A 57,671-nucleotide genomic window follows, 5' to 3' on the forward strand; every position below is an offset into this window, starting at 1 on the left:
GGTTTGTTTTCTCTAATTATCTGGTTTTGAGGGAATGAATTTCTCTTAATTCTATACATGTCTGGTGACGATGGCGAAGAGGTCACACCCGTTCCCATCCCGAACACGGAAGTTAAGCTCTTCAGCGCCGATGGTAGTAAGGGGACTCCCCTTGCAAGAGCAGGACGTTGCCAGGCAATCAAAAGATATTCTCAAATGAGAGTGTCTTTTTTTTGGTCTTTTATTTGTTCAATGCCGAAGGCATTAAAAAGAAACATACACCATGTTAGCAGGATCGGGAGGACCAAGAAGATCAAGGAATCAAGGGAGAGACTCGGAATGGGCTTTGCCCCATGAGAATCGAACCAGCGCAGATGACGAAGAGATTCGCCGTTCATCGTGATCCGCTGCACGAACACGGAAGTTAAGCTCGCGCGCCGATGGTAGTAAGGGGACTCCCCTTGCAAGAGCAGGACGTTGCCAGGCAAATAAAGATATTCTCCATAGGAGAGTGTCTTTTTTTATGAAATCTTATATGGCATTGGTATCCTAAGGGGGGGCTTGCTCATTTGGTGCTGAAGACCCTCAATTCGTCGATTGAGACCTCAAGTGATGAGATTTTTAATGCCCAAGGTCCTCAATCTGTCGATTGAGGACTTAAGTGATATAAATTTGCATGTCGAAGGGCCTCAATCAATCGACCATACCAATCGCATTCAACCATTTTAGAAGCCTTAACCTTTATGTAACTATTTTTAACCAATAAGAAACGATTGCCCTCACCAAATTGTTTATGATGTCTATAGAAAGAAAAAACAAAAAACGAAAGAGGGAATTGTAAAATGGAAATGGGTATCTCAGTAAAAAAATCATCATGGGTCATTGCAGTGGTCACAGCATTAGCACTATTGTTTTCATCTTTGTTTAGCTTGAATGCGGATGCGGCTGCACAGACAAAAGGGGATAAGGCAGCAGCATACGCGCAAACATTGAAAGGGAAGCCGTTTAAATGGGGTGGAACGACAGCAAAAGGGTTCGATGCTTCTGGTTTTACTCAATATGTGTACGCTAAAAGCTTAAAGGTAAACTTGCCGCGTACTAGTGCAGACCAATATAAAAAAGGTAAAAGTGTCGCACTAAAAAATCTTAAGCCGGGGGATTTAGTGTTCTACAAAACTAACGGTAAATCAGTTTCATTTGTCGGTATCTATGTAGGGAAACAGCAATTTATCGGTGCAACGTCCAATGGAGTAAAAATTCAATCGATGAACCTTACTTACTGGAAATCAAAATATGTTGGTGCTAAAAGAATCGTAAACTAATCAATATTGTACAGGAGAGTCTATCATGAAACGGACAAAAATAAAGGAACTTATACACTTTCTGATCTATTTACTTATAGCGGTGTCCGTTTTCGGGATGGTCACTCTCCTCGTTGTCTTCTTTTTTATACAATTCTAATCTCCGCAGTGAATATCACTTCGGGGATTTTTTGTTATTTGTAAAATGATTAAGTGAGAACAAGATGGTACACTGGCGATGAATGCTAAATGAAAAATAATTAAATCCTTCTATGGTGTATTTTATTTATTCCATAAGGGTAAATGGATAAGGAATACATATTATGGGGGAAAGTTCATGTTGGAAAACAGTTTTGTCATGATAGCCATTATCTTAACAATTAACGTTGTTTACGTCTCATTTTTTACAATTAGGATGATTTTGACGCTAAAAGGCTATAGATATATTGCGGCTTTTATCAGTATGATTGAAGTCATCATATATGTTGTAGGTCTCGGTCTTGTACTTGATAATCTTAATCAAATTCAAAATTTGATTGCGTACGCAGTTGGTTACGGAATAGGTGTCATTGTTGGGACGAAAATTGAGGAAAAGATGGCTCTCGGCTATATAATGGTAAATGTCATTACAAAGGAATATGATCGGGATCTCCCGAAACAATTAAGAAACGAAGGATATGGAGTAACTAGTTGGGCGGCACAAGGATTGGAAGGGGATCGAATGGCCCTTGAAGTATTGACTTCAAGAAAAATGGAGCTTCAGTTGTATCAAAAAATAAAAGAATTAGATCCGAAAGCGTTCATTATTGCTTATGAACCAAAAACGATTTATGGAGGATTTTGGGTGAAAGCTGTAAAGAAAAGGGAAATGCAAGGTGAAAAAGATGAAAAAAGAATTTGAAGTAATGGAAAACGAAACGATCAGTGAATGTTTAAGTAGGATGGAAAGCGAGGGATACAGGGTTATTAAACGAACTGAAAAACCAATTTTTAAAGAAGAGACCTCTCAAGGGAAAACAAAATACATTCCAATTTCACGAAAAATAATCTTCCAAGGGATAAAAAAGTCCTAAACACGAACATTCGGATTTTACTTATTATAAATGTTCGATTTTCGGTTGACATTGTATCCTTTCATTTGTTAAGATTAAGTTGTGTTAAGCCTCGTATATCATGGGAATATGGCCCATAAGTCTCTACCCGATTACCTTAAATAATTGGACTATGAGGAAAGTGGAATTTGGGAAGCATTTGTTGTGCTTTTTTCAAATGCGTTTTCTATCCCCGGATAAGCTACTTTCTGTTGCAGAAAAGTAGTGTATCCGGGTTTTTATTTTTTAGACGGAGGGATTTATATGAACACCGAAGTCGGAATCATTATGGGAAGTACGTCCGATTGGGAAACGATGAAACATGCATGTGACATATTGGACGAATTACAGATTCCTTATGAAAAGAAAGTAGTATCAGCGCATCGGACACCGGATTTAATGTTTGATTATGCTGAAACAGCAAAAGAGCGCGGACTGAAAGTCATCATTGCAGGTGCGGGAGGAGCAGCCCATCTTCCCGGCATGGTAGCGGCTAAAACGATTCTTCCTGTCATTGGGGTTCCAGTTGAATCGAAAACACTAAAAGGACTGGATTCATTATTATCCATCGTGCAAATGCCAGGCGGGGTGCCAGTTGCGACGGTTGCGATTGGAAAGGCTGGAGCAACGAATGCCGGACTGCTCGCAGCTCAAATAATTGGGATTGAAAATAGTGCTGTTGCTGATCGGCTTGAAAAAAGAAGAAATGATTTAAAAGAAAAAGTATTGGAAAGCAGTGATCAGCTTGTCTAAACAGTTTATAAAACCGGGACAAACGATTGGAATCATTGGCGGTGGGCAACTCGGCCAAATGATGACTTTTTCGGCAAAAGAAACGGGATTTCGTGTAGTGGTTTTAGAGCCTACTCCTAATTCACCTGCAGGGCAAGTGGCAGATGAACAAATTGTAGCTGCTTATGATGACCGCGAAGCACTACTACAATTAGCTGAAAAAAGTGATGTTGTTACATATGAATTTGAAAATATAGATTATGAAGCTTTAAAGTGGCTTCGTGAAAAAGCGTATCTTCCGCAAGGCGCGGAATTAATCAAAATCACTCAGGATCGCATTATGGAAAAGCAAGCTTTGACAGAAGCAGGTGTTGAGGTTGCTCCGTATGCAATTATTGAAAGTAGAGAAGATTTAGAGCTTGCAATCAGTAAGATCGGTCTTCCTTCTGTTTTGAAAACTTCTCGTGGGGGCTATGACGGTAAAGGGCAATATGTAATTAGGAGCCAACATGACCTTGAAAGCGCAGCTGAGCTTTTAAAGAATGGGCTTTGCGTCCTTGAGGCATGGATCCCATTTGAAAAAGAAATATCAGTAGTAATGACGAGAAGCCTGTCTGGCGGATTGAGTTATTTTCCTATAGGTGAAAATATTCATGTAAATAATATTTTGCATCAAACGATTGTCCCTGCGCGGATATCAGAAGAAGTGGATAGAAAAGTATCTGAGCTGGCTCGTAAAGTAGCTAATCATCTTGATTTAGTAGGTACCTTGGCAGTGGAGCTCTTTTTAACAAAAGAGGAAAAAATTTATGTTAATGAATTGGCGCCGCGTCCACATAATTCTGGTCATTATACGATTGAAGCGTGTAATCTTTCCCAGTTTGATCAGCATATTCGCTCGGTTTGCGGTTGGCCGCTGCAAAACGTAGAGCTTTTACAAAAAGCAATAATGGTTAATGTTTTAGGACAGCATGTTGAAGCAGTAACCTGCGAAATTCCAAATCGACCAGATTGGTTCATTCACTTTTATGGAAAAGAAGAAGCAAAACATAATCGTAAAATGGGGCATGTGACTGTGCTGACCAATGATATAGACGAAACATTAAGGGAACTAGATCAAACGAAAATCTGGAGCTAATTTTGAGAGGAGAAATGATGATGTATAAAGTGAAGGTATTTGTAACGTTGAAGGAAAGTGTAATTGATCCACAAGGTTCTGCAGCAACAAAGGCATTGCAAAAGCTAGATTTTCCTGAAGTTCAAAACGTTCGTGTTGGTAAATATATAGAACTTACACTAAATAACACAGATGAAAATATTGAAGAGACTGTTCACAATATATGTAAAGGGCTCCTAGTGAATAAAGAGGTTGAAGATTATCGCTTTGAAATTGAGGAGGTTGGTGCACAGTGAAATTTGCTGTCGTCGTTTTCCCCGGAACAAGCTGTGAAGTCGATACGTATAACGTAATCAAAAATAAATTAAATGAAAATGTGGAATTTGTAAGCCACACGAGTGAAAGTTTGGATAAATTTGATGCTATCCTTCTTCCGGGAGGAGCTTCTTACGGAGATGCAGTACGTCCAGGTGCGATCGCCAATATGCAGCCTGTAATGAAAGCTGTAAAAAAAGCTGCTGAGTCAGGAAAACTAATTCTCGGAATCGGCAATGGTTTTCAAATTTTACTAGAAGCAGGCTTATTGCCAGGTGCTCTGCTTAAAAATAAAACTCTTAAATTTGTTTGTAAGCCTACCTTGCTAAAAGTGGAAAATAACGACACTGTCTACACTTCAGCCTATGAAAAAGGGGAGCAAATCACCATCCCGATTGCACACGGTAAAGGGAATTACTTTTGTGAGGAAGCTACTTTAGAACAATTAAAAGCGAACAATCAAATTATTTTCACTTATACATCAGAAAATCCAAACGGAAGCATCGAAAATATTGCAGGAATTACAAATAAACAAGGAAATGTTCTTGGGATGATGCCTCATCCGGAACGTGCAGTAGATACATTGTTTGCAAGTATTGATGGTCTTAAAATCTTTCAATCAATCGTAAGAAACTGGAGGGAATCCCATGCAACAAACGCTTGAGCCAAATCCAACACAAATCAAAGACGAAAAAATTTACCGTGAAATGGGTTTGACAGATGAAGAATTTGCATTAGCTGAAAAGATGCTCGGCAGAACGCCGAACTATACGGAAACAGGACTTTTTTCAGTCATGTGGTCAGAGCATTGCAGCTATAAAAATTCCAAACCAGTTTTGAAAAAATTCCCGACAAAAGGTGAACAAGTTCTTCAAGGTCCTGGTGAAGGTGCTGGGATTGTTGATATTGGCGATAATCAAGCCGTTGTTTTTAAAATTGAAAGTCATAACTCTCCGTCTGCAGTTGAACCGTATGAAGGGGCAGCTACTGGCGTCGGCGGTATCATTCGTGATGTGTTTTCCATGGGTGCAAAGCCAATCGCTTCGTTAAATTCACTTCGTTTTGGAGAACTTAATACTCCTAGAGTCAAATATTTATTGGAGCAAGCAGTCGCGGGGATTGCTGATTACGGAAATTCACTTGGCGTTCCAACAGTTGGCGGCGAGATTCAATTTGACGATGCTTATAAAACAAATCCACTTGTAAATGCGATGGTTGTTGGATTGATTGATCATGAGCATATTCAAAAAGGGCAGGCAAAAGGTGTCGGAAATACGGTCATGTATGTAGGTGCCGCAACTGGCCGTGATGGAATTCATGGGGCTACTTTTTCATCCGTGGAATTGGCGGAGGAAGAAGAAGAAAAAGAAAGAGAAAGAGCTGCTGTCCAAGCGGGAGATCCTTTTACTGAAAAAATGCTTATGGATGCTTGTTTGGAGCTTGTAAAATCAGATGCATTGATTGGAATTCAAGATATGGGTGCTGCGGGTCTAACTAGTTCTTCCGCTGAAATGGCAAGTAAAGCTGGATACGGGGTAGAAATGAATCTTGATTTCATTCCGCAACGTGAAGAAAACATGACAGCTTACGAAATGATGCTTTCTGAATCACAAGAAAGAATGCTTATCGTCGTGAAAAAAGGACGTGAGCAAGAAGTCATCGACCTTTTTGAAAAATATGATCTTGAAGCTGTGTCAGTCGGGCATGTAACAGATGATAAAATGCTTCGCTTGATTCATAAAGGAGAAGTAGTGGCAGAAGTTCCAGCGGATTCACTTGCAGAGGATGCTCCAGTGTATCATAAACCTTCAGAAGAACCGGCATATTACCGCGAGTTCCAAGCGATGGAGCAAGAAGTTCCTGACGTATCTGATTATAATGAGACTTTGCTACATCTTTTACAACAGCCAACGATTGCAAGCAAAGAATGGGTGTACAGCCAGTTTGATCAACATGTTGGTGCAAATACGGTTGTCAGTCCTGGTTCAGATGCTGCTGTCGTTAGAATTAGTGAAAAAAATAAAGCAATTGCAATTACAACAGACTGTAATTCTCGATATATTTATTTAGATCCTGAAATTGGCGGGAAAATTGCAGTAGCCGAAGCAGCAAGAAACGTCGTTTGTTCTGGTGCGAAGCCACTTGCAATCACCGACGGTCTAAATTTCGGAAGTCCCGAGAAACCAGAAATCTTTTGGCAAATTGAAAAATCAGCTGCGGGTATTAGTGAAGCATGTATAGCTCTTGAAAGTCCGGTTATTGGGGGAAATGTGTCCCTGTTTAATGAAAAAGGCGGCAATGCAATTTACCCAACGCCTATCATTGGGATGGTCGGCTTAATTGAAGATTTATCTTATATTACAACGCAAAACTTTAAATCTAGTTGCGACCTCATTTATATGATTGGTGAAACGAAGGATGAGTTCGGCGGAAGTGAACTTCAGAAGATGATTCACGGCAAAATTTTCGGGAAAGCACCTGCAATTGATTTAGAAGTAGAAGTAAAAAGACAAAAACAAATTCTTGAAGCGATTCGTAGTGGGTATGTAGCATCTGCACATGATGTTTCAGAAGGTGGTGCCGCAGTAGCAATTGCAGAATCATTATTTGGAACGAATGGTCTTGGGGCAGAAGTGAAACTTAATGGAAATGAAACATCAGCATTATTTGCTGAAACACAATCCCGCTTTATTTTATCAGTGAAAAAAGAACATCAAGATGCATTCGTACAGTTGGTAGAGGACGCAATGTTGATTGGAAAAGTTACAGATAGCGGCCAGTTGATCATTGAAGGTTCGGAAAAACAATTAATAGATTCTAACGTTAAATCGCTAGAAGATGTCTGGAAAGGAGCCATTCCATGTTTGCTGACATTAAAGGGCTAAACGAGGAATGCGGCGTTTTTGGAGTATGGGGTCACCCGGATGCTGCGAAAATTACGTATTACGGTTTGCACAGTCTTCAGCATCGCGGCCAAGAAGGTGCTGGAATTGTTGTAACTGATGGTCATCGCCTCAAAGGCATTCGTGGTGAAGGTCTTGTCAATGACGTTTTTAGTGAAAAGAAGCTTGAAAGCCTACCGGGGAAAAGTGCCATTGGCCATGTTCGATATGGAGGAGTTGGAAAGGGCGGATTGGAAAATGTCCAGCCCCTCCTCTTCCATTCGCAAAGCGGGAGTTTAGCGCTCGCTCAAAATGGAAACTTAATCAATGCAAATGATTTAAAACATCAACTCGAGATGCAAGGAAGTATTTTTCAAACAACTTCTGATACGGAAGTTTTAGCACATTTGATTAAAAGAAGCGGCTATTTAACGTTCAAGGATAAAATGAAAAATGCTTTATCCTTAGTAAAAGGTGCTTATGCGCTTATTCTTCTAACTGAAACAGAATTAATAATTGCCTTAGATCCAAATGGATTACGTCCACTTTCTATTGGAAAAATCGGTGAAGCTTATTGTGTTTCATCAGAAACTTGCGCTTTTGATTTAATTGGAGCAGAGTTTGTCCGTGATGTGGAACCTGGAGAACTCATCATTATTAATGACGAGGGTTTGCATGCTGAAAGATTTACACTTTCTTCATCAAATGCGATGTGTACGATGGAATACGTATATTTCTCCCGTCCTGACAGTGATATAGAAGGAATTAACGTCCATACAGCTAGAAAAAGCCTCGGTAAAGTACTGGCACGTGAAGCAAAAATAGAAGGCGATGTCGTGACGGGAGTGCCGGATTCAAGTATTTCTGCAGCAATTGGTTTTGCAGAAATGGCAGGACTTCCGTATGAAATGGGTTTGATTAAGAACCGCTATATTGGAAGAACATTTATCAAGCCATCCCAAGAGTTACGTGAACGCGGTGTTAAAATGAAGCTTTCACCTGTTAGAAAAGTCGTGGAGGGAAAGCGCGTAATCATGGTGGATGACTCAATTGTCCGTGGAACAACATGTAAAAGAATTGTTCGAATGCTAAAAGAAGCAGGAGCAAAAGAAGTTCATGTTTGTATCAGCTCCCCGCCAATGAAAAATCCTTGCTTTTACGGAATTGACACATCGACACATGAGGAATTGATCGCTTCTCAGCATAGTGTGGAAGAAATTCGCGAGATTATTGGAGCAGATTCCCTTACATTTTTAAGTGTGGAAGGAATGCTTGAAGCAATTGGTCGAAAAGGTTATGGCAAGGATTGCGGACAATGTCTTGCATGCTTTACAGGTGAGTATCCTACGGAAATTTATCCTGATACCTTATTACCGCATGAGAAAGAATTGAATAGTTATTAAGAAAAGCGGTAGCGCCTGCCAGCGACGTACAAATTTCAGGGCTTTCGACTGAGATAAAGGGGAAACACGATGAGCCTGCAAGGCGAATCTAGCTTCTTTATCGCAGGGAAAAGGACGGGAAGTTTGCTAGTCGATAGGCGCTGGAGCTGGACAATGAAAATTTATTAGGAGGCGGGCGGGATGGCTAATGCCTACCAAAAGGCCGGAGTTAATATAGAAGCTGGGTATGAAGCGGTAGAAAAAATAAAAAAGCATACGAAAAGAACGATGCGTGCGGGAGTCATGGGACAATTAGGCGGCTTCGGAGGCGCGTTTGATTTATCGGAGCTCAATTTAAAAGAGCCTGTTCTCGTTTCAGGTACGGACGGTGTCGGAACAAAGTTGAAGCTAGCATTCATGACCGACCGACATGACACAATCGGGATTGACTGTGTTGCCATGTGTGTGAATGACATAGTTGTACAGGGGGCAGAACCGATTTATTTTCTCGATTATGTTGCTCTTGGAAAAGCAGTTCCTAACAAAATTGAGCAAATTGTAAGTGGGATTGCGGATGGCTGTGAGCATGCTGGTTGTGCCTTAATAGGCGGTGAAACGGCCGAAATGCCGGGCCTATATGAAGAAGATGAATATGATTTAGCGGGATTTGCTGTAGGGGCATGTGAGAAGTCTCAGATTATAACAGGGGAACATATTCAGGAAGGCGATATCCTTATTGGTTTGGCTTCAAGTGGGATTCACAGCAACGGTTATTCTTTAGTTCGGAAAATTTTCCTCGAAGATCAAGGGTTTTCGCTTGATGCAAAGCTACCTGAACTTTCTGGGAATCTAGGTGAAGAATTATTAAAGCCTACTAAAATTTATGTAAAGTCAATCCTAGCAGCTTTACAAGAGTTTGAACTCAAAGGAATGTCCCATATTACTGGCGGCGGTTTTATAGAAAATATTCCAAGGATGCTGCCTGAAGGATTCGGCGCTGTTATCGAAAAAGGTACATGGCCAATCCTACCTATTTTCCAAGCTCTTGAAAAATACGGAGAGTTGGACCGGAAAGAAATGTACAATATTTTCAATATGGGAATTGGATTTGTTGTAGCGGTTCGACCTGAAGATGCTGAGTCAGCCATACGTTTTTTTGTGGAGCAAGGTGAAAAAGCTTATAAAATTGGTTCTATTGTTCAGAATGATGGCGTTACTTTTGTGAATGCGGGGACAGTAAAGTGAAAAAGATAGCTATATTTGCTTCAGGTACGGGAAGCAATTTTCAAGCAATTGTTGATGCAGTAAAAAAAGGAGCACTTCATGTAGAAGTTGCCTTGCTTGTTTGTGATAAGCCTGAAGCTCCAGTTATTGAAAAAGCGCAAAAAGAAAATATTAAGACCTTCGTTTTTAATCCGAAAGAATACGAAACGAAAACAATGTTTGAACAAAAGATAATAAGCCAATTGGATCAAGCCGATGTAGATTCAATTGTACTTGCAGGTTATATGAGATTAATCGGACCAACTTTGCTTGCTGCTTATAAAAATAAAATCATTAATATCCATCCTTCATTGCTCCCAGCATTTCCTGGCAAGGATGCAATTGGCCAAGCGGTTAGGGCATCTGTAAAAACGACGGGGGTCACGGTTCATTTTGTGGACGAAGGAATGGATACAGGTCCAATCATTGCGCAAAGAGAATTAAAGCTCTCAGGTGAGGAATCACTTGCAGAAGTTGAACAGAAAATTCACGACATCGAGCATGTTTTTTACCCGGAAGTTTTGGAGAAATTCGCGGAGAAAATATATAAGGAGGACAGGTTAATGAAAAGAGCATTAATTAGCGTATCGGATAAAACTGGCGTTGTTGATTTTTCAAAGGCGCTTGTTGAGCTTGGATTTGAATTACTATCGACAGGTGGAACGAAAAAAACGCTTGAAGAAAATGGTGTACCCGTTACTGGAGTAGACCAAATTACTGGTTTTCCAGAAATATTGGAAGGAAGGGTTAAAACACTTCATCCAATGATTCACGGTGGATTACTCGCAAAAAGAGACTCAGAAGACCATATGAAACAACTTGAAAAACAGGGAATTAAGCCGATTGATCTCGTTTGTGTGAACTTATATCCGTTTCAACAGACTATTTCAAAGCCGGATGTCACCGCGGAAGATGCCATTGAAAATATTGATATTGGTGGTCCATCAATGCTAAGGGCGGCTGCGAAAAATCATGAAGATTTAGCCGTCTTAGTAGATTCGACTGACTATGAAACAGTTCTCTCTGAGCTGAAAGAGAACGGAGAAGTTTCAATAGGGACAAAACGAAAACTGGCTGCGAAGGTGTTCCGTCATACAGCGGCATATGATGCACAAATTGCTGAATATATGACAGAGCTTGCAGGTGAGAAGCAGCCTGAACGTGTGACTTTTACATATGAATTAAAACAAAATTTGCGTTATGGAGAAAATCCTCATCAAAAGGCAGCTTTTTACAAAAATCCACTTGGATCAGCTTTTTCCGTAGCAAATGCCGAGCAACTTCACGGAAAAGAATTATCCTACAATAATATTCATGATGCAGATGCAGCATTGCAGCTCGTGAAGGATTTCGATGAGCCTGCTGCAGTGGCAGTCAAGCATATGAACCCTTGTGGAGCGGGAATCGGTGCAACGGCATCCGAGGCATTCAAGAAAGCGTATGAGGCGGATTCAACATCGATTTTTGGCGGCATTGTCGCTTTTAATAGGGAAGTAGATGGAGATACTGCTCGTCAGCTACATGAAATTTTTCTGGAAATCATTATTGCTCCTGCTTTTTCGAAAGAAGCATTAGATATTTTAACAAGTAAGAAAAACATTCGTTTATTGACCATTCCATTTAACGGTGCGAAAAAGCGTGAAAAAGTGCTGACTTCAGTTGAAGGTGGATTGCTCGTACAGGACCAGGATTCATTCACATATGAGGATGCAGAAATTACGATTCCTACAAAACGCAAACCTACAGACGAAGAATTAGCGGCCTTGAAATTAGCATGGAAAGTAGTAAAACATGTTAAGTCCAATGCAATCGTTGTTGCAGGAAACGACATGACTCTTGGAGTTGGTGCGGGTCAGATGAACCGAGTCGGAGCGGCAAAAATCGCCCTGGAACAAGCCGGAGAGCGGGCAAAAGGTGCAGTGCTTGCTTCAGATGCCTTTTTCCCAATGAGTGACACAGTCGAGGAAGCTGCCAGTAAAGGAATCACAGCAATTATCCAACCAGGCGGTTCAATTCGCGATGACGAATCAATCAAAGCTTGCGATGAACACGGAATCGCGATGATTTTCACAGGCGTACGTCACTTTAAACATTAAACTCGTCCCCATGGGGACAGTCCCCATAGGGACAGGTTCAAAATATAATGGGCGGTGATTTTTTGAAAGTGTTGATTGTGGGCGGAGGCGGACGTGAGCATGCCCTTTGCAAAAAAGTAAAATCGAGTAAACTCGTAACGGATGTGTATTGCGCACCGGGAAATGCGGGTATCGCGGAAGATGCGACTATTGTTCCAATTAAAGAAACTGATTTTACTAATCTCATTCATTTTGCGAAAGAAAACAAAATTGACTTAACAATCGTAGGTCCAGAAGTGCCCTTAGCAGCAGGAATCGTAGACGAGTTTGAAGCTGCCGGATTAAAAATATTCGGTCCACGAAAAAATGCTGCAATCATTGAAGGCAGTAAATCATTCGCGAAAGAATTAATGAAAAAATATAATATCCCGACCGCTGAATACGAAACATTCCATTCTTATGACGAGGCAAAAGCATATGTTGAGAAAAAAGGGGCGCCGATTGTCATTAAGGCAGATGGGCTTGCAGCTGGAAAAGGTGTAGTCGTAGCGATGACGCTTAAAGAGGCTGACGCTGCTTTAAAAGATATGTTGTTAGATTCAAGGTTCGGAGAATCATCTGCTACTGTCGTCGTAGAAGAGTTTCTCGAAGGCGAAGAATTCTCCTTAATGGCTTTTGTGAGCGGAGAAAAGGTTTATCCTATGGTTATTGCCCAAGATCATAAGCGTGCATTTGATGGCGATGAAGGTCCAAATACGGGTGGAATGGGCGCTTATTCACCAGTTCCTTTTATACTAGAATCAGAAGTTGAACTTGCAGTCCAAGATATTGTCCTGCCGACTGCAAAAGCGATGGTTGGAGAAAATCGCTCTTTTACTGGTATTTTGTACGCTGGATTAATTCAGACCGAACAAGGTCCGAAAGTAATCGAATTTAACGCCCGCTTCGGAGATCCGGAAACGCAAGTCGTATTAGCGAGGCTTGAAAGTGATTTAGTTGAACTGTTGAACAATTTATTAGAAGGAAAAGATCCGACAATTCGCTGGTCTGATGAAGCAGTCGTTGGCGTAGTATTAGCAGCTGAAGGATATCCTGGAGACTATAAAAAAGGTGTAGCTTTACCTACTTTTTCATCTGAGGATCCTAACGTCTCTTTTTTTCATGCCGGCACAACCCGTGATGATAAGGAAGGTCCATATCTATCAAATGGGGGCAGATTGCTGCTCGCAGCTGCTAAGGCTGATTCAATTAAAGAAGCAATGGATAACGTATATAAAGAAATGAAACAACTAGACAATCAAGAGTTTTTTTACCGCAAAGATATTGCACATAAAGCACTGTAATTTTCAGGGGATAGGTTCATTTGAATCTATCTCCTTTCCTTTGTAAGTCGATAACATTCGCTTGCGCTTTTCTATTCACAAATTGTCAATATTTTTCTGTATAACTTTACTGCGTTAAAAAGAATAGTATGTTAGAATAATATTATGATAAAAGTTAAAATTCCCAGGAGGATTGGGTATGTGGAATCAAAGATACCGTTGGAAGAATAAGCAGATTCGGGAACAGGTGTCTATTATTAATGGGCAAAAGTCGCCTACATTATTACTAAAAAACGCCCGTTTCCTACATTCAATTTTAAGGAAGTGGATTACATCCAATATATGGATTCATCAAGATCGAATTATTTATATTGGTGAAGATATCCCCCAAAGTCTAGAAAACTGTGAAATTTTCGATTGCTCTGGATTGACTCTTGTCCCTGGATATATAGAGCCTCACGTTCATCCGTTTCAACTATATAATCCCCAATCATTCGCTCGCTTTGCATCTCAATCTGGTACAACGACACTGATCAATGACAACCTTTTCTTTTTCCTTCATTTGAACAAAAAGAAAGCGTTTTCCCTACTAAATGAGCTAAGCGATTCACCAGTATCAATGTATTGGTGGGGACGTTTTGACTCACAAACTGAGATGAATGAAGAAGAAACGATTTTTACAAACAGTGATATTAAATCATGGCTTGAGCATGCAGCCGTCGTTCAAGGCGGGGAACTCACAGGATGGCCAAAACTTCTTGATGGGGACGATTTATTGCTGCATTGGATTCAGGAAACGAAGCGGCTTGGAAAAAAGGTAGAAGGTCATTTTCCAGGAGCATCAGACAAAACGTTAGCAAAAATGACGTTATTTGGTGTGGATGGAGATCACGAATCGATGACAGGAATGGATGTATATAAAAGGCTCATGCACGGTTATACCGTTGCGCTTAGACATTCCTCTATAAGACCAGATTTAAATAAATTGTTAAAGGAAATGCATGATTTAGGTCTCGACCAATACGATTCGCTCGTCTTTACGACGGATGGATCGACACCTGCTTTTTACAAACAAGGTGTCATGGATATGATGATCAACAAGGCGATTCAAAATGGTGTACCCATTATTGATGCTTATCATATGGCTTCATATAATATCGCCCGCCACTATAATCTATCTCATCATCATGGGATGATTGCAACTGGTAGAGTGGCAAATATTAATTTTCTCGCAAATGAATCAGAGCCTACACCTGTATCCGTTCTGGCGAAAGGACAGTGGGTGAAAAAAGATGGCAAAAATGTTTTAAATGATGTTGATCTAAACTGGAAGGAATTTGGTTTCCAACCTTTAAATCTAGATTGGGACCTGCTATCTTCTGATTTGCAATTTTCTATGCCTTTCGGAATTGAAATGGTTAATGACGTTATTACAAAGCCATATTCCATAACCCTTGATTTATCAATGGATCATCTTCCGCAAAATCACGATGAGAGTTATTTTACGTTGTTAGATCGTAAAGGGAAATGGCGAATTAACACAATTGTCAAAGGATTCGCAAAAAGTGTAAGCGGTTTCGCTTCTTCTTTTTCAAATACAGGCGACATTATATTAATAGGAAAAGTGAAAAAAGATATGATGCTTGCTTTTAAAAGGATGAAAGAAATAGGAGGCGGAATTGTCCTTACTGAAAATGGAAAAGTAATACATGAGATTCCATTGCCGCTTGCAGGATTAATGTCCGATCAATCATTGGAAGAGTTAATTAATGCCGAAGAAAAGCTAAAGGAATTACTGTACGAGAGAGGTTATCCTTTTTCAGATCCTATCTATTCACTACTATTTTTCTCTGCGACACATCTACCTTATATACGTGTAACGCAAAGCGGAATGTATGATGTTATGAATAAAACTATACTATTTCCAACGTTAATGCGTTAAAATGATAGAGTATAAAAGACATTAGGGGATGGAATAGTGAAACATAAAAGGATACCAGTCATATTATTAATCACTTCAATACTACTTTTATCGGCATGCAATAAAAAAGCGCCAAAGGAAGAAGTGCCAGTGCCTGAAACAAAGGAACCGGAGCAAACGGAGCAGACTTCAGAAAAAGTCGACAAGTACCATTTTCCACTAACAGGAATTGGCACAGATGTTGAGCCTAATAGAAGAGCAGTTGCCGTAACGATTAATAATCATCCGGCAGCTCGACCTCAAACGGGACTTTCACAAGCTGATATTGTGTATGAACTACTTGCTGAAGGCAATGTTACGAGATTTTTAGCTGTTTTTCAAAGTGAAACTCCTGAAAATATTGGTCCCGTTCGCAGTGCACGTCCCTTCTTTATTGAGCTTGCTCAAGGGTTTAACGGCCTTTTTATTGCACATGGGTACAGCCCGGATGCTGAAAAAATACTATCATCTGGTGTCATCGATCAATTAAATGGCATGAAGTACGACGGAACTTTGTTTAAACGTTCTTCAGATCGAAATGCGCCTCATAATTCATATATTACGTTTGAAAATATCGAAAAAGGCGCACAAGATAATGGTTTTTCCATGACCGATTCCCCTGCTTCAATGGATTTCTATAAAGAGGATGAACTTGAGTCTATTAACGGGAATGGTACTGGACAAATTAAAGTTGCCTATGGGAATAGTTCGGAGTTCACGGCAGAGTATCGATTTGATGCTCAATCTGGTGAATATTCCAGATTTTCCAATGGTGAGCAAACGGTTGAATATAAAACAGGAGAACCTGTTTTAGTTAAAAATCTTTTTGTCATTGAAACAGAACATAAAGTATTGGATTCAGCTGGAAGGCGTTTTATTGATTTACAATCAGGCGGGAAAGCGTACTTGTTCCAAAACGGAATCATGAAAGAAATGGAATGGAAAAGTGTCGACGGCCGGATACTTCCTTATGAGAATGGTCAACCTGCAAAACTAGTTCCGGGAAAAACTTGGGTCAATATAGTTCCTAGTTTGGACGCTGTTTCATTCGAAATCAAATAAAGGCAGCAGCGTCATTTAATTTACGCTGTAGACGGAAAAAGGAGTTAGATAGATGCAAATTGAAAAATTAAGGGGTCGAGAGCTTGACCAATTATTTGAAGCTGTCTTGTCTTTAAAAAATGTTGAAGAATGCTATCGATTCTTTGATGATTTATGCACGATTAACGAAATTCAAGCTCTATCCCAACGTTTAGAAGTAGCTAGAATGCTTAGAGATGGAAAAACGTATCATAAGATCGAAACAGAAACCGGTGCGAGTACCGCGACAATCTCACGGGTGAAACGCTGTCTCAATTACGGAAACGATACGTACGAAATGGTCCTCGAGCGGATTCATAAAGATAATGAATAATTAGAAGATAAAAGCCCAGTATCCTGCTAAATCAGATACTGGGTTTTTTAATGATAATTTTAATCGAGCCCGGCCAGATGAAATTAATAAGCAGCGAGGAGAATCGCATTGATTGCCAGCGGGATATAGATCACTGCTAAAAGGGTAAGGACGGCTAATAGGAAGTAAAGACGGCTAATAGGACGTGACGAGGGCTAATAGAAAGTGCTGAAGGCTAATAGATAGTAATGACGTCTAATAGAATGGTCGAAACAGCTAATAGAAGCGCCGAAACATCTAATAGAGCCACTCAAACCTCTAATTAACTCACCAAAACAGCAAAAAGAACTGCAAAAAACAAAACCAATTCTAAAAACCGTATTCGGAACAAAAATTATTACAATTTATCAAGGAAACATGCCGATTCTACTCTGTTTTTCCAACACATTCCGCAATCCAAAAGCACCTAAGTATTCAGGCAAAGATTTTTCTCTTTTTCCCGAGTGCCTTACCTGTCAAAATGCTATAATGTAATATGGTATCGAAAATAATGGAGGATTTTAAGCTTATGTACGATGTAAAGGAATGGCGCCATGCTTTTAAGTTGGACCCGGATAAGGATATTTCGGATGAACATCTTGAAAAATTATGTGAATCGGGTACGGACGCCATAATCATAGGAGGAACAGATGATGTAACTTTGGAAAAAGTTCTGAATCTGATGGCAAGAGTTAGAAGATATACAGTTCCATGCGTGTTGGAAGTAAGTAATCTTGAATCAATTACACCCGGATTCGATCTATATTTTATTCCGTCGGTTTTAAATAGCCGAGATATTCGCTGGCTCTCAGGTCTGCATCACGAGGCAGTCAAGGAATATGGCGAAATCATGGATTGGAATGAAATTCTTATTGAAGGCTACTGTATATTAAACGATAATTGTAAAGCGGCGATCCAAACAAATGCTAATGCAAATATAGATGATGATGATGTTGTTGCTTATGCGATGATGGCTGAAAAGATGTTTCACATGCCCATTTTTTATATGGAGTATAGTGGCAAATATGGTGATCTGGATCTTGTTAAAAAAGTGAAGAATCAACTTTCCGAAACGAAGCTTTTTTATGGTGGCGGCATTAAAACTGTACAACAAGCACAAGAAATGGGACAGGTTGCCGATGTGATCGTTGTTGGAAATGCCATTTATGAAAATTTTCCCTTAGCATTGAAAACAGTCAATGTTTAACGTTATAATAGAACAAATGTTCCTGAACAGGCGGTGAAGTACATGCAATTTTTATCAAATCGTCTCCTTGAAGGGTTGAATCCCGAGCAGAAGGAGGCTGTAAAAACAACAGACGGACCATTGTTGATTATGGCAGGTGCCGGTAGTGGGAAAACTAGGGTACTCACTCATCGAGTTGCCTATTTAATGGTGGAAAAAGGTGTTAACCCATACAATATTTTGGCGATTACCTTTACGAATAAAGCTGCTCGTGAAATGAAAGACAGGATTGGAAGAATTATGGGCGGCACTGCTGAATCAGTTTGGATTTCTACCTTTCACTCCATGTGTGTACGTATTTTACGACGTGACATCGATCGGCTTGGCTATAGCCGCAACTTTACAATCCTCGATACGACTGACCAACTATCTGTCATTAAAAATGTCCAGAAAGACCTTAATATTGATTCGAAAAAGTTTGAACCAAGGGCGATGCTTGGTGCTATTAGCAGTGCAAAAAATGAATTAGTCACAACGAAGGAATATGAGGATCAGGCAGCAGGCTACTACGCGCAAACAGTAAGCAAGGTATATACAGAGTATCAGCGCAGACTTCGCCGAAATAATGCCCTTGATTTTGATGATTTAATTATGGTAACCATCCAGCTTTTCCAAGGGGTCCCAGAAGTGCTTGAGTTTTATCAGCGTAAATTTCAATATATCCATGTTGATGAGTACCAAGATACGAACCGCGCTCAATATCTTTTAGTCAAACTGCTTGCGGCTAGACTGAAAAATTTATGCGTTGTCGGTGATTCCGACCAGTCGATATACAGATGGCGTGGAGCTGATATTGCCAATATCCTTTCATTCGAAAAAGACTATCCGAATGCAAAAGTGATTTTATTGGAGCAAAATTATAGATCCACGAAAAGAATTTTGGAAGCAGCGAACGAGGTTATTAAAAACAATCATAATCGCAAGCCGAAAAATTTATGGACGGATAATGACGAAGGTCCAAAAATTATGTATTTCCGTGCAGATGGCGAGCAAACAGAAGCTCAATATGTTACTGGAAAAATAAAAGAAATGACGGCGAATCACGACCGCAAACTTTCCGATATCGCCATACTTTATCGGACGAACGCTCAATCCCGTGTTATAGAAGAAGTTTTATTAAAATCAAATATTGAGTACAATATCGTAGGCGGCACGAAGTTCTATGACCGTAAAGAGATTAAAGACTTGCTAGCTTATTTACGCCTAATCGCCAATCCTGACGATGATATTAGCTTACAACGGATTATTAATGTTCCGAAACGTGGCATTGGTGCAACTTCATTAGATAAAATTGCGTCATATGCAAGAGAACATGATTTATCTTTGTATCAGGCTTTAAATGAGATAGATTTTATTGGATTAGCTGGTAAAACAGCAAATGCGGCAGCTGAATTCCATGCATTAATTCGCAACTATACCCAAATGCAGGAATTTCTCTCAGTGACCGAACTAGTAGAAGAAGTGATTGAGAAATCGGGCTATGAAGAGATGCTGCTTGCGGAAAAATCATTAGAAGCCGAAAGTCGTTTAGAAAATATAAATGAGTTTTTATCCGTAACGAAAAGTTTTGAAGATGGAAGTGATGATAAGAGTCTGATTGCATTTTTAACAGACTTGGCGCTAGTAGCAGATATCGACAAACTAGATGAAGATGGTACACCAGGAGATGCTGTCACATTAATGACCCTTCACTCAGCAAAAGGACTTGAGTATCCTACAGTGTTTTTAATCGGAATGGAAGAAGGAGTTTTTCCACATAGCAGATCTCTAATGGAAGAGGAAGAAATGGAAGAAGAACGCCGGCTTGCCTATGTCGGAATCACCCGTGCGGAAGAAGAATTATTCATTACAAATGCACAGATGAGGACACTTTTCGGCCGTACGAATATGAATCCTGTTTCCAGATTTATTGCCGAAATTCCGGAAGAATTATTGGAGCATGCCCATAAAGAAATGAGACGACCTGTAGCAGCGCCAAGCTTTGCGATTGGCGGTCAAACAAGAAGCAAACCTGTTTCAAGACCAACTCCCGTTTCATCTGGAGCAGATGGGAGGCTCTGGAAAGTCGGAGATAAAGCGGAGCATACTAAATGGGGAACAGGGACGGTTGTTAGTGTAAAAGAAAAAAATGAAAGTATCGAACTCGATATTGCTTTTCCAAGTCCGACTGGCATTAAACGCCTATTGGCGGAATTTGCCCCAATCAAAAAGATATAGCAAGTGATTTTTCAGGAGGCTGACGTTATGGACCGTGAAACCGCCCTAAAACAGTTGAAAAATTTATATAGTCTATTAAACCAATACAATTATGAATATCATGTGTTGGATAACCCATCAATTCCGGATGCTGAGTATGATAATCTCATGAGGCAGTTGATTAAATTAGAGGAAGAATATCCAGAGTACATTACGCCTGATTCACCGACTAGGCGTGTTGGCGGCGAAGCTTTGTCGTCCTTCGAAAAAGTTCGGCATAACACGCAGATGCTTAGCCTCGCCAATGCGTTTTCTGAGGAGGATCTACGCGATTTTGATCGTCGAATTAGACAGGCGACAGAAGATCAATTTTCCTATATTTGTGAATTGAAAATTGATGGACTTGCCGTATCACTTCGATATGTCGATGGACTATTTATGCAAGGAGCAACTCGGGGAGACGGAACAATTGGTGAAGATATTACAGCCAATTTAAGGACAATCCGCTCCGTTCCATTAAGACTTACTGAACCATATACTCTTGAAGTTCGCGGCGAGGCCTATATGCCGAAAAAGTCATTTTTAAAATTAAATAAAGACCGCGAAGAAAATGGCGAAGTATTATTTGCTAATCCGCGAAATGCTGCTGCCGGATCATTAAGGCAACTTGATCCAAGGATTGCAGCATCACGGAACCTAGATCTTTTTCTTTACGGAATCGGGGATTATGGAACAACCGGCGTAACGTCTCATAGCGGTGGTCTCGACCTGCTTGAGCAGCTTGGACTTAAAGTGAATAAGGAAAGAAGAAAGTGTGAGTCGATTGAAGAAGTCATCGAGTATATTTATAAATGGACTGAGGATCGGCCAAAACTTGATTATGAAATTGATGGGATCGTCATTAAAGTTGATTCTATTGACCTACAGGAACAGCTAGGAAGTACGGCCAGAACTCCGCGCTGGGCTATCGCTTATAAGTTTCCTGCTGAAGAAGTCGTAACGAAACTGATTGATATTGAACTAAGTGTTGGCAGAACTGGTGTAATTACACCTACTGCAATATTGGAACCAGTTAGAGTTGCTGGAACGACTGTACAAAGAGCATCCCTTCATAACGAAGACTTGATAAGAGAAAAAGATATTAGGCTCAACGACTATGTTGTTATTAAAAAAGCAGGGGATATCATTCCGGAAGTAGTGAATGTACTAGCGGAAAGAAGAAGTGGTGAAGAGAATCCATTCCATATGCCTACTCATTGTCCGGAGTGCGATAGTGAATTAGTGCGTTTGGAAGGTGAGGTTGCCCTTCGCTGCATTAACCCAACTTGTCCAGCGCAAAGACGTGAAGGATTGATTCACTTTGTTTCTCGAAATGCAATGAATATAGAAGGTTTAGGTGAAAAAGTCATTGGGCAATTATTCTCCCTCCAGCTTGTAAGAGATCCTGCGGATATTTACTTTTTAACGAAGGATCAGTTATTGAACATGGAGAGAATGGGAGAAAAGTCGGCAACGAACTTAATCAATGCTATCCAAGCTTCAAAAGCAAATTCACTTGAAAAATTATTATTCGGTCTTGGCATCCGTCATGTAGGCGAAAAAGCGGCGAAAACTCTTGCCGAGCATTTTGAAACAATCGAAAAACTTGCTTCTGCAACGCAGGAAGAATTGCTAAATGTAGAAGAAGTCGGAGGAAAAATGGCAGATGCAATTGCAACTTTTTTTGAAAATGAAGAATTTGAACTATTAATTTCGAAGCTAAAGGATGCCGGGGTCAATATGGAATATCTAGGCATGAAAAGATCCGATACCGAAAATATAGATTCTTATTTTAATGGAAAAACCGTTGTTTTGACGGGTAAGTTGGAAAAAATGGCCCGTAACGAAGTGAAAGAAATAATTGAGTCATTGGGCGGGAAAGTTTCAGGCAGTGTAAGTAAAAAAACGGATCTTGTCATAGCTGGAGAAGACGCTGGATCTAAATTGACAAAAGCAGAAGAGCTTGGAATAGAAGTGTGGGATGAGGAAAGGCTTCTCGAAGAGCTTGCCGAGTAATATAAACCCACAATCTTTAGAAAATAAAGGTGGAAAAAAGCATGAGAAAATGGTTGGCAGTGGCTTTGGCTACAGCTCTTTTAAGCGGCTGTGTGCCAACGTTTGAAAAGAACGATGAGATTGTCCAGGATACGAACGATCAAAAGGAAAAATCCATCATTCCAAACTATCAAATTTCCGAATCATATTATCGGACAACTGTTCCGTATAAAACTAGTAAAACAAGGGGAATGGTCGTATCTAATCTAAATTCAAAATACGACATTGATGAGTTTGAAACTGGTTTAATGCGAGTTGCAAAGGAAAACTTCCCAACAGATAAATATGTATTTCAGGAAGGACAAAAGCTTGAAAAAGAGACAGTCAGTAAATGGCTAAGAAGAAAATACACCGCTGGTCAGTTGAAAGATTTAAAAATTAAAGATGAAGATAATCTAGGTCTTAATCCTGTAAATAATGAAAAAGGATCAATAGAGGCACAAAATGAAAAAAGTCCAATCTATCTTGCCCACATTCTTGAACATGACTATTTAATCAAAAATAAAGATACAGTGAAGCTTGGCGGTATTGTCATTGGTCTTGCTTTAAACTCTGTCCATTACTATCAAAAAGAAAAATATGGTGCAACGTTCGAGCAGGAAATTTCTCATAATGAGTTAGCCGCTGAAGGAAAGAAAATGGCCGAAGTCATTATTAAGCGACTTCGTTCTGATAAAGAGATTGGCGATGTACCGATTACCATTGCCCTCTTCGAGCAAAAAAGAAAAAATGCAGTCATCCCTGGAAATTTTTTCGCCTATGCACATGCCAATAAAGGAAGTGCTTCACTTAGTGATTGGAAAGCGATAGATGAAACGTATTATCTATTTCCATCAACCGTAGCGGAAACAGATCATCGTGAAGATGTAGCTTATTTTATGAGATTTAAAGACGATGTAGAGAAATACTTCCCGAATTACAATGGTGTCATTGGACAAGCTTTTTATAAAAATGATCAGTTTATCAAACTAACAATTGATATCCCCATCCAGTTATATGGAGAAGCTGAAATTATAGCCTTCACCCAATATGCGACTTCCCTTGTAATGGACCATTTCCCGGATTACATTAAGGTGGAAGTAAACGTGACATCTATAAATGGTGCTGAGGCGTTAATTGTCAGAAACGCAGGAGATAAGGAACCGTTCGTTCATATTTATTAATTGGGGTTATTGTTAGAAATTAAAACTTAAGGATTCGATTAGAACACGAATTAATATCCTAATTCAGTCTCGGTTGAGCTCGAATCGGGACTGAACCCGAAAGAAAATCCAATTTCAGTCTCGATAGCGCTTGAATTGAGACTGAACCTGAAAGAAAGTCTGATTTCAGTCTCGATAGCGCTTGAATTGAGACTGAACCTGAAAGAAAGTCTGATTTCAGTCTCGATAGCGCTTGAATTGAGACTGAACCCGAAAGAAAATCCGATTTCAGTCTCGATAGCGCTCGAATCGGGACTGAACCCGGAAGAAAGTCTGATTTCAGTCTCGATAGCGTTCGAATAGGGACTGAACCAGAATAAAATTTGCAATTCAGTCTCAATCGGTTCCAATCCCAATGGAAAATTATAATAAAAGCTTTTTTTACAATGGGGGCAAAGTGCTTGCCCTCTTGCGTTTGTCTAAGTTTTTCTGATATTATCAATAGTATTGCGAGGATCGATTTTACTTGGAGGTGTAGAAGAATGTCGAGAATAACAAAAGATCAAGTTTTGCATGTAGCACATTTAGCTCGACTTGAAATAAATGATGAAGAAGCGGAAAACTTCACTGAACAGCTTGACCGTATCATCGAGATGGCGGAGAAATTGGATGAACTGAATACTGAAAATATTAAACCGACCTCTCACGTTTTTGCACAGGAAAACGTGATGCGAGAAGATGTAGCGGTAAAAGGGTTGCCAATTGAAGATGTGTTGAGAAACGTCCCTCAACATGAAGATGGACAAATTAAAGTACCAAACATTTTGGATTAAGGGGGGACTCCCATGTCGATTTTTGATCATAGCATAAAAGATATACACGAACTTTTACATAAAAAAGAAATCTCAGTTTCTGATCTTGTAGATCATTCCATCAACCGGATTAATGAAGTTGACGGAAAAATAAAAGCGTTTCTTACAGTTGATGAAGAAAATGCTAGAACTAAAGCAAAAGAATTGAATGGCAAGATTGGGGACAATCTACTTTTCGGAATTCCGGCGGGAATGAAAGATAATATCGTTACAAAGAATCTACGTACAACATGTGCTAGTAAGATGCTTGAGAACTTTGACCCAATTTACGACGCAACAGTTATTGAAAAGTTGAATGATATGAACAGTGTAACAATCGGGAAATTAAATATGGATGAATTTGCGATGGGATCTACTACAGAAACTTCAGCATTCCAACTTACACGGAATCCATGGAATCTTGACAGAGTTCCAGGTGGATCTTCAGGTGGATCCGCAGCAGCAGTTGCTTCTGGACAAGTTCCATTTGCTCTCGGTACGGATACTGGCGGTTCCATTCGTCAACCAGCTGCATTTTGCGGCGTTGTTGGTATGAAACCTACATATGGACGTGTTTCTCGTTACGGATTAGTCGCTTTTGCATCATCTTTAGATCAAGCTGGACCAATTACACGTACTGTTGAGGACAATGCCCTTATTTTACAAGCGATTTCTGGGCTAGATGCTAAAGACTCCACTACAGTGAACAAAGATGTTCCAAATTATGCAGCCGGATTAACAGGAGATATTAAAGGATTAAAAATTGCTGTTCCTAAAGAATATTTAGGAGAAGGAGTGAGTGAAGCTTCACGCGAGTCAGTGCTTGCCGCGCTAAAAGTACTTGAAGGTCTTGGAGCCACTTGGGAAGAAGTATCTCTGCCACATTCGCAATATGGAGTTGCAACGTATTATTTACTTGCTTCTTCTGAAGCTTCCGCTAACCTTGCACGGTTCGATGGAGTCCGTTACGGATATCGGACGCCAAACCCTAAGAATCTAATGGAATTATATAAAAAGTCTCGTTCAGAAGGCTTTGGCGATGAAGTTAAGCGTCGCATCATGCTTGGTACATTTGCACTTAGCTCTGGATTTTACGATGCCTATTATAAAAAAGCTCAACAAACGAGAACGTTGATCAAGCAAGATTTTGAGGATGTATTTTCAAAATATGATGTAATTATTGGCCCAACCACTCCAACTCCAGCTTATAAAATTGGGGAAGTCGTTGATGACCCTGTTACAATGTACGTCAGAGACTTACTGACAATTCCTGTAAACTTAGCAGGTCTTCCTGGAATATCTGTTCCATGTGGATTTACACAAGGGCTTCCACTTGGATTGCAAATTATCGGGAAGCATTTTGACGAGCAAACCATTTACCGTGTCGCTCATGCGTTTGAACAAACAACCGATTTCCATAAGCAAAAACCACAATTGTAAGGGGGGAGAGACGACATGAACTTTGAAACGGTAATCGGACTTGAAGTCCACGTGGAATTAAAAACAGAATCAAAAGTATTTTCACCTGCTCCGAACCATTTTGGGGCTGAACCAAATCACAATACGACAGTTATTGACCTTGGTTATCCAGGAGTTTTACCAGTGTTGAACAAAAATGCAGTAGAATATGCGATGAAAGCTGCGATGGCAATTAATTGTGAAATTGCAACTGAAACAAAATTTGATCGTAAAAATTACTTTTACCCAGACAATCCAAAAGCTTATCAAATTTCCCAATTTGATAAACCAATCGGTGAACATGGCTGGATTGAGATAGAAGTCGATGGGGTTAAAAAGAAAATTGGTATCACACGCCTTCACCTTGAAGAGGATGCCGGGAAATTAACACATAAAGAAGATGGCTCTCTCGTTGATTTAAACCGTGCCGGAACGTCATTAATCGAGATTGTTTCTGAGCCAGATATTCGTTCACCACAAGAAGCTTACGCTTACTTAGAAAAACTGAAATCCATTATTCAATATACAGGTGTTTCTGATGTTAGAATGGAGGAAGGCTCTCTAAGATGTGACGCCAATATTTCCTTGCGTCCAGTTGGGCAAGAGGAATTTGGAACGAAAACCGAATTGAAAAATTTGAACTCCTTCAATTTTGTTCGCAGAGGTTTAGAGTTTGAACAAAAACGCCAGGAAGAGGTTCTTTTGTCAGGCGGAGTAATCCAGCAAGAAACTCGTCGCTATGATGAAGCGACTGGTGAAACAATCTTAATGCGTGTCAAAGAAGGAGCGGAAGATTATCGCTACTTCCCAGAGCCAGATCTTGTTCAGTTATATATTGATGATGAGTGGAAGGCTCGTGTTCGTGCGGAAATCCCTGAACTTCCAGACGCTCGTAAAAAACGCTATGTAGAAGAACTTGGACTTCCAGCGTATGATGCGATGGTCCTTACATTAACGAAAGAAATGTCCGACTTCTTTGAAGCGGTTCTCGCTGAAGGCGCCGAGGCGAAGCAAGCTTCCAACTGGATGATGGGTGAGGTTTCTGCTTACCTGAACTCTGAACAAAAAGAACTGCATGATACTGCGTTAACGCCAGCAGGACTCGCAGGGATGATTAAGTTAATTGAAGACGGAACAATCTCATCTAAAATTGCAAAACAAGTATTCCGTGAACTCATTGAAAAAGGCGGAGACGCGGAAACAATCGTAAAAGAAAAAGGCTTAGTGCAAATTTCCGACGAAGGCGCATTGCTTGCTATCGTCACGGAAACATTGGATGCCAACCCGCAATCCATCGAAGATTATAAAAATGGAAAAGGCCGTGCTCTCGGATTCTTAGTCGGTCAAATCATGAAAGCAACAAAGGGCCAAGCGAACCCGCCGATGGTCAATAAATTATTGAAGCAAGAAATGGATAAACGATAATAATAAGGATAGGTGCTCCGAAATGGGGTGCCTATTTTTATTTTGTTGGCCAATTATCGATAAATGAACGCATTGAAGAGGACTTTTACAGGGGTATAGCAAATCGAATAAAAGCTGTCTGTACGAGAATAGGGTCTAGCTGAACGGGAATAGAAGGTCTGAACGAGAATAGAAAGTTCTTGAACGAGAATAGATTGTTCCCGAACGGGAATAGAATGCTTCTCAACGGGAATAGAAGGAGTTTGAACGGGAATAGAAGGTCTGAACGAGAATAGGATGCTCTCGAACGGGAATAGAAAGTACTTGAACGAGAATTGGATGCTCTCGAACGGGAATAGAAGGTCTAAACGAGAATAGGATGCTCTCGAACGAGAATAGAAAGTTCTTGAAGAATAGATTCCATACGAACGGGAATATACGTTTAAACTACATTCCAATGTTTCGCGGAAAAGGGAATCGTTCAAAATCAGTTTTTTAATAAGCCTCATAGCTGAATGTAAATGAATCCTAGTATATAATAATAGGCAACTAAATAGAAAAGAGGCGGGAATATGAACTTAGTGGATTGGTTTAATAAAGGAATGACACCAGAAGAGTACATAAATTCGATGGAAAAACATCAAGAAAATTTGCAAACGATTCTTCAAAATTTTGAAGTTCCGGCAGGAGATGAGGCATCTTTAGCTAATTTAAAGAATGAAGAACTTCGTGTTATTGTCATTACAGAAGATTGGTGCGGAGATGCCATGCTCAATGTTCCTATTTTATTAAAAATAGCTGAAAAGAGTGGGCTAGAAGTTCGTATGTTGCTTCGTGATCAAAACTTGGAGCTCATTGATCAATATTTAACGAATGGTACATCAAGAGCAATCCCTATTTTCATTTTTATCGACAAAAATGGAAATGAACGTGCTGTTTGGGGACCACGATCAGAAATACAGCAGCAATATGTTGAAGAACAGCGTTCTAAGCTTCCTAATAAGGAAGATGAAAGCTTTGCGGAAAAACAAAGCGAAATGTATAGTCAAATGATGAACAGGAATGTTACGGATCCCTCTGTTTGGGACGAGGTATATAATAGTATTAAAAATAGACTTCAATAAAATCGAGGTGTTGAATGATGGAGGAAATTGCAAATCAATATTTAAACCATTTACGCTTAACGCGCGAGGAACCAAATCTTAATTATTTGCAGCGTCTCATTCAACACCATCTTACGTTCATTCCATACGAAACATTTAGTAAATTTCAATATTACACTCTGGCACCAGATTATATACCACCTCTCCCTGTCTTCGTTCAAAACATGGTAGAAAAAGGGTGGGGAGGTACTTGCTTTACACTTAATATGAATTTTGCCAGATTACTATTATTGCTAGGGTATGATTGTTCCCTAGTAAAAGTAGAACCAGGCCATCTTGCAATAATGATCACGATTCAAGATAAAAAGTATTATGTTGATGTCGGCTATGGTTCTCCAATCATGAAGCCTGTCGAGCTGGAAGCAAAAACAAGACATCATATGCATGGTTTTGGTGAAGAAATTATTTTTACAAAACTGAGTTCGGATACATATGAAATTGACCGAAGATCAAATGGTAAATCTTTTGTGAAAAAACAGATCATCTGGAAGTCATTAGCGGAAACCGATATTTCGGATGATATTCGTTCATCGTACCTGGACAGTGATGATAATATTACGATGAGAAGAATTACGGCCGTCCGTTTCAATGGTCATCAATGTTACTTTTTACGCAATCGTTCCATGAAGATCATGACGTTTCGCAATATAAGTGAAATTAAAATGAATGATTTTGACAGGTGGGAGAAGCTTGTGCGGGAAGTGTACCAAGTTGATTCCGAGTCATTACTAGATTCTGTTGAATTTTTAGCGGAACGAGGCATTCATTTATTTTGAAAATGAGGAAGGGGCTTAGTTAATGAATATACGTATTATGACGTACAATGTACGCAATGATTGTGATGCACCCCCTAATTCATGGAATGAACGGAAAGTGCTAATTCGCGATCTAATTAAAAGGGAATCTCCTGATATTATTGGGACCCAGGAATGCAAATTTAACCAAGTGCAAGATTTGGATGAACTTCTTGAAGAATATAATTGGATTGGTTTAGGAAGAGAAGGGGGCAGCAAAGGCGAGTTTATGGCAATATTTTATAAAAAAAGCCGTTTTCAAGTGACGGAATACGATCACTTTTGGCTATCTGATACCCCGGATGTTATCGGATCGAGTACATGGGGAAATGATTGTACGCGAATGGCCACTTGGGTTCACTTCCTCGATAAGAGGACGAATCAGTCTTTCTACCATTTGAATACTCATTTAGATCATGTTTCAGAGAATGCGAGAGTAAAAGGTTCGGAATTGATAGTAAAACAATCGGAAGCGTTTGATTCTTCGGCTCCAATCTTTATTACGGGAGACTTTAACACAGTTGCAGAGTCGGATTCCCATAAAGTATTTTTAAAAGGAGATTTTATAGATACATGGGATTCTGCTATTGAACGAATTCATGAAGAACTAGGCAGCTTTAATAATTTTAATGATCCGACCGGAGGAGAAGGACGAATTGACTGGATTTTATATCGTGGAGATGTAAAAGTGGGTACTCTAAAAATCGTAAACGATCAGATTAACGGTAGATTTCCGAGCGATCATTTTCCAATCGTCGTGGATATTGAAATTTAAAAAATGGTAGGCATCGTAAAAAAATGATGCCTACCATTTTATTGTTTAAAGAAATTGCGGTAACTCCACATTAAGAAAAGAATCATGACATACACGACAAAAGATGCAATTGCGCCTACTGTAATCAAAGTGATCGCCAGAGTTTCCGGTATGTTCAAAACAAATGGCATTAGAATGGCAACTACAAGTAAAGTCACGATATATATGATTAGGAGATTTTTAGTCGTTTTAGCAAGGGGCAGATTTTGATATTGATTGGCTATTTCAATGCAGCCTTGCAATAAATAATAAATAAAAGCAATATGAATTAAAGAAAGTATGGATGACGCAATTAGAATCAAGATTGTCGATGTAGAGGGGGCAATTCCCTCAAGAATATTGATTTCACCCATAAAATATTCAGGAATAGTCAATATCCCTAAAATGATGGCGAGTATTTTCGCTTTTTTAAAAAAGGATGATAATGCGTTTAAATCGCTTAAAGCGGATATGATGATAAAATAACCGATAAAATCCGGCAAGAGATCAAAGTGATTAATTTTAAAATCCAAAAATACGAGTATGAATCCCCAAAAAGTCTTCGTGAAAGCTTTACCGATGTGTGTCATTATGTTTCCCCCTGTACGATGGCTGCAATGTCTTTATCGGTTAATTCAGGTTTATAAAAGATTGTATCTGGAAAGGAAAATGTTTCACCATTTTCATCGTTGCCGACCAATTTGATTTCAAATGTATATAAATGATGTTTATTTTTATCATCCTGTTCAAATTGGATTTGGTAATCGAATGATAAGTAATCCCCTTTTTTCTTATGTATCGGGAAGGAATCTATTGTTAGAAGTTCTCCTTTTGGCGACTGAAAGTTAGGGGGCGTCCTTTCGGTGTCTCCAACATAAAGTTTTATGGATTTTTCAAATTTATCCGCATAAGGAATCTCCAGACCCGTGATGTTCACATCCTTTGTAGCAACCGCTACTGAAAATCCGGTATTGTCTGTTGATCCTCCACCAGCACGAAAATCGAATGGAGAATTGTTTTCTTTAAATTCGTGAAGAATGATTTCCCCAATATCCATTAACTTCATATCTCCATTTGAAAAATAAACCTCTAATTGAGTCATTTCCAGAGCACTTTTATTCAATTTCCGAGCAATCTCCTCCGTTATAGTTGTATATACATTTTTAAGTTGATGATGTCTATAGGTCTGATATGTTTGATCCGAAGACACGGGAAGTCTTATATCCGAATTTGGAATTATAAACCAGGAAATCTCAGTATCATCATTTCGATTAGTCACGTATTGAAATTCAAGCATACTTCCTACCCCAACTTGGGTGTCATAATAATGCTTCAACATGATTGGCTCTTTTAATTGTTTACTGACAAAAAATAAATAATTTCCAATCATACTTATGATTGCGATGACCATGCCTGTTGCTAACATGGCTGTTTTAATTTTCATATTTCGTTCCTTTCAAAAATGTTATTTAATTATCATTCTATAAATTCATATAAAACTCCTTTTTTAGTGTAGGGGGAGGCTGCTTATCTTCGTCTATTATAATAGAGGGCGAGTGTTTTAGCATCTTTACTAGATTATGGGTTTGTAAAAGATAAAGAAAATAAGTTTGCCCAACCATGATAAAATAAATTAGAAAAAAGTGTAGGGGTGGATGTTGTTCGCAACGTCTATTTTTATGCAAGGTCGGAAAGGGGGGAGAAGTTTTGGATGATGTGCTCATTGAAAAAATAAAAAACGGCAATGATCATGCGTTTCGTATTCTCGTTGAAAAATACCGAAACCATATTTTTTATACAGTGTACGGTGTTCTTCGCAACGAGAAAGATGCTGAAGATGCTGCACAAGAGGTATTTCTTAAAATCTATACTTCTCTCCCCCGTTATGAGAAGCAAGGTTTTAAAACATGGATCACGAGAATCGCCGTAAATCATGCAATCGATATAAAAAGAAAACAGGTAAGAAGGCAAGAAAACCAACAAGTAGAGTACGATGAAACCGGCCATGCCCCTCCGTCGGAAAGTGTAGAGCTGTTAGTAATTAGAAAAGAAAAAAGGGAGATCTTGCGCAAAAGGATTAAGGAATTACCGGCAAATTATCAATCAGTCGTTGAGGATTTTTACATAAAAGAGAAGACTTATCAAGAAATAGCAGTAAAACAAAAGGTACAACCGAAGACAATCGAAGTAAGATTATATCGGGCAAGGCAATGGATGAAAAAGCACTGGAAGGAGGATGATTTTTCATGAAACATATGACGTATGAAAATTGGCTCGATTACGTTCGCGATGAGCTGAATGAGGATACACGAGAAACATATGAAAACCATCTATATAGTTGTGACCACTGTCTAGAACTTTATTTAAAAGCAGTGGAAGCGACAGAATTCCAAATGCCGGAACCAGCCGGATCATCTAGCTTTACAGATTCAATTATGCAACAAGTGACAGAATTAAAAACGCCAGTAGCAAACCAAAGAAAAAAGACTTCACGGAAACAAACCATTGTTCATTATTTTGTAGCTGCAGCCGTTACGCTGCTCTTAATGTCTACAGGGGTATTTTCACATCTTATGAATATGGCCAGTTCATTTGAAAATAGTGAACAAAAACAAGCAGATTCATTTGTTCAATCATTTTTAAACAAACAAGATTCCTTTACTAATAAATTCGAAGAGATACTTAAGGAGGAGGATCGTCATGAATAAAAACCCATTTATCGCGTTTTTACTCGCATTTTTTCCCGGTGGGGGCTTGATGTACCTTGGAAAAGTATTGCGCGGTTTTTTCTATACAGCAACTGTTTTTGGAATTCCCATTGTATCAATTGCATTAGCGAGCATGACTAATGAAGGTATTTTTGCAGCTTTTGCATTAGGTGGGTTGATCATGTACATTATTAACTTCATTGATACTGTTATGTTGGCTTCAAAGCTATACCAAAAGCCGATTAATCCAGAGGATGTGGCTTTGCAACAAAAAGCCCATGATTCCGAACGTTTCTTTACAATTGTTCTATCTTTTGTACCAGGTTTAGGCCACTTCCAACTAGGATTAGTATATCGAGGAATGACACTACTTGCTTCCTTCCTTGGGGCTGCTATCATGGTGTTATTTGTTACGATGATGACTGGTCGCGAGCAATTCCTTATCTTTCTAGCAACATTGCCAATCATTTGGATTTATGGATTTTTTGATGTGATCAGGCTTCTTGATGCCAAACAAAAAGGTGAGACGCTTGTCGATAAATCCGTATTAGAAGATATAGAAAACAGGGCAGGTGACGGCAGAAAAAGTAAAGCCATAGCTACTTTACTTTCCATTATCCCAGGTGCAGGTCATCTTTATTTAGGCTTGCAGAAACGCGGCATACAGCTAATGGCTGCTTTCCTTTTCTCCATCTATATCCTTGATGTATTAAGACTTGGAATTTTCCTGTTCATCGTTCCAATTATCTGGTTTTTCAGCTTCTTTGACGGTCTCCAAAAAGCGTCAAGAGCGGAAAGTGATGTCGTCGAAGAAGATGTTCCTATTGTCTCATTTTTTATTAATCATCAAAAATGGGTTGGAATAGGGTTAATTGTTCTTGGTGTGTACTACTTAGGAACAAATATTTTATTACCACTAATCGCTCCCTATATAAAAGGTGACATCTTGTTTTTATTCTATCGTTACGTACAAACAGGAATCCTCTGTCTTTTACTTATCGGCGGAGGAATTAAACTAATGTCCGGTAAAAAAGTGCCCCAAGTGAAGGAAGAAGGTGAAAACGAATGAGAACATGGAGAGTTGGTTCTTTTTCAATGGGAGGAGCACTCGTTTTCCTCGGCGTGTTCCTTCTATTGCAACAAGTCCTTGATTGGGATCCCGCGGTAGCACTTCTATCATGGTGGCCAGTTCTATTCATTATTTTAGGAATCGAAATCCTTGTGTACTTAGCGCTTTTTAATAAGGAAAATAGCCATGTAAAATATGATTTTATCAGTATTATCTTTATCGGTTTTATTGGAACATTTGGACTTGCAGTGGCTTTGCTGCAGACTGTTGGGCTTCTCGATGCAGCAAATGACTATGTTTCTGCAGAAGTAAAAACAATGGATTTGCCTAAGTATGAGGAATCGATGCTGGATGGAATTACTAGAGTTCAAGTAGAAGCGGGATCCTATCCACTAACGATTGAAAGTACTCCGAGTAAAAAGATGACGATTTTTGGAACTTACAAAGGCGATTTTGGAAGGGATGGAATTCCTGTAAAAGAAATTTCGGACTATGCACTTGTGGAAAAACAAGGGGATACACTTTATATACGATTTAAAGAAATACCATATAAAAGATATAGTAGATATATCGGTTTCGTAGACCCTACATTACTTATCCCTGAAAATATTAATCTTGAAGTGAATGGGGATGGTAATTCATTGGAGTTGAACCCCAGAAATATGCAAAGTGATTGGAATGTTTTAGACAGTGGATATTTGGAAATTATAGTGTCAAAGGATACGAACGCAACTATGGAAGTTCAAGATTCCCGGAATTTGGATAAGAGTAAATGGGAAAACATGGAGAAATTTACAAATGAATATGAAGACAGGATAAAATCAGCGAGCCAAACTTTTGGTGCTGGAAAACATTCTATCGTTATTAAAAATGCTGATGGTGTGAATATAAAATAAACTTCGGTCGCTATTGGATCTGATTTAGATGTTGTGACAAAGCAAACTAATAATGAATGTGATCATTGTTTGTTCCGATAAGAGAATGAAATCGGATAAAATCCAGTGTTCTTGCATTTTTTCATAAAACTAAAAGTGCCGTGGAAATGTAAAAAGCAACGATGTTGTCCGATTAAAGAATTCAGGCGTCCGAAACTGTGCATAATACAACATTGTTCCTACATACTACAACGTTTCTGTCCGATTGAATACACCAACGTGCTCTTGAAGTAGAAAAACAATCTCCAATTTCAGGATAGGAATCAAAAAGTGAAAATTCAACGATGATTTGCAAGGCTACTTTCCGAACTGTTTGAAAAAGTTCACAACCTCATCATCATCCGGGCCCAATTTTGTCCACTGTTCTGGATTTTATTAAAAAAAAGAGGTATGATATGTTCGGATAAATAATTGATTATAGTAATAAGTTTCAAACATTGATTTCTTGGTGATGGGGTGATGTGAATGAAGAGAGCTCGAATTATATATAATCCGACTTCAGGCCGGGAAATTTTTAAAAGAAGTCTAGCAGATGTTTTACACAAACTTGAGACCGCCGGCTTCGAGACATCTTGCCATGCCACAACAGGTGAAGGTGATGCGATTAAAGCTGCCAGAACTGCAGTTCAACGTAAATTTGATATTGTCATTGCCGCTGGCGGTGATGGCACCATTAATGAAGTGGTGAATGGGTTGGCTGAGCAGGAATATCGGCCGAAACTTGGAGTTATTCCAACCGGAACGACAAATGATTTTGCGCGTGCTTTAAATATACCGAGAGATATTGATTCTGCCGTTGACATCATTATCAGAAATGAAACTATTCCAGTCGATATCGGTCGCATGAATGATAGCTATTTTATCAATATTGCTGGTGGTGGACGTCTAACGGAGTTGACGTATGAGGTACCGAGCAAGCTGAAAACAGTGCTTGGTCAACTTGCCTATTATTTAAAAGGGATTGAAATGCTGCCATCCATTCATGCTGCTGAAGTAAGCATAGAATACGATGGTAAGCTATTTGAGGGTGAAATTATGCTTTTCCTAATCGGCCTCACCAATTCAGTTGGTGGTTTCGAAAAATTAGCTCCTGATTCCTCCGTCAATGATGGGTTATTTACTTTGATGATTTTGAAAAAAACAAACCTAGCAGAATTCATCCGAATAGCATCATTGGCTCTTCGTGGTGAACATATTAACGATCCGAATTTAATTTATACGAAAGCAAACCATATAAAAATAAAGTCGAGAGAAAAGATGCAATTGAACATTGATGGCGAATATGGCGGGCTGTTGCCTGCAGAATTTTCAAATTTATATCGTCATTTAGAAGTATTTGTTCCAATCGATAAGATTAGGGAGCAAGATAAAGTATGATAAAAAACGAAACAGCAGGTATAGGCTGTTTTAATTTTAAAGTTTATTTACGTGTTCATCTATTATTGGCTAAACTTGAAAAATAAATTTTAAAAGCGGCCATAAAAAGGCCGCTTTCTATTTCCTAATAGATTTCAAGATTTGCAAAAGTTGACCTAGGCAGAAGTTCCTCAATAAACTTATGATTGAACGCTGTAACCGGACAAGAATCGCCAACTCAGAAGTTTAAATCCATTCTTCTAGTTCATGAATCTCAGAATATGGTTTCAATTCAATTTCAGGGTATGCCTTCTTCATTCCAATTGAATGCATGATGATATACAGGTTGTTTCTCGCACATCTTTGGACATCTCCCAATGTAATGGTCGGTTTTTTCTTCATATTCCCCTTATAGACTATACTGCGACCATTATTGGAAATGGATGCAACCTCGGTCGTAACAGGGTCTGCAAATTCTTGACGGAAATGGCCCATGCTAAATTCGTTTACATAGTTCAAGTATATAGTTTCCCCATTCACAAGGATATTGCCGTCCTTTTCTTCCGCTGTAAATCCTTCTCCAAGTTCAGCAGTTACGATATCATCACCATCAGGAGCAACAGTGAATGAGTTCCATTCTGGAAAATACACTGTCGTAAATATTTGTTCTTCCCTTATAGCAATCTGTCCATTTTCAGCAAAGGCAGGAGGAATAATTTTTGCTCCCATCACGATGTTGCGTATTCTGCTTTCGCCTCCAGGCATAATCAAATCATTTCCAGCATGCATGGAGATGGCTGGTGTAGATTGTCCACCGTTCCAGTCAGTCATAATAAGTCCTTTGAATCCCCATTCCCCACGTGCAATATTTGTATTAAGATCATAGGAATCTCCTGTAGGGATCCCATTTACTAGATTATAGGAGGTCATAATGGACATTGGCTGAGCTGTCTTAACCGCAATTTCAAAGCCTTTTAAATATATCTCGCGCAAAGTTCTCTCGCCAACGATTGTATCCACGGCATAGCGGTTACTTTCCTGGTTGTTCGCTACGAAATGCTTAATACAAGCTCCAATACCCGGATGAGATTGCATTCCTTTTGTGATGGCAGCAGCCATAATTCCAGACACTAGTGGGTCTTCGGAGAAGTATTCAAAATTTCTGCCACAAAGTGGATCTCTATGAATATTTAAGCTTGGTCCCAAGATGAGGGTAACACCCATTTCTTCTGCTTCTTCACCCATTGCTCTTCCTACTTCATATAGAAGTTCAGTGTCAAAGCTTTGTCCGAGCAATACTCCTACTGGCCAAGCAGTACAATACTGGTTACGAGTTATTTTTTCTCCAGTTTCAATATTTGTTGCTTCAAATTCTTGATTGACTCTTATTCCCGCAGGACCATCGGCTAGTACAATGGATGGAATTCCGTATTTTTCAAAGAAATCAGGTGCTGTTTCTCCGGCTGCTCCGGAAACTGTACTCGAATTTCCACCAACTATTGGGGCATTTTCATTGGATACACCCCAACCTGTACCACAATTTAATTTTGCTAATTCATGTAGAGCCATTTGCGCTGTAAAATATTCTAATGATTCTTTTCCATCCCATACATCTTTTAATGAAATGGATTTTTTCTCAAGAAGTTCTACCTTTTCGTAATCTAACTGTGCCTTATAGCCTGAATCAAACGTATATGTAGTGATTTCTTCATTTTTATAAGGTGAAGGATTATGCAAAACTTCAATTTCACTGCCATCTATTTCTATTATTTTAATAGAGGGATTGCTCCAGTCCTCCTCAGGCGTATAGGATATCGCTCCTTTTTTACTTATTTCTTGAAGTTCCTCAGAAAGAGGATATTCATTTAGAAGCTGCTCTGTTATAACAGGTTTTGTTAACTTAAGTAACAACACAGGTTTTGTATTACGGGACGAATTTCCAATCCGAATACGGTACTCTCCACTGTCTAACTTGTAATAGGCGCCATTTTCATGGTAGGAAGCCATATCGCGGATGCGAAAACGAAGATTTAGGTTCTCGCACTCTCCCGGTGCCAATTCCTTTGTTTTGGCAAAGGTGGCTAGTTCTTGAAAAGGCTTTTCCGCTCCTTCTACTTCGCTCCAACCTCCTGGCGCGGAATAATATGCTTGTACCACTTCTTTTCCTGAGAAGGTATCACCCGTATTCGTGACGTTAACGCTGAGTTTAACCCACTCCCCACAAACCACCATATTTAAACATTCAATTGAAAAATCCGTGTAAGAAATACCATATCCGAACTCGTAAAATGGCTTGATGCCGAATGTATCGAAATAACGGTAGCCTACATAAATACCTTCTTCATACTTTTCTTTGTCTACATTATTGTCATTATAAGAAAATGTTTCAGATGCCGGATAATCCACATATTTTTTCGCCCAAGTATCAGTAAGTTTTCCACTCGGAGTTACTTTTCCTGATAAAACATCAAGAAGAGCATCGCCACTCTCTTGTCCAGCTTGGGACATCAAAAGCACGGCAGAGATACCAGGAATTTCAGATAGGAAATCCATATCAATAACTCCACCAATATTAAGAACGAGAATGGTTTTTGGAAACGCAGTTGCAATCCTTTGCAAATTATCTAGCTCCACCTTGCTTAGCTGGTAGTCCCCTAATTCGTGCTCGACTCCTTCTATAGTAATCGTTTTAGTCATAGTTCGATCTGTGCCTTCACCGGAATTCCTAGAGAGTACATAAATGGCAGTATCAGTCTCTCCAGCACAATCAGAAAGCTCATCATCTGTAATGGTCATTTCTGGATAGGCGAAAGTGATCATCGGATTTCCCACGACCTTCGCCATTTCCTTGTCGTAACGTACAGCATAATCATTCAATACCTCTTTACTTAAAACCTCATATCCTTCCCGTAAGAATGAATCCATAATATTTATATGATATCTAGGACTTTGATTCACATCCGCAGCCGCTCCACCTGAAATTCCCCCATTAAACGGATCCCCAGAACCTGTTCCTCCTCGAACAGTACGGATAGCACCGCCACCGAATAAAGCAATCTTCTTTTTATCTTGATCTAAAGGAAGGGCCCCATGATTATTTTCCAGGAGTACCATTCCTTGTGTAGCAGCCTTTCTAGATAACTTTGCGTTTCTTATTTCCCTTTCGGACATTGGAGCTCGCATTTCATTATTCATCTAACTTTCTTCCTTTCTATTCTTGTTGCCTTTATTAGATTCAAAACAATTGAATTAGTTTTTATGGTACAAATTCTTTAATTTTCCCAATCATCACTAAAGCAATCGCTTTCTAGAATTTCCAACCATAAACTTAGATCTAGTTATTCACCTCATTTTTCAAGAATTTTGTAGCTTAACCAAATTATAATCCTAAATTAATAAAATAGAAAAATATATGAAAAATAAATAGGATTTAACGAAAATTTCGCTATAACCTAATCTGAATTTTAAATTTGGTCGAAAACCAACTTTATTAAGGTTATTTACTTGTTCATCTATTGTATTATTGCTATATTAAAAATATTAGAAGTAGTTCATTACTTCACAATGAAAGCGGTTTAAACTCTATTTTAAGAGATTAAATAAAAAATTTCGAGGGAGAGAAAGTCATGAAAATCACGGTTTGGAATGAAAATCGGCATGAAAAGTCGAATCAGGTAGTTGCTGATATTTACCCTGAAGGCATTCATGGAACAATCGCGAAGGCCCTTGCTGAAAATGGATTTGATGTTAAGACAGCAACTTTAGATGAACCTGAGCATGGATTAACTGAGGAAGTACTTAGTGAAACTGATGTACTATTTTGGTGGGGACATATGGCTCATCATGAAGTTTCTGATGAAATTGTGAACCGTGTACATAAACGCGTATTAGAAGGAATGGGTCTAGTCGTTTTACATTCTGGACACTTCTCGAAAATATTCCAAAAATTAATGGGAACGACCTGTAATTTAAAATGGCGTGAAGCCGACGATCGAGAAAGACTTTGGGTTGTTGATCCTTCGCATCCAATTGCGGAAGGCATTGGCGAATATATAGAGCTTGAAAAAGAAGAAATGTATGGAGAGCATTTTGACATTCCAGCACCAGATCAGCTTGTATTTGTAAGTTGGTTTGAAGGGGGAGAGGTCTTTAGATCTGGATGTACTTACCAAAGAGGAAACGGTAAAATCTTCTACTTCAGACCTGGACACGAAACATACCCAACTTATCACAATAAGGAAGTTCAAAAGGTACTTGTGAATGGAGCGAAATGGGTAAGCCCATCGAATCGTCCATATCCTACATACGGAAACGCAAAACCTTTAGAGGAAATTTCAAAAAAATAATGTAACTAAAATCCCTGTCGCAAATTCAACAGGGATTTTTTTTTGAGAAAATCATTGAAAATATTTAGATATATGGTATATTACTAATTGAGAATGAATATCATTGTCATGTAAACTGAAAAGGAGGACTATTTAGTTTTTTTTTAATAATGAATGATAATGGTTATCAATATTGATTTTACATAAAAAAATTTAAGAGGTGAAGATAGTTGAAAAAATCTATTTCTATATTAATAATTTCAGCTTTAATGCTTATCATTTCTGCTTGTGGAACGAATGAAAAGAAAAACATTGAAGAGAATACTGGTGCCAATCCAGCCGAAGAATTGACAATAAAACACATGCTAGATGAGACAAAAGTTAAAAAGAATCCTGAGAAAATAGTAGTCTTTGATTTTGGATCACTTGATACATTAGATAAACTAGGAATCGAGCCTATTGCATTACCAAAGACAAACATCCCGAAGTATCTGGAAAAATATGGGGACGAAAAATATGAAAATGTTGGAAGCTTAAAAGAACCTGATTTTGAAAAAATCCATTCCTTAAAGCCAGATTTAATTATTATTTCAGGTCGACAAATGGAACTGTATGATGAATTCAAAGCAATTGCCCCTACTATTTACCTAGGTGTTGATACCGAAAAATATATGGAATCATTTGAATCAAATGCTAGAACGATTGGTGAAATATTTGATAAAGAAGATGAGGTAAATAAAGAACTAACTGCAATTGAAGATAGCATTAAAGCATTGAAAGAAGAAGCATCTAACTTGGATGGGAAATCTTTAGTTGTGCTTGCGAATGAAGGAAAGGTAAGTGCATACGGTCCAAAATCTAGATTTGGAATCATCCATGATGTATTTGGATTTGCGCCTGTAGACGATACAATTGAAGTATCAACACATGGACAGGGAATTTCTTTTGAGTATATTGTTGAAAAAAATCCAGATTATCTTTTTGTAGTTGATAGAGGCGCAGCTGTAGACGGAGAATCTTCAGGAAAACAAATTGTTGAGAACGAAATGGTAGAAAAAACAAACGCTTATAAAAATGATCACATCATTTATTTAGATCCGGATTTTTGGTATTTATCCGGAGGTGGACTTGAATCTGTTGCAAGCATGGTAAAAGAGGTTGAAGGTGCATTAAAATAATGACAAAAGGATTGCTTCATAATAATGGAGCAGTCCTCTTTTTTGTTTAGTGATATAATGATAGCAAATGAAAGTGTAAAGGGGTTATTACATTGCTTTCACAATGGTTGAAGGACTCTAATTATACAGTTATTTTAACCGGGGCTGGGATGTCGACAGAGAGCGGATTGCCGGATTTTCGTTCTTCTGGTAAAGGACTTTGGACTAAAAAAGATCCGAGCGAAATTGCTAGTACAGAAGCATTGAATAAAAACGTTGAGGAGTTTTTTCAATTTTACCGACACCGTGTGCTTGGCTTGAATCAGGCGAAACCCCATCAAGGGCACGAAATTCTGGCCATGTGGGAACAGCAAGGTCTTCTAAAAAGCATCATCACTCAAAATATTGATGGCTTTCATTCAGAGGCGGGGAGTCAAAAGGTATTAGAACTCCATGGTACAATGAAAAAAGTCCATTGTGAGTCGTGTGCTAAGGAATACGGTAATGAGAAATATGCGAATGAGGAATTTATGTGTGAATGTGGAGGGAAACTACGTCCATCTGTTGTCTTATTCGGTGAAATGCTGCCTGAAGAAGCATTATTTCAAGCGGCTGAAGAAAGCGAAAAAGCGGAATTGTTTATCGTGCTCGGTTCTTCCTTGACCGTTACTCCAGCAAACCAATTTCCTATTATCGCAAAACAAAATAGCGCAAAGCTAGTTATTATTAATATGGAACCGACAGACTTCGATATATATGCTGATCTCGTTATCAATAACCGAAAAATCGGAGAAATATTAAAAGAAATAGATGAAGATCTCTCCTGAATGCAGAAGAGATCTTTTTTAAATGGCTTTTAGCATATTAAGATTTTCAATCATATATTTTGGGCGAATGTCTTTTTCAATCGTATGACCGAGGCGATTATAGAAACAAAAATCTATGCCCGCATTCAAAGCACCGAAATAATCGTCATGCAGTGAATCCCCAACAAACAAGGCGTCTGTCCGCTGGATGTCTAATCTTCGCAACGCTTGATTAAATATTTCCTTATCCGGCTTCCAATATCCCACTTCATCCGAAATAATCAATTCTTCAAAGAAATGATCAATCCCACCAGCAGAAAGCCTCCTTCTTTGTGCTTCGCCAATTCCGTTTGAAATAATCGCCAATCGATATTTACCGTGTAAATGGGATAATAGCTCCTGTGCGTATTCCTCGAAATCACAAGCCTCACAAAAAGTATTCCAATAAAAATCGGCTAAAAGCTTAGATTCCGAGCTATCAAGATTTAGGTTTTTAAACGTGTCGTTGAAGGAATACTCTAATACTTGATAAATCGAGTAATTGGATTTTACTCGATCATTCCAATAGTTAGTGTTAATTGTTGTATACACATTCCAAAATTCGTCCCACGTAAACAATTCCCTGTGAATTAATCCATGTTCCTCAACTGTTTTTTGCATCGATTTTAATTCGCTGAGAGAATAGTTTAATAGAGTATTATCCAAGTCAAAAATGATAGCTTTATAATCCATGAATAACATCCTTTAATTATTTTAGTATTTAGGTTACCGCAAATCACAAAAAAGAGCAATAAGCCCTCCATAAACGAAGGGCTTATTCATATTAGTTTTTAAGATCCTCAATCGAATCAATATCCATATAAGTTGGTACAGTAAGACCGATTTTTACATTCTCCATGCTGATTCCAATGTCTTCAAACTTACCTTCAAATTTTTCTGCATACGATTGGTGGGTAACAGGGAGCCAACCAGCGAGTAATGCATCCGCGCTTCCATCAGCTACCGCTGTCCACATTGGTCCAGCTTCTACTTGTAAAATCGTCACATCATATCCTAAATCTTCAAGAACTAATTTCATGACATTTGTACTTGCAATTGTACTATCCCAAGCTACATACACTAGCTTAATTGCATCACCATCTACTTTATTTACACCATCTGTCCATGAAGCTACTTTTTCCGCATTTTCATCTATCCAGTTTTGAGCAGCCACTTCTGGTTTTTCGCCATCTTGAATTTCCACCATAATGGCACCCATATCTTTGTCTTCCCATTTAAACTGTTGAAGAACTTTGTATGCTTCAGGATGATCCTCTTTTAATCCGAGTCGCCCGATTGAATGAATCTCTTCGGCACCACCATATACCCCTTTAGGATCTTCTAAATACTTCAAGTCATACTTTGAAAACATCCAGTGCGGGTTCCATCCTGTAATAATAATTGGTTTTTCCTTATCATAAGCCTTTTTCAAAGAAGCTGTCATTGCAGCACCAGAACCAGATACAAGCTCCCAATCATCAAGTTCATATTCCTTAAGAGCTTCTTCAGTTGCCTGCATGATACCAGCCCCAGGATCAATTCCCGTAATTTTGTAATTTACACTTTTACCGACTGATTCAGAATCAGATTTCGAATCACCATTTGAGCTAGCATTATCGCTTCCACATGCCGCAAGTCCGAGCGCTAAAACCCCAGCTAATCCTAATCCTGTTACTTTTTTAAAAAAATTCATGATTCATTTCCCCCTTGTTTTTGCTTTCCAGCATGCTGCGTAATTCTATCTAAAATAATTGCCACGATAACAATGGCCAATCCTGCTTCAACGCCGACACCTGTTTTTAATTGTGTGACAGCACGGTATACTTCTTCACCAAGTCCTGGAGCACCTACCATGGAGGCAATAACCACCATTGATAATGCCAACATAATGCTTTGATTGATCCCAGCCATAATTGTGGGCATGGCAAGCGGGATTTGGACTTTCATTAATTTTTGCCCAGTAGTGGAACCAAAAGCTTCTGTCGCTTCAATTAAATCCTCCGGTACTTGACGGATGCCAAGAGTAGTTAATCTGATGGTCGGAGGCATGGAAAAAATGACGGATGCCACGATCCCAGGCACAACCCCGATATTGAAAAAGAAAATAGCGGGTAATAAATACACAAATGCAGGCATTGTTTGCATAAAATCGAGAATAGGAGTTACGATTTTCCTTACGGTTCCCTTTTGCGAAGCCCAGATTCCAATCGGTATTCCTATTATGATTGAAATGACAACGGCCGTAACGACTAGGGCAAGCATTTGCAGCATTGGATCCCAGTAGCCTAAATAATCAATAATCAGAAAGCCAATTAAAGAAAATAGAGCTATTTTTTTATTAGCAACCCACCAAGCGATGAGCCCGAACAGTAGGGCTAGAATAATAGATGGAATAAATCCAAGTCCGTTCACAATACCATCCACAGTTCCTTCTAAAAAAGCAGTTATACCATCAAAAACCGTACCAAAAGTATCAATTAGCCAATCTAGTAGCTGATCAATCCAAGAGGCGAGTGGAATACGTGGAATTTTATCCATTTAATTCACCTCCCTTAATTGATCCGAATCATCTTGACCATTAATAAAATCATTGTCTCCTGCCAATGCACCAATAAGTGCACCGCGAATAATAATTCCCTGAAGGCGATTTTCTTCATTTACAACTGCAACTGGAATAGCGGCAGTGGAAACGACATTGAAAAGATCGGTGAGCAACGTATCTGAAGTAACCGTAGTGATGTTTTCAATGAGGACATCTTGGAGAGATTGATTATTTTCAGAAGCGATATTTGCATCTTGTGCTGTAACAGCCCCTAGAAGGCGATTTTGTTTATCAACGATATAAATGGATGAGATTCCGTGATGTTTCATTAGTCTTAAAGCGACTCTAGGTCCTCTATCTAGCTGAACGGTTTCTGCAGATTTCATTATATGGCTAGCCGTTAAAACCTTCGATAGATCGACATCTTCTACAAATCTCTCAACATATTGATTGGATGGGTTCATTAATATTTCTTCAGGAGAACCAACTTGGACAATTTCACCATCTTTCATTAGGGCTATTCTGTCACCGATTCGAAGGGCTTCATCAAGATCGTGTGTAATGAAGATGATTGTTTTACCCATTTCATCATGCAACTGCAGTAATTCATTTTGCATATCCTTGCGAATAAGGGGGTCTAATGCACTGAACGCTTCATCCATCAATAAAATATCCGGATCATTAGCAAGGGCTCTCGCAAGACCGACTCTTTGCTGCATGCCACCACTTAGCTGATTCGGATATTGATCTTCATATCCCTCTAAGCCAACAAGCTTTAATGCTTCCTTTGCGGATTTTTTACGAATGTCCTTTTCTACTCCTTGGACTTCAAGCCCGTATTCCGTGTTTTCCAATATGGTCCGATGAGGAAAAAGGGCAAACTTTTGAAACACCATGCCAATTTTCTTTCTTCTAACTTCGCGTAATTGCTCCTTGTTTAAAGAAACAATATCCTGCCCATCTAGTAAAACTTGGCCAGATGTTGGTTCTATTAATCGATTTAGCATTCTAACGAGTGTGGATTTACCACTTCCTGACAAGCCCATAATGACGAAAATTTCACCATCATGCACATCAAAGTTAGCGTTTTTCACTCCAACCGTTGCACCTGTCATTTTTAGAATTTCGTTTTTATTTTTTTCTTCTTGTAAAAACTGCGCGGCCCTTTTTATGTTTTTGCCAAATATTTTCGTCACATTTTTTACTTCAATTTTTTTCTTTGCTAAAACTTCCTTCATGATTTCATCCCCTTCGTTACTTATACAAGTTTAGAGGAACATCAGCTTATACCTCAAACTTCATATATCTCCATATTAAGTCTGTATTGTACGTACAGAATAAACTGTACAAAGTATTCCTTTATCATACGCAGTAATCCTCCCGAATGCTCCAATTTCCTTCCAAACATGATTCTTTACTTTACGCCTGTGGAATTATAAGCTAAATAATAAAGCCGATTATTGTTTAGGATGTGAACTAAGTGGAAGGCAAAGAACAACTAGACAGAGCACGTGAGAGAATCATCGAGACGATTGCTCAAAATATTGATCTTTACGGAGTTACTCCTTCTGCAGGAAGGTTGTACGGAATGATGTATTTTTATAATAAACCGATAACACTCGACGAAATGAAAGAAGAACTTGGCATGAGCAAAACGAGTATGAGTACAACTGTAAGGGCATTATCGGATTTGAAAATGGTTGAAAGAGTTTGGAAGAAGGGTGTTAGAAAGGACTTATATCAAGTACAAGAGGACTGGTATCAAAGTTTTATCGATTTATTTACAACAAAATGGGATAGCGCCATTTCCATGCATACTCATGCGTTAAAAAAGTCATTATCAGAAATGAAGCAACTCATTTCTGATGAGCATACAAGTGATGAAATCAAAGAATTAGCAAAAATAGATATTGAAAAATTGGAGTATATTCAGGATTATTACGAATGGTTGAACCGAGTAGTAGAGGCATTTGAAAGTCATGATATTTTTACATTGGTACCTAAGAAGGAAAAGGAATAAAGGGGAAAGCCTACCTGGATATGGAAGTCTGTAGTATTCAATTTTATTCAGGGTGTTGATTTGCGCTCCAGGCGGACGCTTTCCGCGGGGCGAGCGGTGAGCCGCTTCAGTCGCTTCGCTCCTTGCAGGGTCTCACCTGTCTCGCTAATCCCGCGACGGACAGGACGTCCTAGTGTCGGCGTTGGCCACAGGACGTGGCCGTCTTAAGCCGACCAGGAGTCGCCGCCTTCCGCTCCAATCAACGGTGCTTATAAAAAGGCAATGTCTTTTAATAAGACGACCTATATCCTCTTTTGGATAGTGGGGTCGTCTTTTTCATTTCTGTTAGAGACAGGACTTTTTACATTTGTTTATGCTGAAAAGGACATTCCCCTTCAATTGGTTTCGCGTCATCTCCGATAAAAAATTGTTTCCATTCGCGATGTTCGGGATCACCATAATGACTGATGTTTGGATGTTTCGGCAATTGATCCCATTTTTCAACTCTTGCTCTGACTTTTTCACGGGACATTATGCCGCCTTTTGTTGTACCTTCCAATCCTTCAAATATTCTGCGTGGCTGGAATCCAAGTATAAGGCTGTTTCCTAAATCTCTCGTTTTTCTTTGTTTATAAGCAGGAGTATTTCCGAAGATAAAAAAAGGCTCCTCTGAAAATATGAAATTCCATAAATGATGGTCAGGGTCTTTTGGATAGTCTTTTGGCCACGGTTTATCATCTTGTTCGTGTAAGAATTGGAGAATTCTCCAAAAATATTCACGATAATATTCGAGCGTCTTTTCTTCTCGTTCAGGCTCAACAAATAGAAAAAATCCATGTCGAATTAATGGTTTTGTTGAATCGAAAAGGGCGATAAATTCTTCTAATGTTTTAGGAAGTGTAGACCAATCATTATGAGTAATATATGAGTAGCGGAGCTCATTTTTTTTCTCTCCCGCCATCCCAAAAGTACAAGGGAATGTTTTGTTCGTAACGATTTTATGAAAATGTTTGTATTCTCTAGCCAGCCATTCAGGGACAATTGATGGGTCGGACATCTCATCTTTAGTCATTAACATTTTAATCACCTCATATAGCGATATTTACCCGATGTGTTTTAGATAAAACAATTAAAAATATATTGCATAACTTTTCACATATTGAGTATATAAAGATATAATTACTTTGTATGATTCTAAGAATCCATAATTAATAGAAGGGAAGTGTCTGTGTTGATCAATGTAGCTTTATTAAGCAGGTGGCATGTACATGCAGATGATTATGCAAGAGGTGCCCGGAACAATAGTAATCTTTCGATTCAATTAGTGTGGGATGAAGATGCAGAACGCGGGAAAAAATGGGCAGAAGAGCTTAACGTACCTTTTGAGGCAGAGTTAGAAAAAGTATTATCTAATCCAAATATTGATGCTGTCATAATTAGCACGCCTACGAGTCTACATAAAGAAGTGATGATTGCAGCAGCGAATCACAAGAAACATATTTTTTCGGAAAAAGTGTTGGCGTTTTCAGTAGAAGATTGCGAAGAAATCTATCAAGCTGTGGAAGCAAATGGCGTTCATTTGATGCTTTCATTGCCTAGATTGACAGAAAGTTATTATTTGTATGCTCAAGAAGCGTTGGATTCAGGCAAGTTAGGGAAATTAACTACAATTCGTTGTCGCTTCGCACATAATGGAGCCGTTCCGAATGAAGGATCCACAAGCGGTTGGCTGCCTGAGCGCTTTTTCAATATGGAAGAAGCGGGCGGCGGTGCATTGATTGACCTTGGTGCCCACCCAATTTATTTAACAAATCGACTAGCGGGAAATGCTGTTTCCGTTCAAGCGAGATTACAACAAACGAACGGACTTGGTGTAGATGATAATGCGATCGTTCTAGTTGAATATGAATCTGGTGCATTAGGTATTTTAGAAACAAGCTTTGTATCGAACGGAAGTCCATTCCAACTTGAGCTTTATGGTACAGAAGGAACTTTCTTATATGAGGATGGACAACTTAGGGTAACCGGAAAACATTTTGAAGGCTGGCAAACTCCGGAGGCACCTGAAGCATTACCAATGCCAATGGAACAGTGGACTGAATGGATTTTGAGTGGTTCAAATCCAACGATTACAAAAGATGATGCGATTCGTTTAACCGCTGTGAATGTGGCAGCTACTCGTTCTCAACAAGAAGGAAAAAGAATCCAGCTTTAATGAATATGGGGTGGCATCTTATAGGGGTGCGCCCCTTTTTTGATACGAATACATATTAATCATCATATATATTGTGAAATAGTGAACAAATTATGACAACGCATTCTTTTGTGATGTGGATCACAAATCAGAGTGTTCATCCCCTTTATATTGAAGATAGCAAATAAGTACTATCATATAAAATAAAGGGAGACGAAAAACCATGAGAAAATTACTTGGTGTTGGAATGTCAGTTGTATTGATCGCCGGTGTGCTTGCTGGTTGTGCAGGGAATTCGTCTGAAAAGGTTACTAGTATAGAGCACCATGTAAATGCAGCTGTAAAAACGGAACAGGATGTATTTGGTCCACATGAAGGACTAAATCAAAAACCAATACCTGTTAAATTCGAAAGAATCGGAGAGCATGAAGTCAATATTGAAATGACAGCACAAATCACAGATATTGAAATTGCAAAAGACAAGTTTTACAAAGCATGGACGTTTAACGGAGAAGCACCAGGACCACTTCTCGTTGTAAACGAAGGAGATTTGATTCATTTTACAATGGATAATATGGACCCGGCTATTCCACATAGCATCGATATACACGCTGTTCATACTTCACCATCCAAAAACTTTGCAGATGTTATGCCAAATGAACACGGAACATTTACGTATCCTGCGAATAATCCAGGTGTCTTCATGTACCACTGTGGAACAGATCCTGTTTTATCACATATCGCAAACGGAATGCATGGAGTCATGATAGTAAAACCAAAGGATGGCTATCCTACTGATGATCAAGTCGATCGCGAATATGTTTTAATCCAAAACGAATGGTATAAATACAATGATTTTAATGATTTTCTAGACGGAAACCCTAGTGAAGTCGTATTCTCTACAAAAGCATTAAAAGAAGGAGATCGCAACACAAATGGCGATACTTTTAGCTTAAAAGATGAACCTTTGATTGCTAAAGTCGGAGAAAAAGTGAGAATTTATGTAAACAATGTAGGACCAAACCAAGTAAGCTCTTTCCACGTAGTCGGAACGATTATGGATGATGTGTATCTTGATGGAAACCCTGCGAACCACTTAAAAGGCATGCAAACAGTATTACTACCAGCAAGTGGTGGAGCAGTTGTCGAATTCACTGTAACAGAGGAAGGCGATTATCCGATTGTTACGCATCAATTCAATCATGCGAGCAAAGGTGCTGTAGCGAAGTTGCGAGTCGAGAAATAAATAAAAGAGGATGAAATCGTGAAAGGTTTCATCCTCTTTTATATTTTCAAAGGTCAATTTCATGACAGGCTTCAAATATTCTGCAATTCCATATTTTCTAATGCTAGCGAAGAAAAAGTGATCAAAATGAAATAAAAGTGTCATTTGTATCTTGTAAGGAAAGCATAAATGCAATATTCTTTACCAATAACTTGCATCATTCGAGGTGTCCAATGTATACAAAAATTTTAGGTATTATTGTTGGCGGGTTAACAATTCTAGCAGCAATAGGATTTGGAATACTGTTTTTAATAGGGATGGGTTTATCAAATGATCAATCCTCATCTGTCAGTCCAGCGGCAACGATCATAATAGTTCTTCTACTTTTTGGGTTAATTACTGGGATTGGGCCATTCAAGCTAAAAAACAAAACATGGAAAACTTTTTATATTGGATTTTGTTTAATCCTTGGAATATGCTTTGTCCTCTTCTTTATAATTTCTATTGGAGCGATAGGTTCGATAAATGAATATTTCATTTTAGGTTTAGGGCTAATTTATTTGGGATTAGGTTATTTAGCTTTTAGGAAAAAATAGAATTAACCTCTCTTCTTTTTAAAAAATGCTAAATCCATGAAGGATAAACCTAAAGCACACCCTAACCCAATAAACAAGAATCCATACGAAGAATTCTTTGTCGGCTGAATAAAGTAAATTAAAATATAATTCGATGCACTAAATAAAATAAACAAAGTAATAAACTTCAATATTCTTTTTCTAAATTCTTCCCCTGTTAATGTCCGTATGTTTACAAGTGCTACAATACACATATATAAAGCATAAATTAGAAGATAAATGACATAACCTATTACAAATCTGATAGAGAATAGATTATCAATATCTTTATATACAATAATCAATGTAATGATTGTACCGAATATAAATAGTGAGAATAAAATGATATTTAGTAGTGAAAATTTTTTATCCACATCACACCGCCAAAAGTTCTTTTTAATATATATTATCTCAAAATGAAAAGACTTTGTTAAATGGAAGTTTCTATAACCCATTTTCAGTTGCTCTTTATGGACTAGAAGCAAACTATGTTACAATCATTAAAGTAAAAATGCACTGAAAAGGAAGACGATGATGGCTAAATTTCAAGCACCGGTTAATAAAAATGATTATATAGATGTTACATTTGAGGATTTGACACATGACGGGAACGGAGTGGCGAAAGTCGAAGGATATCCACTTTTCGTCCCGAATGGATTGCCAGGGGAAAAAGCGAAAATAAAAGTTGTGAAATTGAGTAAAGGCTACGGATTCGGTCGTTTAATCGAACTTTACGAAGAAAGCGCATATCGAGTGGAACCGGAATGTCCGATTTATAAAGAGTGTGGCGGCTGCCAGCTCCAGCATTTGAGCTACGAAGGACAAATGATGGCTAAAGAAAAGCAAGTCCGGGATGTTTTGGAACGGATTGGAAAACTTGAAAATGTGACAGTTCATCCAGTACTAGGTATGGAAGAACCATGGCGTTATCGAAATAAATCGCAAGTTCCAATTGGTGAGCATGAAGGTGGGCTAATAGGCGGATTTTATCAAAGAAGAACCCATGACATCATCGATATGGAAAAATGCCTTATTCAAATGGAGGAGAACGACGTCATCCTGCAAAAGGTTAAGGAAATTTGCAGTCTTTATGGTGTTAAGGCGTATAATGAACAAAATCATAAAGGAACGTTACGGCATGTAATGGCACGCACTGGAAAAGCTACGGGTGAAATGATGATCGTATTGATCACCCGTACAGTTGAATTGCCTAACGCTAAACAAATTGTGGCGGAAATTGTAAATGGAATACCAGGCGTTAAGTCCATCGTACAAAACGTCAATACAAAATGGACAAACGTCATTTTTGGCGATCAAACAAAGGTAATATGGGGCGAAGAAGTCATTTATGATTATATAGGAGACATCAAGTTTGCCATTTCAGCACGTTCTTTTTATCAAGTGAATCCAGATCAAACAAAAGTCCTTTATGATAAAGCCCTCGCATACGCGAATTTGAGCGGAGAAGAAACGGTAATAGACGCATATTGTGGAATTGGGACAATCTCATTATTTTTAGCCCAAAAAGCTAAAAAAGTGTACGGAGTCGAAATTGTACCTGAAGCAATTGAGGACGCCAGACAAAATGCAGAACTAAACGGCATCACCAATGTAGAATTTGCAGTAGGGGAAGCTGAAACGGTTATTCCAAATTGGTACAAACAAGGAATCCAGGCAGATGTTCTTGTAGTGGATCCACCACGAAAAGGCTGCGACCAAGCATTGCTTGATACGATTATTAACATGAAACCGAAGAAAGTTGTATACGTGTCATGTAATCCCGCGACATTGGCAAGAGATTTGCGTATTTTGGAGGATGGGGGATATAAGGCAGTGGAAGTGCAGCCGGTGGATATGTTTCCGCAGACCAATCACGTGGAGTGCTGTGCGTTGATAGAATTGATTATGTAAAACAATAATAAACTCTACCCAGTTAAAATAAACATCTCTCATTCCGACCCCGATTTCGTGAAAATAAACATTTCCGATTTCGAGGTCTTTTTCATGCTCATCCCTTGTCCTGTCTCGGTTTACTTTTATTTCCCTTATGCAACATTTTGAGAGAACTTTATTTTAACTCACGAAAAAAAGTGAAAAAAATGCGGAAAAACGGCCATTTTTGAATCAAAAAAGGTCCAAAATGGGATTCGGTCGGAAAACTTTATTTTAACGGGGACGGTGGAATGCGGGTTTAGACCGGGTGATTTCGGAGGGGGTTATATTGGTTGTACATAGTAGGAGAAATAATTGAAGGTGGGTTTGTAATATTTCATACATAATGTGGAATAAAGGAGTGAAGAAGAAGAGTATAATATGTAAAATTGCATGGGATTTTTCAAAGTGTGTAACTGTTGAAACAATTAAAAGGCTAGGAGCGGATAGTTAGCAGTTGTAGAAAAATAAAAATGTTTGATCATTTAAAATAAAACATGAACATAAAGAAGATTGATATAAAACTTGTAACGAATGCTAGTTTGTGATGAAATACACTTAAACGATCGGGCAGTCTAGTAAAAAAGAAGACTAAGAGCTGAAACTTATAATTACATCATTCGTATAAAAGGAATGTACAAAATGATAAAAATAGTATTATTCAACAAGCAATTTAAACACAGAAATTCTAACTATGAGCAGAACTGTTTATAAATAATTATTTTCTTGAAGGGAGCATTACCCCCATGCAAAGGATAAAATTTATGGTTAAAGTATTTCTTAATGAACCTTTGTGGTTTAAATTACTAATCACTATAACTTTCCTTACTTCAATTATTCTAAGCAGTTCATCTTTTTCAAATTACGCTTATATGCAAAGTTTTTCGAAATTAGCTGCCGCTATCTTCTTTCTAACATATGGTCTTAAAATTAGAAGGAATTTTAAAAAGGCAATCATATTGTATGTTTGCACCACCATATGTATTTACCTCTCTATCGCCTCAATATTTTAACTATTTTTTGTTGAAGTAATTGTACGAATGGATTCTTTACTTCAATAAGGAGTAAAGTCTTCTTCTTCTTCAACTAACGGTCAGAAAAAGGGAACAAAAAATTCAACAAAAAGCAATAGAAATGGGTTTGAAGTAACAATGTTATATGTTGCTTTAAATGAATATCGAAAGGATTGCGATGAGAGTTAAAAATGGTGGTCATCATATTCCAACTGAAGATGTTATTAGAAGAAGTGTAACTTAATTTAAAAATCTTTATGATTACGCAAATATTATTGATTACCTAGTTTTAATTGATAACAGTGAAGTTTGCGGGCAAGTTGTACTAAAATAAATAAGGGGATTGTTACCTTTGAATCAAATAGGTTACCCGAATGGTCACTTCCATTCTGGAAACAGTTTAAAAGGGGTTCGCTAGGTAATTTATGAGGTGAACAGTTTAGTTGTCGTGATCTAGTCCCACGGGTGCGTCCGTTCTACCCCGGCTATATCAATCTATAAATTGAATAAAAAATAGTCGGCCAGATTTCTCTGGCTGACCTTATAATACGAAATGGGTGCGATTGTTGAAGAATTAGGGTTCCTTGCAAACAATATTAAAAAATGCTATTCTGAAATTGAATTATTTTTGTTCGGTGTAAAGGATAGTATTAGTAAAAATTTTTCGTCTTGATGATCACTGAGAGCAAGGATAGTAATAAATTGGTGTGCTAACACACTAGGAGGCAACAAACATGGAAAAAGGTAAAGTAAAATGGTTTAATGGCGAAAAAGGTTTCGGATTCATCGAACGTGAAGGTGGAGAAGACGTATTCGTTCATTTCTCAGCTATCCAAGGCGAAGGGTACAAAACATTAGAAGAAGGTCAAGAAGTGACTTTTGATGTTGAGCAAGGTCAACGTGGAGCACAGGCAGCTAACGTTCATAAGGCTTAATTATAATGCCAAAAATAGACAGACTCATTTTAGAGTCTGTTTTTTATTTCTCTAAAAAAACAAAAATCCCTACTCATTAATGAGTAGGGAACAGGAAAACAGTAAATCAAATGGTTAACACATTTTAACATATAATTTGTTGGATTCCTAATTTCCATCACCTAAACTGAAAGTATCTACTAAAATAGAATCGAACGAAAAAGTGATCATTGTGAATGATTGTACTTAAACTACCATGAAAAATAAACTTCTTAAACCTTGAAAAAAACAATACCAAAGAAAACCTGCCTCATATTAAAAAAATAAGGGAGCTCACGGGTCATTGATCTATGGATTTGTTGACTGATTGTAAACAGTAGGGTCATACCAACATATTTTCATTCTCTGTGGTGAAGCAGTGATTTCCGCTTCATGGATGGCTAACGGGGCAGATTCCTTTAATAGTGAAACTTTAATTTTTCTAAATTCGTATACAGGGTATTAATATAAATTATGGAGGTGTCAAATGTGTCTAAAGAAGTTATTTTCATCTTAGTTATAGTATCTATGGCTATATGGATTACGGTGTCTCGAGAGGCTGTGAAACCTTCAAAAGAGATAAACTGGCGGAAAATGATAACTTTACTGTCTGCAGGAACTTTATCTGCATTAGTTATAACCATTACGCTTTTTCAAAGCCTGCCGTTATTGTTCCGTTAACGGGGTGCGATAGTCCAAGAAGGATTATCGCTTATTTTTGTTGAAGTTATTGTACTCCATCAGTAAGATAAGATTATCCCTCGAATACTCACTTATTCGCAGGATTTCAAATCACTTGAAAGATAAATAAGGGATTGATTAAATGAGTTTTGACAATTTGGCTACATGAAGGCGTACTTAAATAAAGGAGGCAGTGATAGCTCCAATAATTTCCATATAATGTACGTATTCTCCACGCCACCCTTGGAGGTTTTCACTCCCATGTCTAACGGGGCAGGTTAGTGGAACAAAGTGTAATTAATAAAACAACAAAGTTCCTTGATAAAGGGGGATAGATTTATAAACGAAAATGTATTATTCGAAAAAGTAACAAGGCATCTAAAACAAAAATATGATTATCATACGATTATATTATACGGTTCATACAGTAGAGACGATTTTACAGAAGAAAGTGACTTGGATATTGTTTGTTTTTCAGATATAACCGAGGATAAGAATGACGTGGAATCTTATGAAGGTAAACAATTAGATGTTTGGATATATAATACAGAAAAGATGGAAAAATCCCTCACAATTTTTGCGAAACAATAAAGGGAAAATATTGTTAAATGATAAGGGTTTCGCCAATAAGTTTTTGTCGGAGATTGAGAATATATTTAAAAACGGTCCAAAAAAACTATCGAATGAAGAAAAGCAGTTTTTGAAGGGCAGGCTAAGAAAAATGTATCTACGCTCCAAAAAAAATGACATAGAAGGTAATTATAGGTTGTATTGGATGCTTAAAGACAGCTTGGAAATCTACTTTGAACTAAAAGGTTTATGGTATTTAGGATCAAAAAAAGCAATCACTTGGCTTAGAGAAAACGATGAGGTTGCTTATACCCTTTTCAGCAATGCTTTTGCAAAAGATGCAAAAAACAATAACATTCAGCAATTACTTGAATACTTGAACGAAATGTAGGGGTTTCTTATTCTACTACCATGAAAATTAAATTCTGTAACTTCAGGAAACTGGCCATACTTAAATAGACGCAGCTCAAAATTACCCCCGAAATAATCTTCAATAATCTATCCCCGATTACCCTTGAAGACATTTACAAATCCATATTGATGTATCCTAGTCTTTTCTTTATTAACCGGATTAGGGATTAGACGATCTCCTTTTTTAAAAAACTGATTGGTGTTTTACTTTGGATTGTAAGTTAATCATACCCAAGCTCCTAATTAAAAATCAAAGTTATTAGGTTCGAGGGTACAAGTTTTTTTAAATTACCGTTATAAATCATCTGTAAAGCTACTAGAACAGTATAGAACCACAATTCCTTAATTGCTCTTTCAGCAAATCCTACAATGAAACTATCAGCGTAAAATAGTTTCTACTAAACCTTGCCCCCAAAAAAAAGCGTCTTATTTGCCTCTATTCACTATATTTTCTTTTATAAATCTATGATGAATAACAAAAACTATGATTGGGGATTCATTATTGAAGATTTTTTCAATATTCATGACTTTTTTCTCCTGGTGTTTGTTTTGTGGTAACCCCCGTTTAATTAGGATGATGGGAGAATCCCAATTGATTGGGTTTGTAGGGCAAATATCTCCTAATTCTGTTTTGGGAAATAAGCATTATGGATTTTCACTGGTGAGCTGTGTCTGAATTTAGGGAGTAGATTTAATTGAGAATTGTTAAAATCTTAATGGTTTAAGGATTTAAGATAAAGGCTATGTTAAATTCTAATGTTGATTTGTGACCATAAGAAAACCGCCTTTGTGAAAAGGCGGCTAATTGAGCTATCGTCTCCCGTTAGCGTAATCACCTTTAGTGACAAGGTCATCTTACCTTCTGGTAAACGAGACCTATAGCTCCAGAATCAAAGGTCTTGTTTTCGACTAGCTTAAGATTGATCCTTTCCTTGAGACCTTGGAATAACGGCAATCCCATACCGATCAGGACGGGAGAAACCGTAATTTTATACTCATCAATTAAATCAAGCTGCATAAGGTGGTGTGCGAACCTAGGACTGCCAAGGATGACCATATCCTTGCCTTGCTGCTGTTTGAGGTTATTGATCTCTTCCTCGACATCTTCTTTCACGAGTCTGGAATTATTCCATTCGACTTTCTCCAGCGT

52 protein-coding genes, 1 rRNA gene, 1 pseudogene and 1 riboswitch (1 of these 55 running past the window's edge) are annotated in these 57,671 nt (G+C 38.4%); of the genes and pseudogenes, 44 read left to right on the forward strand and 10 right to left on the reverse strand.

What is annotated here, in order from left to right:
- Positions 1-60: 60 nt before the first annotated feature.
- The 27 genes and pseudogenes from rrf to NQ185_RS17595 all read left to right on the forward strand — a co-directional run bounded on the left by rrf (position 61) and on the right by NQ185_RS17595 (position 29,974).
- Positions 61-176, forward strand: a 5S ribosomal RNA gene (gene rrf, locus NQ185_RS17465).
- Between the two features lie 645 nt (positions 177-821).
- A complete protein-coding gene (locus NQ185_RS17470; RefSeq protein ID WP_257583310.1) occupies positions 822-1,301 on the forward strand; it encodes a C40 family peptidase in 480 nt (159 codons plus the stop codon).
- 316 nt (positions 1,302-1,617) lie between these two features.
- Positions 1,618-2,181, forward strand: a complete 564-nt coding sequence (locus NQ185_RS17475) for a DUF2179 domain-containing protein (RefSeq protein WP_257583311.1) — start codon at positions 1,618-1,620, stop codon at positions 2,179-2,181.
- Complete coding sequence (locus NQ185_RS17480) at positions 2,165-2,353, forward strand: NETI motif-containing protein (RefSeq protein ID WP_257583313.1); 189 nt, start codon at positions 2,165-2,167, stop codon at positions 2,351-2,353. Before NQ185_RS17475 ends, NQ185_RS17480 begins: the two co-directional genes overlap by 17 nt.
- 71 nt (positions 2,354-2,424) lie before the next feature.
- A riboswitch (purine riboswitch) is annotated at positions 2,425-2,525 on the forward strand.
- Between the two features lie 110 nt (positions 2,526-2,635).
- On the forward strand, positions 2,636-3,124 hold the full coding sequence (gene purE, locus NQ185_RS17485; RefSeq protein ID WP_257583314.1) for a 5-(carboxyamino)imidazole ribonucleotide mutase: 489 nt from the start codon (positions 2,636-2,638) through the stop codon (positions 3,122-3,124).
- Positions 3,111-4,241: a 5-(carboxyamino)imidazole ribonucleotide synthase gene (gene purK / locus NQ185_RS17490; protein ID WP_257583369.1), complete on the forward strand. Its 1,131-nt coding sequence runs from the start codon at positions 3,111-3,113 to the stop codon at positions 4,239-4,241. The genes purE and purK overlap by 14 nt, the downstream gene beginning before the upstream one ends.
- Positions 4,242-4,261: 20 nt before the next feature.
- A complete protein-coding gene (purS, locus tag NQ185_RS17495; RefSeq protein WP_257583315.1) occupies positions 4,262-4,516 on the forward strand; it encodes a phosphoribosylformylglycinamidine synthase subunit PurS in 255 nt (84 codons plus the stop codon).
- A complete protein-coding gene (gene purQ / locus NQ185_RS17500) occupies positions 4,513-5,199 on the forward strand; it encodes a phosphoribosylformylglycinamidine synthase subunit PurQ (protein ID WP_257583317.1) in 687 nt (228 codons plus the stop codon). Before purS ends, purQ begins: the two co-directional genes overlap by 4 nt.
- Positions 5,183-7,420, forward strand: a complete 2,238-nt coding sequence (purL, locus tag NQ185_RS17505) for a phosphoribosylformylglycinamidine synthase subunit PurL (RefSeq protein WP_257583318.1) — start codon at positions 5,183-5,185, stop codon at positions 7,418-7,420. Before purQ ends, purL begins: the two co-directional genes overlap by 17 nt.
- Positions 7,396-8,820 (forward strand): amidophosphoribosyltransferase, encoded by a 1,425-nt coding sequence (purF, locus tag NQ185_RS17510; protein ID WP_257583319.1) that lies wholly within the window; start codon positions 7,396-7,398, stop codon positions 8,818-8,820. Before purL ends, purF begins: the two co-directional genes overlap by 25 nt.
- Positions 8,821-9,000: 180 nt before the next feature.
- Positions 9,001-10,044, forward strand: coding sequence for a phosphoribosylformylglycinamidine cyclo-ligase (gene purM, locus NQ185_RS17515; protein ID WP_257583320.1), 1,044 nt, complete (start codon positions 9,001-9,003; stop codon positions 10,042-10,044).
- Positions 10,041-10,595, forward strand: a pseudogene (purN, locus tag NQ185_RS17520) (phosphoribosylglycinamide formyltransferase); the annotation flags it as partial. The gene purM and the pseudogene purN, both read left to right, overlap by 4 nt.
- 30 nt (positions 10,596-10,625) lie before the next feature.
- Positions 10,626-12,158 carry a bifunctional phosphoribosylaminoimidazolecarboxamide formyltransferase/IMP cyclohydrolase gene (gene purH, locus NQ185_RS17525; RefSeq protein ID WP_257583370.1) on the forward strand — a complete coding sequence of 511 codons (1,533 nt, stop codon included), beginning with the start codon at positions 10,626-10,628 and terminating at the stop codon, positions 12,156-12,158.
- Between the two features lie 62 nt (positions 12,159-12,220).
- On the forward strand, positions 12,221-13,480 hold the full coding sequence (gene purD, locus NQ185_RS17530) for a phosphoribosylamine--glycine ligase (protein WP_257583321.1): 1,260 nt from the start codon (positions 12,221-12,223) through the stop codon (positions 13,478-13,480).
- Between the two features lie 178 nt (positions 13,481-13,658).
- The gene (locus tag NQ185_RS17535; RefSeq protein WP_257583322.1) at positions 13,659-15,401 is read left to right on the forward strand and encodes an adenine deaminase C-terminal domain-containing protein; all 1,743 of its coding nucleotides are present in this window, start codon (positions 13,659-13,661) and stop codon (positions 15,399-15,401) included.
- A 36-nt stretch (positions 15,402-15,437) separates the two neighbouring features.
- Entirely contained in the window at positions 15,438-16,481 is a 1,044-nt protein-coding gene (locus NQ185_RS20280; protein WP_257583323.1) for a DUF3048 domain-containing protein, read from the forward strand.
- 52 nt (positions 16,482-16,533) lie between these two features.
- Positions 16,534-16,833: a YerC/YecD family TrpR-related protein gene (locus NQ185_RS17545; RefSeq protein WP_257583324.1), complete on the forward strand. Its 300-nt coding sequence runs from the start codon at positions 16,534-16,536 to the stop codon at positions 16,831-16,833.
- Between the two features lie 547 nt (positions 16,834-17,380).
- On the forward strand, positions 17,381-18,058 hold the full coding sequence (pcrB, locus tag NQ185_RS17550; RefSeq protein ID WP_257583325.1) for a heptaprenylglyceryl phosphate synthase: 678 nt from the start codon (positions 17,381-17,383) through the stop codon (positions 18,056-18,058).
- Positions 18,059-18,100: 42 nt separating this feature from the next.
- On the forward strand, positions 18,101-20,314 hold the full coding sequence (gene pcrA / locus NQ185_RS17555; protein WP_257583326.1) for a DNA helicase PcrA: 2,214 nt from the start codon (positions 18,101-18,103) through the stop codon (positions 20,312-20,314).
- 27 nt (positions 20,315-20,341) lie between these two features.
- Positions 20,342-22,348 carry an NAD-dependent DNA ligase LigA gene (gene ligA, locus NQ185_RS17560; RefSeq protein WP_257583328.1) on the forward strand — a complete coding sequence of 669 codons (2,007 nt, stop codon included), beginning with the start codon at positions 20,342-20,344 and terminating at the stop codon, positions 22,346-22,348.
- Positions 22,349-22,389: 41 nt separating this feature from the next.
- A complete protein-coding gene (locus tag NQ185_RS17565; RefSeq protein ID WP_257583329.1) occupies positions 22,390-23,550 on the forward strand; it encodes a CamS family sex pheromone protein in 1,161 nt (386 codons plus the stop codon).
- 521 nt (positions 23,551-24,071) lie between these two features.
- The gene (gatC, locus tag NQ185_RS17570) at positions 24,072-24,362 is read left to right on the forward strand and encodes an Asp-tRNA(Asn)/Glu-tRNA(Gln) amidotransferase subunit GatC (RefSeq protein ID WP_257583330.1); all 291 of its coding nucleotides are present in this window, start codon (positions 24,072-24,074) and stop codon (positions 24,360-24,362) included.
- Between the two features lie 12 nt (positions 24,363-24,374).
- Positions 24,375-25,820 (forward strand): Asp-tRNA(Asn)/Glu-tRNA(Gln) amidotransferase subunit GatA, encoded by a 1,446-nt coding sequence (gene gatA, locus NQ185_RS17575; RefSeq protein ID WP_257583331.1) that lies wholly within the window; start codon positions 24,375-24,377, stop codon positions 25,818-25,820.
- Positions 25,821-25,835: 15 nt separating this feature from the next.
- Complete coding sequence (gatB, locus tag NQ185_RS17580; RefSeq protein WP_257583332.1) at positions 25,836-27,263, forward strand: Asp-tRNA(Asn)/Glu-tRNA(Gln) amidotransferase subunit GatB; 1,428 nt, start codon at positions 25,836-25,838, stop codon at positions 27,261-27,263.
- Between the two features lie 551 nt (positions 27,264-27,814).
- The gene (locus tag NQ185_RS17585; protein ID WP_257583333.1) at positions 27,815-28,366 is read left to right on the forward strand and encodes a thioredoxin family protein; all 552 of its coding nucleotides are present in this window, start codon (positions 27,815-27,817) and stop codon (positions 28,364-28,366) included.
- Between the two features lie 17 nt (positions 28,367-28,383).
- Entirely contained in the window at positions 28,384-29,181 is a 798-nt protein-coding gene (locus NQ185_RS17590) for an arylamine N-acetyltransferase (RefSeq protein WP_257583334.1), read from the forward strand.
- A 22-nt stretch (positions 29,182-29,203) separates the two neighbouring features.
- Positions 29,204-29,974: an endonuclease/exonuclease/phosphatase family protein gene (locus tag NQ185_RS17595; RefSeq protein WP_257583336.1), complete on the forward strand. Its 771-nt coding sequence runs from the start codon at positions 29,204-29,206 to the stop codon at positions 29,972-29,974.
- Positions 29,975-30,012: 38 nt separating this feature from the next.
- Here NQ185_RS17595 and NQ185_RS17600 read toward each other — a convergent pair whose 3' ends face one another.
- Both NQ185_RS17600 and NQ185_RS17605 read right to left on the reverse strand, forming a co-directional pair.
- Positions 30,013-30,582 (reverse strand): hypothetical protein, encoded by a 570-nt coding sequence (locus NQ185_RS17600; protein WP_257583337.1) that lies wholly within the window; start codon positions 30,580-30,582, stop codon positions 30,013-30,015.
- Positions 30,582-31,436, reverse strand: coding sequence for a hypothetical protein (locus NQ185_RS17605; protein ID WP_257583338.1), 855 nt, complete (start codon positions 31,434-31,436; stop codon positions 30,582-30,584). Before NQ185_RS17605 ends, NQ185_RS17600 begins: the two co-directional genes overlap by 1 nt.
- Positions 31,437-31,699: 263 nt before the next feature.
- Between NQ185_RS17605 and NQ185_RS17610 the strand changes: the two genes are divergently transcribed.
- The 5 genes from NQ185_RS17610 to NQ185_RS17630 all read left to right on the forward strand — a co-directional run bounded on the left by NQ185_RS17610 (position 31,700) and on the right by NQ185_RS17630 (position 36,081).
- Positions 31,700-32,242 (forward strand): RNA polymerase sigma factor, encoded by a 543-nt coding sequence (locus tag NQ185_RS17610; protein WP_257583339.1) that lies wholly within the window; start codon positions 31,700-31,702, stop codon positions 32,240-32,242.
- Positions 32,239-32,700 (forward strand): anti-sigma factor, encoded by a 462-nt coding sequence (locus tag NQ185_RS17615; RefSeq protein WP_257583340.1) that lies wholly within the window; start codon positions 32,239-32,241, stop codon positions 32,698-32,700. The genes NQ185_RS17610 and NQ185_RS17615 overlap by 4 nt, the downstream gene beginning before the upstream one ends.
- Positions 32,693-33,769, forward strand: a complete 1,077-nt coding sequence (locus NQ185_RS17620; protein WP_257583341.1) for a hypothetical protein — start codon at positions 32,693-32,695, stop codon at positions 33,767-33,769. Before NQ185_RS17615 ends, NQ185_RS17620 begins: the two co-directional genes overlap by 8 nt.
- On the forward strand, positions 33,766-34,665 hold the full coding sequence (locus NQ185_RS17625) for a LiaF transmembrane domain-containing protein (RefSeq protein ID WP_257583342.1): 900 nt from the start codon (positions 33,766-33,768) through the stop codon (positions 34,663-34,665). Before NQ185_RS17620 ends, NQ185_RS17625 begins: the two co-directional genes overlap by 4 nt.
- Before the next feature lie 504 nt (positions 34,666-35,169).
- Positions 35,170-36,081, forward strand: a complete 912-nt coding sequence (locus tag NQ185_RS17630; protein ID WP_257583343.1) for a diacylglycerol kinase — start codon at positions 35,170-35,172, stop codon at positions 36,079-36,081.
- Positions 36,082-36,306: 225 nt separating this feature from the next.
- Here the strand turns inward: NQ185_RS17630 and NQ185_RS17635 are convergent, their stop codons facing one another.
- Positions 36,307-39,255 carry a glycoside hydrolase family 3 protein gene (locus NQ185_RS17635; protein WP_257583344.1) on the reverse strand — a complete coding sequence of 983 codons (2,949 nt, stop codon included), beginning with the start codon at positions 39,253-39,255 and terminating at the stop codon, positions 36,307-36,309.
- Between the two features lie 431 nt (positions 39,256-39,686).
- Between NQ185_RS17635 and NQ185_RS17640 the strand changes: the two genes are divergently transcribed.
- From NQ185_RS17640 to NQ185_RS17650, 3 genes are all read left to right on the forward strand, one after another.
- Positions 39,687-40,406 carry a ThuA domain-containing protein gene (locus NQ185_RS17640; RefSeq protein WP_257583345.1) on the forward strand — a complete coding sequence of 240 codons (720 nt, stop codon included), beginning with the start codon at positions 39,687-39,689 and terminating at the stop codon, positions 40,404-40,406.
- A gap of 209 nt (positions 40,407-40,615) precedes the next feature.
- Positions 40,616-41,563 carry a siderophore ABC transporter substrate-binding protein gene (locus NQ185_RS17645; RefSeq protein ID WP_257583346.1) on the forward strand — a complete coding sequence of 316 codons (948 nt, stop codon included), beginning with the start codon at positions 40,616-40,618 and terminating at the stop codon, positions 41,561-41,563.
- A 92-nt stretch (positions 41,564-41,655) separates the two neighbouring features.
- A complete protein-coding gene (locus NQ185_RS17650) occupies positions 41,656-42,369 on the forward strand; it encodes an NAD-dependent protein deacylase (RefSeq protein ID WP_257583347.1) in 714 nt (237 codons plus the stop codon).
- An 18-nt stretch (positions 42,370-42,387) separates the two neighbouring features.
- On the opposite strand, the gene NQ185_RS17655 is transcribed toward NQ185_RS17650, so the two are convergent.
- From NQ185_RS17655 to NQ185_RS17670, 4 genes are all read right to left on the reverse strand, one after another.
- The gene (locus NQ185_RS17655) at positions 42,388-43,080 is read right to left on the reverse strand and encodes a YjjG family noncanonical pyrimidine nucleotidase (protein WP_257583349.1); all 693 of its coding nucleotides are present in this window, start codon (positions 43,078-43,080) and stop codon (positions 42,388-42,390) included.
- Positions 43,081-43,171: 91 nt separating this feature from the next.
- Positions 43,172-44,080, reverse strand: a complete 909-nt coding sequence (locus NQ185_RS17660) for a glycine betaine ABC transporter substrate-binding protein (RefSeq protein ID WP_257583350.1) — start codon at positions 44,078-44,080, stop codon at positions 43,172-43,174.
- Entirely contained in the window at positions 44,077-44,925 is an 849-nt protein-coding gene (locus NQ185_RS17665; protein WP_257583351.1) for an ABC transporter permease, read from the reverse strand. The genes NQ185_RS17660 and NQ185_RS17665 overlap by 4 nt, the downstream gene beginning before the upstream one ends.
- Positions 44,926-46,167, reverse strand: a complete 1,242-nt coding sequence (locus NQ185_RS17670) for a quaternary amine ABC transporter ATP-binding protein (protein ID WP_257583352.1) — start codon at positions 46,165-46,167, stop codon at positions 44,926-44,928. It abuts the gene before it with no gap.
- A 242-nt stretch (positions 46,168-46,409) separates the two neighbouring features.
- Here NQ185_RS17670 and NQ185_RS17675 point away from each other — a divergent pair, with 242 nt between their 5' ends.
- Positions 46,410-46,949 carry a GbsR/MarR family transcriptional regulator gene (locus NQ185_RS17675; RefSeq protein WP_257583353.1) on the forward strand — a complete coding sequence of 180 codons (540 nt, stop codon included), beginning with the start codon at positions 46,410-46,412 and terminating at the stop codon, positions 46,947-46,949.
- A gap of 340 nt (positions 46,950-47,289) precedes the next feature.
- Here the strand turns inward: NQ185_RS17675 and NQ185_RS17680 are convergent, their stop codons facing one another.
- The gene (locus NQ185_RS17680; RefSeq protein WP_257583354.1) at positions 47,290-48,006 is read right to left on the reverse strand and encodes a YqcI/YcgG family protein; all 717 of its coding nucleotides are present in this window, start codon (positions 48,004-48,006) and stop codon (positions 47,290-47,292) included.
- 150 nt (positions 48,007-48,156) lie between these two features.
- Between NQ185_RS17680 and NQ185_RS17685 the strand changes: the two genes are divergently transcribed.
- From NQ185_RS17685 to NQ185_RS17695, 3 genes are all read left to right on the forward strand, one after another.
- Positions 48,157-49,143 (forward strand): Gfo/Idh/MocA family protein, encoded by a 987-nt coding sequence (locus tag NQ185_RS17685; protein WP_308784614.1) that lies wholly within the window; start codon positions 48,157-48,159, stop codon positions 49,141-49,143.
- 202 nt (positions 49,144-49,345) lie between these two features.
- Positions 49,346-50,368: a multicopper oxidase domain-containing protein gene (locus NQ185_RS17690; protein ID WP_257583355.1), complete on the forward strand. Its 1,023-nt coding sequence runs from the start codon at positions 49,346-49,348 to the stop codon at positions 50,366-50,368.
- A 212-nt stretch (positions 50,369-50,580) separates the two neighbouring features.
- A complete protein-coding gene (locus NQ185_RS17695; protein WP_257583356.1) occupies positions 50,581-50,943 on the forward strand; it encodes a hypothetical protein in 363 nt (120 codons plus the stop codon).
- 2 nt (positions 50,944-50,945) lie between these two features.
- Here NQ185_RS17695 and NQ185_RS17700 read toward each other — a convergent pair whose 3' ends face one another.
- Entirely contained in the window at positions 50,946-51,335 is a 390-nt protein-coding gene (locus NQ185_RS17700) for a hypothetical protein (RefSeq protein ID WP_257583357.1), read from the reverse strand.
- A gap of 160 nt (positions 51,336-51,495) precedes the next feature.
- On the opposite strand from NQ185_RS17700, the gene rlmD reads away from it, so the two are divergent.
- From rlmD to NQ185_RS17720, 5 genes are all read left to right on the forward strand, one after another.
- Positions 51,496-52,872 (forward strand): 23S rRNA (uracil(1939)-C(5))-methyltransferase RlmD, encoded by a 1,377-nt coding sequence (gene rlmD / locus NQ185_RS17705; protein WP_257583359.1) that lies wholly within the window; start codon positions 51,496-51,498, stop codon positions 52,870-52,872.
- A 1,768-nt stretch (positions 52,873-54,640) separates the two neighbouring features.
- Positions 54,641-54,841: a cold-shock protein gene (locus NQ185_RS17710; protein WP_057775982.1), complete on the forward strand. Its 201-nt coding sequence runs from the start codon at positions 54,641-54,643 to the stop codon at positions 54,839-54,841.
- A 507-nt stretch (positions 54,842-55,348) separates the two neighbouring features.
- Positions 55,349-55,540, forward strand: a complete 192-nt coding sequence (locus tag NQ185_RS17715) for a hypothetical protein (RefSeq protein WP_257583361.1) — start codon at positions 55,349-55,351, stop codon at positions 55,538-55,540.
- A gap of 318 nt (positions 55,541-55,858) precedes the next feature.
- On the forward strand, positions 55,859-56,131 hold the full coding sequence (locus NQ185_RS20390; protein WP_373370828.1) for a nucleotidyltransferase domain-containing protein: 273 nt from the start codon (positions 55,859-55,861) through the stop codon (positions 56,129-56,131).
- A gap of 10 nt (positions 56,132-56,141) precedes the next feature.
- Positions 56,142-56,501 carry a hypothetical protein gene (locus NQ185_RS17720; RefSeq protein WP_257583362.1) on the forward strand — a complete coding sequence of 120 codons (360 nt, stop codon included), beginning with the start codon at positions 56,142-56,144 and terminating at the stop codon, positions 56,499-56,501.
- An 870-nt stretch (positions 56,502-57,371) separates the two neighbouring features.
- On the opposite strand, the gene NQ185_RS17725 is transcribed toward NQ185_RS17720, so the two are convergent.
- Positions 57,372-57,671, reverse strand: the 3' portion of a protein-coding gene (locus NQ185_RS17725; RefSeq protein ID WP_257583363.1) for a dihydrofolate reductase family protein. It continues 276 nt past the right edge of the window; only the last 300 of its 576 coding nucleotides appear in the window; its start codon lies beyond the right edge, outside the window — the gene reads right to left on this strand; the stop codon is at positions 57,372-57,374.

The organism is Lederbergia panacisoli (assembly GCF_024626525.1).
GTDB classification, from domain to species: domain Bacteria; phylum Bacillota; class Bacilli; order Bacillales; family Bacillaceae_C; genus Lederbergia; species Lederbergia panacisoli.

Bases quoted from the DNA above. Each gene is read 5' to 3' on its own strand.
- NQ185_RS17710 (WP_057775982.1), top strand. From the start codon at position 54,641: ATGGAAAAAGGTAAAGTAAAATGGTTTAATGGCGAAAAAGGTTTCGGA.
- NQ185_RS17595 (WP_257583336.1), top strand. From the start codon at position 29,204: ATGAATATACGTATTATGACGTACAATGTACGCAATGATTGTGATGCA.
- gatA (WP_257583331.1), top strand. From the start codon at position 24,375: ATGTCGATTTTTGATCATAGCATAAAAGATATACACGAACTTTTACAT.
- NQ185_RS17665 (WP_257583351.1), bottom strand. From the start codon at position 44,925: ATGGATAAAATTCCACGTATTCCACTCGCCTCTTGGATTGATCAGCTA.
- NQ185_RS17545 (WP_257583324.1), top strand. From the start codon at position 16,534: ATGCAAATTGAAAAATTAAGGGGTCGAGAGCTTGACCAATTATTTGAA.
- NQ185_RS17620 (WP_257583341.1), top strand. From the start codon at position 32,693: ATGAATAAAAACCCATTTATCGCGTTTTTACTCGCATTTTTTCCCGGT.
- rlmD (WP_257583359.1), top strand. From the start codon at position 51,496: ATGGCTAAATTTCAAGCACCGGTTAATAAAAATGATTATATAGATGTT.
- purS (WP_257583315.1), top strand. From the start codon at position 4,262: ATGTATAAAGTGAAGGTATTTGTAACGTTGAAGGAAAGTGTAATTGAT.
- NQ185_RS17680 (WP_257583354.1), bottom strand. From the start codon at position 48,006: ATGTTAATGACTAAAGATGAGATGTCCGACCCATCAATTGTCCCTGAA.
- pcrA (WP_257583326.1), top strand. From the start codon at position 18,101: ATGCAATTTTTATCAAATCGTCTCCTTGAAGGGTTGAATCCCGAGCAG.
- ligA (WP_257583328.1), top strand. From the start codon at position 20,342: ATGGACCGTGAAACCGCCCTAAAACAGTTGAAAAATTTATATAGTCTA.
- pcrB (WP_257583325.1), top strand. From the start codon at position 17,381: ATGTACGATGTAAAGGAATGGCGCCATGCTTTTAAGTTGGACCCGGAT.
- NQ185_RS17640 (WP_257583345.1), top strand. From the start codon at position 39,687: ATGAAAATCACGGTTTGGAATGAAAATCGGCATGAAAAGTCGAATCAG.
- NQ185_RS17600 (WP_257583337.1), bottom strand. From the start codon at position 30,582: ATGACACACATCGGTAAAGCTTTCACGAAGACTTTTTGGGGATTCATA.
- NQ185_RS17630 (WP_257583343.1), top strand. From the start codon at position 35,170: ATGAAGAGAGCTCGAATTATATATAATCCGACTTCAGGCCGGGAAATT.
- gatB (WP_257583332.1), top strand. From the start codon at position 25,836: ATGAACTTTGAAACGGTAATCGGACTTGAAGTCCACGTGGAATTAAAA.
- NQ185_RS17695 (WP_257583356.1), top strand. From the start codon at position 50,581: ATGTATACAAAAATTTTAGGTATTATTGTTGGCGGGTTAACAATTCTA.
- NQ185_RS17470 (WP_257583310.1), top strand. From the start codon at position 822: ATGGAAATGGGTATCTCAGTAAAAAAATCATCATGGGTCATTGCAGTG.
- NQ185_RS17535 (WP_257583322.1), top strand. From the start codon at position 13,659: ATGTGGAATCAAAGATACCGTTGGAAGAATAAGCAGATTCGGGAACAG.
- NQ185_RS17635 (WP_257583344.1), bottom strand. From the start codon at position 39,255: ATGAATAATGAAATGCGAGCTCCAATGTCCGAAAGGGAAATAAGAAAC.
- NQ185_RS17565 (WP_257583329.1), top strand. From the start codon at position 22,390: ATGAGAAAATGGTTGGCAGTGGCTTTGGCTACAGCTCTTTTAAGCGGC.
- NQ185_RS17660 (WP_257583350.1), bottom strand. From the start codon at position 44,080: ATGAATTTTTTTAAAAAAGTAACAGGATTAGGATTAGCTGGGGTTTTA.
- NQ185_RS17655 (WP_257583349.1), bottom strand. From the start codon at position 43,080: ATGGATTATAAAGCTATCATTTTTGACTTGGATAATACTCTATTAAAC.
- purL (WP_257583318.1), top strand. From the start codon at position 5,183: ATGCAACAAACGCTTGAGCCAAATCCAACACAAATCAAAGACGAAAAA.
- purE (WP_257583314.1), top strand. From the start codon at position 2,636: ATGAACACCGAAGTCGGAATCATTATGGGAAGTACGTCCGATTGGGAA.
- NQ185_RS17475 (WP_257583311.1), top strand. From the start codon at position 1,618: ATGTTGGAAAACAGTTTTGTCATGATAGCCATTATCTTAACAATTAAC.
- purH (WP_257583370.1), top strand. From the start codon at position 10,626: ATGAAAAGAGCATTAATTAGCGTATCGGATAAAACTGGCGTTGTTGAT.
- NQ185_RS17585 (WP_257583333.1), top strand. From the start codon at position 27,815: ATGAACTTAGTGGATTGGTTTAATAAAGGAATGACACCAGAAGAGTAC.
- NQ185_RS17480 (WP_257583313.1), top strand. From the start codon at position 2,165: ATGAAAAAAGAATTTGAAGTAATGGAAAACGAAACGATCAGTGAATGT.
- purF (WP_257583319.1), top strand. From the start codon at position 7,396: ATGTTTGCTGACATTAAAGGGCTAAACGAGGAATGCGGCGTTTTTGGA.
- gatC (WP_257583330.1), top strand. From the start codon at position 24,072: ATGTCGAGAATAACAAAAGATCAAGTTTTGCATGTAGCACATTTAGCT.
- purM (WP_257583320.1), top strand. From the start codon at position 9,001: ATGGCTAATGCCTACCAAAAGGCCGGAGTTAATATAGAAGCTGGGTAT.
- NQ185_RS17615 (WP_257583340.1), top strand. From the start codon at position 32,239: ATGAAACATATGACGTATGAAAATTGGCTCGATTACGTTCGCGATGAG.
- NQ185_RS17625 (WP_257583342.1), top strand. From the start codon at position 33,766: ATGAGAACATGGAGAGTTGGTTCTTTTTCAATGGGAGGAGCACTCGTT.
- NQ185_RS17670 (WP_257583352.1), bottom strand. From the start codon at position 46,167: ATGAAGGAAGTTTTAGCAAAGAAAAAAATTGAAGTAAAAAATGTGACG.
- NQ185_RS17605 (WP_257583338.1), bottom strand. From the start codon at position 31,436: ATGAAAATTAAAACAGCCATGTTAGCAACAGGCATGGTCATCGCAATC.
- NQ185_RS17590 (WP_257583334.1), top strand. From the start codon at position 28,384: ATGGAGGAAATTGCAAATCAATATTTAAACCATTTACGCTTAACGCGC.
- NQ185_RS17690 (WP_257583355.1), top strand. From the start codon at position 49,346: ATGAGAAAATTACTTGGTGTTGGAATGTCAGTTGTATTGATCGCCGGT.